Origin of the sequence: Streptomyces sp. NBC_01549, from assembly GCF_026339955.1 — a bacterium.
Classification (GTDB): domain Bacteria; phylum Actinomycetota; class Actinomycetes; order Streptomycetales; family Streptomycetaceae; genus Streptomyces.
Genome location: NZ_JAPEPW010000004.1, coordinates 1 through 57,671, shown reverse-complemented (window position 1 = coordinate 57,671; position 57,671 = coordinate 1). Strand labels below are relative to the sequence as shown.

Genomic DNA, 57,671 nt, shown 5'->3' with positions numbered 1-57,671 from the left:
TGGGACAGGTGTGCCAGACCTCAGGGGCGGTGCAGTCAGCGCAAAGGGGCTGGCCGAGGGTGCCGGAGGCGACCGTGGCGACACCTCCGCAGACCGAGCACGGTGCTGAGTGACGCTGGCAGTCCGGGCACCACGGTCGCCCCGTGGTGCGGGAGGTGCCGCAGGGCTTCTCCGCGCCGCAGATGCTGCAAGTCGCAGTGGGCAGGGAGGGGCAGCTGGAGCAGAGCGGACCGTCCGGCGTGCGAGTGTTCACGACCTTGCGTCTGCCGCAGTTGATGCAGGTCTCCAGGTTCGCCGGGTCGTTGACCAGGCAGTTGGGACACAGCGGCCGGCCATGGTCGTCGCGGGTGGCCGGCTCCCGGCGGGCCCCGCAGCCTGAGCACTCCTCGATGCGGGAGTGGGCGACGCAGGTGCGGCAGACCCGCTGTCCATCCAGGGGCTTGTCGATGCGTACGACTCTGTGGCAGCCGGGGCAGGACGGCCGCACGATCCCGGCGACGCCGGCCGCGTGCAGCAGGTCGATCAACCGGAGGATCGCGCGGTGGGGTGCGAGGTGGCCGTCCCCGGTCAGCAAGGCGGGGTTGGCTTCCAGGGCCCAGGCGAGCTTCTGCTGGTAGGAGGGGCGGGGCGCCGACCGGCGGACCGCGTCGGCGATCGCTTTGCGCCCTGCCTGCGGGTCCAGTTCGGTGATCAGGGCGCCGATCACCGCGATGGGGTCGCGTCCGTCGGTGTCCGGGCACTTGCCGCATCGCGGCCGCCCGGCCCGGTCGCGTGAAGCGACCCGGCGGGTGTTTCCGCAGGCAGCACACGGCTCGGGCTGTGGTCCGCAGTTCCAGCAGTACCAGTCCTGGCCGCGTCGCTGGAGGGTTCGCATCTGTCTGCCGCACTCGGCGCAACACGGTGGCGAGATGGCCTGGGCTCCGGCCTCACGCAGGGCAATGAGCAGGTCGCCGACGGCCCTGGGCGCCGGAGAGCGTCCGTCGCCCAGCACGCTGGGATGCTCGGCCAGATGCGCCGCGAGGCGGCGTGCCTTCGCGCGGCCGCCCGCGACGCCGGTGACCACAGCGCGGATCCGGTCGGGCTCCAGTCGGTGTTCGACGGCCGCGACCAGATCCACGATCAGCCCGATCGGATCGGAGACGGCCCGCTCGGGGTGTCCGGGTGCGGTCACGGCCGCTCGACACCGCGGACGCGGGCCCGTTTGGGTCGCAGGTCACCGACACCGGTCTCGGCGCCAACCGCCTTCTTCGTCCGGGTGGTTGATCCGGCACCGGCAGCGGCCACGGGCTCGATGAGGTCGTCCATGGTGCAGTCGAGGATGTCGAGCAGGGCCATGAGGATCTTCAGGCTGAGCCGCTCGGGGCGCTCGACGACGAGCCGGTAGACCTGGCTGGACGACAGGGTGATGCCGCGTTCGTCCAGCAGCGGGATGAGGTCGGTGGTGGAGAAGAGTCCGCGGTCGGCCATGACCTTGCGCAGGTGCCAGTGGTAGTCGAGCTTCGCGGCCATCAGCGGTCCTTGTCTGCGGAGGTCGGGGCGAGTGCGGGCGCGAGTGCCTTGTGGAGCATGGTGTTCATGAAGTCGTCGCTGACGTGCGTGTAGATGGCGGTGGAGCTGTCATTCTCGTGACCGACTTGCTGCTGGATTATCTTTAGTTCGCTGGGTTGGCAGGCTGTTGACCTGTGCGTTTGTGTTGCGGTCGTTGTCCGTGACGTAGCTGATGAGGGCATTGGGGGGCCTTTCAGTACGGGCCGATCGTTACCGACCTGGGATTGCTCGTCGACGGTCTCTTGGAGGGTCTCCCGGGCGTCGGCCATTCGTCGGCAGTCGGAGGCTGCGGAGGAGGTATCCAGTGGCACGCGCGGCGGCCTCTTCAGTAGGTTCTGCGGATGCGGCAATTCGCGGACATCGAAGACCTGTCGGGGCTCGTGCGTGACGCACTGGGAGCGGGATGCCACGTTGTCGCAGTGGACCGGTTGCGCGGGGGAAGCAAGAAAGGGGTGTACCGGGTCCGCCTCGACGGAAGCCACCCGGCGAGTGTGATCATCTACAGCTGGGCCGAAGCTGAGAACTTCTGGCCAGGCGCGCACGAAGCCGACCCGGCTGACCCGTTCGCGCCCGCCTCCGGGCTGGTCCCGTTCCTCACCGCGCAGCGGAGCTTGAACAGCCTCGGGGTGCGGGTTCCGCAGGTGCTCCTGGCGGATGACAGCCGTCGCCAGTATCCGGCGGACGTCGCCGTGGTCGAGGATGCCTCCGGCGGCACGCTCGAAGCACTCTTCGAAACCGATCCCACGCGCGCCGCGGGAGCCCTGGGCGACCTCGCCGAGATGCTTGAGGTGATGCACCGGCACCAGGCCCAGCACTACGGCAGGGTGGACCTGTTGGAGCGGGGCGGCTCCGCATCCGAGATCTCGTGCGAGCGACGGGTCCTCGACCGCGCCATGCGGGACCTTGAGGAGGCGGCAGGGCGTGACGGCAGGATCGCGGCAGCCGGCACGGCATTGCGCGACCGTCTGCAGGAACTGGCTGATCGGGTGAGCCCTCGCGCGCAATACGGACTGATCCACGGTGAACTCGGACCCGACCACGTCCTGGTCGACGCCGAAGGTCACCCTGTCCTGATCGACATCGAGGGCCTGATGTACTTCGACGTCGAGTGGGAGCACGTTTTCCTCCAGCTCCGCTTCGGCGAGTGGTACCCCGCATTGGCCCGGCCCGGTCTCGATCCGCAGCGCCTCGACCTCTATATGCTCGCGATGCGTCTGTCGCTGGTAGCCGGTCCACTGCGTCTCCTCGACGGTGACTTCCCCGACCGGGCGTTCATGCAGGGGATCGCTGAGCACAACCTGAAAGAGGTGCTGGCGCTCCTGCCGTTGACGTAGCCGGATACACAGGGCCGCGCCGAGCACCCGCCTACTCGACACGATCAGCTCGAACGGGTGGGCGGGGAAGCTGACGCTGGCGGTGGGGAACTGGGTGACCGTCGACAGGGTTGCTTGCGCCTGCCCGCGGTGAGTTGGTACGGGTCGTCGCGGCGCGTTGTTCGCCGAGGGCACGGGCGAGTTGCTCGCGGAGTTGCTGGTTCTCTTCGGTGAGCCGCCGGATGCGCGCGTTGGCGGCTTCGAGCCGTCGCAGCAGCGAAGCATCGGAAGTGCGCTGACGTGCGGGAACCGGCGATCTGGGTTCCCGGCGGTGTGCTGCCCGTAGTCGCTCGATCTCTGCTCGCAGGTCCGGCTGGGCATAGAGCCAGGACCGGGATACTCCGGCCTGCTTCGCGACGGTCTCGAATGTGACCGGCTCGCCTGCGGCGTCGAGGGTGCGGAGGGCCTGGATGGCTTTGGCGCGGGTGTACTCGCTGCGGCGGCGGGCGGCGTCGACGATGTGCCGACTGTTGTCAGCTCGCATCGGCGGTCGCCTCCGGCTGTCCGGGGTCGTCTTCCAGACCGGTGATGATTTTCTCCAGGTTGCCGAGGACCTGGCGGTTCATCTCGGCCACGTGTGCTTGGCCACGGGCCTGGGCGGCGGAGACGATCTGCAGCAGTTGCTGCCGTTGCTCACGGTGCTGGGGCAGGAACTCGGGGGTCGTTACGAACATCGGGCATGTCAAGCAAGCGTTGGCATGCGGACAGGTCTTCTGTACTGGCAGACCGCAGTAGCCGTTGGGCAGGGCCTGGGTCACACGGCCGAGCCGCTGCTTGGCCCATGTGGCCTCGGCCAGAGGGCCTTGAGGGTCGACGGTGACGCTTTCGCCCTGGATGTTGACCTTGCGGGCCTTCTCCCAGTGCCGGCGGACCGTGGTGTCGTGCAGCCGGGCATAGTGGGCTGTCATCTCGCCGGAAGAGTGATCGAGAAGGACGCGTACAACTTCCTGCGGGACGTCTCGGTTGATCAGTCTGGTTCCAAAAGTGTGGCGCCATTGATGGGGCGTCAGATGGACGGCCCGGCCGTGTTCGTCGCGGACGTAGCACCGCTCCAGCCAGAGGTCGAGCTGCCCGCGGTAGGAATGTGTGGTCAGTGGCCGTGTGCCGTCGGGGTTCATGCGGGGTGCCGGGAACAGCCACCGGCTGCCACTGGGCCAGCGGTCCAGGACGCGCTGCTGCTGCGTGGTGATCTCGTTCTCGACTTCCTCGTCGATGGGGACCAGGGCTTCGCGTTTCATCTTCCGGTTGAGGTAGCGCACGTAGGCGGCGCCGTCGGCGTCCCGGATGATGCAGTCGAAGGCCAGGTTGCAGGCGTCGCCGACGCGCAGTCCGCAGCGCATGAGGATCAAGGTCAGCACGCGGCCGTCGGGGTTGTGCCAGCGGTCGAGGTTGGCGGGCTGCTCGACCTGGGCCATCACGTGCTCGGCCAGCGCCCGGGGCAGCCGCTTGTCGGGGCGGGGGAAGTCGTCGGGGTAGAAGGTCGCGTTCGCCGGGAGACTCTGGTCCCAGCCGTGGCGGCGCACGGCGTTGAAGAAGGCGTTGAGCGAGCCGATGTCCCGGCTGCGGGAATGGGTCGAGCGCGGGTCCTGGGCCAGGTCGGCGAGGTAGCGTTCCAGCACGGTCCTGTCCACGCGGGTGAGCTTGTCGGCGGCGACGCGGGGATCGGCCAGGAAGCCGGAGAAGCGGTTGAGGGCAAGGATGTCGACGACGGCCTGGTTGATGCTGCGGCCGATACTCAGCCGCCAGCGCACGAATCGCTTGGCCGGCTCACGCAGCCACGGCTGGGTGATGCGGTCGAAACGCAGCCGTGCCCGGGTGCCCTCGATGCCGAGCCGGCGCAGTTCCCATACATCGCGCGGGAACTCGCTCTCCCAGCCGTTGCCGTGGACGAGGTCTTCCAGATGCGTGTACGCATAGCGCAGGAAGGCCAGTTGCCCGTTCTGGCTGTGGCTGGCGCCTCGCATCGCCGCGTAGTACTCGCTCCACCGCTCCATCGGCCACTCCAGCAACGACGCGGTGCCGCTGGCGGCGGCCAGTCGGATCACCGGGGCGACGGCCGAGCTGTGGGTGTTGACCTGCCGGTCGTCGTGACGGCACTGGAGTGCGTACTGCAGCTCCAGTCGCAGCTGCCGCTGGCCGTCCAACGGTCGGAAGTCGAACCGGTCGTCGCCCGCTGCCTCGCAGCGGCGTACGAACTCCTCGATCTCGGGGCGGCCGACGGCCTGCCAGCGGGAGTTGTGGTTGTGGCAGAACGGCGGCTTCCCCTGAGCCCACAGGGTGCAGAAGGACAGCCGGCAGACCCGGCGGCCGTCGTCTTCGACCACAGGGAGACCCGCGGTCCAGATCTTCTTGTCGGGTTTGCCCGCTCGCTCCCAGAAGCCGTTGTGGCTCACGCATAGGCCCTGACGGGCCGCTCCGAAGCGGCATCCGGCGATGGCGCAGGCGGTCAGCTCGGACCGCCCGACCGGATCGGCTCCGGGATCGGCGATGAACGCTTCAACGTCCGGTTTCCCGCGGCGTTGCCAGCGGTAGTAGTGGCCGCGGCAGAGCTGGCGGGTGCGGGGCTGGCGCGGGCAGCCGGGAACCCGGCAGACGCCCAGACCGAAGATCAGTTCCCCGGGCTCGGGGATGAACACATCCACCCGGAACTCCGGCCGGACGGCAGCCATCAACTTGCTCAGCAGTCCGGCGCCGGGAGACGGAAGGGCGAAAGTCTCCTGGCTCACCAGCGCACCTCCCGGCCGGTCAGGAATCCTGCGGCCTCCAGAGCACGGCGGGCGTCCTCCACCGACAGGTGGCCGTAGATGTCGTGCGTGGTGGCGATCGAGGAATGTCCTAGCAAAGTGCTGACCACTTCGATCGGCACTCCCTGCCGCAGGAGCAAGGTCGCTCGGGTATGCCGGAGCCAGTGGGGGTCGAAGTCGATGCCCGTGTCGCGGCGCAGTCGCAGGACGAGATCGTAGACGGACGCGTAGGTCAGCGGGCGCCCGTAGGAGCCACCCCACAGATTGACGAACATGTAGTCGCTGTCGAGGTCGCCGTACTCACCGTGGAGGTAGTCGGCGTAGAGCCGTACGATCTCGGGGCCGACGGGAACGGTGCGGGGCGATGCGGACTTGGCCCTCGCCCGGTTGTCGTTGACGCGCGGCATGACGGTCAACTCGCCTTCTGCCGCAGCCAGATCCTCGTGCCGCAAGCCCAGAGCTTCGCCGATCCGGACCCCGGTCTCCCACAGCAGTGCGAACAGGAACCGGTCCCGCAGCCGGGTGCAGGCGTCCAGGATCGCCTGGACCTGGGCGGCCGTCAGGATCGTCGGATGCGTGCGAGGCGTCTTCAGCTTGATCGTGCGACGCCGCTCCGGCTGGCCGCCGGCCAGGTGGTAGAGGAATGGCTTCCAGCCCGTGCGGCGGGCGCGGACCGGCTGCAGCTCGGTGACAAGGTCGCCGAGGTCCACTCCATGGCGTGCGTGGAAAACGTACAGACCGCTGACGGCGGAGAGCTTCCGGTTGACCGTGGTGACCCCGCAGTGATGCTCCGCCGAGGGCAGCAACGTCACACCGCCATGCCGTCCCGCAGGCGGCAGCCGGAGCCAGGCAACGAACTCGCCCAAGTCCTCCAGCCGGACTTCACGCCAGTCCAGACCGCGTCGGTCGAGGAAGACGAACCAGTCCTTCAGATCATGGGCGTATGCCTTGATCGTGTTCGGCGACCGCTCGATGTCGGTCAGGTAGGCGAGGTAACGCTCGATCGGCTCGACTATCCCGCCTTCATTGCCGAGGACCGTCCATGACTCAAGCGACGAGTCGGGCATCAGCACCCGTTGCACCAGCATCAAACCTCCCGGAGAACTGCCTGGTGGACGGCGGTAGATAACCACCTCCACCACACAGATCGCCGCCCGCCCCAGGCTCGTGCTGCACGTCATGGACACACTGCTGAGGACTCAAGAGAAGCTGGAGAAACCGCCGGTCGACCCCGTCCTCGGTCAGGTGGGTGACGTAGGCGTGGCGAGCGGAGTGGACGGTCAGCTCCTTCGGGAGCTTCAGGGCGTCGCGGTAGGCGACGAACCGGGCGTTGATCTCCGCCGGCTTGATGTGGCCGCCCCGTTCGGTCACCCACAACGCGGGGTGGTCCTCGCAGCCGAACCGGGGACGTACGTTCTCCACATAGTCGGCGACCGCCTCCACCGCCCAGTCCATCACCGACAGCACGTTGCGGCGCCGGGGCGGCTGCCCCTTCTTGGCCTTGCCGTAGCGGACGTTGAGCGTGCCGTACCGGCCGAACTGCGGAGCCCTCGGGTTCCGCCCGAAGTCGACCACATCCAGCTTCGACGCCTCGGTCCGGCGCAGCCCCCACCCGTAGATGACCTTGAAGAGGGTGGCGTCGCGGTAGGCGGCGAGGGCTCCCTTGCGTCTGGCCCGGACCGCCCGTTCGACCTGGTCGTCGGCGTAGTCGAGGAAGCGCTGGATCTCCTCGCGGGTGAACGGCCTCGCCTCGGGACGACCCTCGTAGTCATTGAGGTGGGCGATGGTGTTCCACTCATGGCAGATGGCCACCGGGTGAGTGCCGAAGGCATCCTCGCAGGCCACCGCCCAGCCGTAACGGCCGTCGATCAAAAACTCGCTGAACAGGCGCAGGCTGCCCTGATAACTGCGGATCGTGGACGGCGCGAGGTGCTTCTCACTGGTCAGCCACAGCGACCACTCATCCACGTGACCGGGCGTCCAGGCCCACGGGTACTCGTTGGTGTACTCCAGAAACCGGCGTACGAGCCGTTCCCGGGCGGTGACGGTGTCCTCGCGGAGCCCACGAGCTGCCTGTTGAGCCCGCCAGCCCCGCAGCATCGCCTCGACCATCGCGTCCTGCGGACGCAGCTGGACCACACCGGAGACCAGCTCCAGATGAGCCGCCCCAGCCAGGTCGGCACGTCGCTGAAGACCCACTTCCGCCCTCCCTTCCGGAGGGCAAATCCTGCATCAGATGGGATCTGATCTCCAAACCCCCAGCTCAGGCCACCAAGTTGCAGGAGAATGGAGTCCTCGCCGGACACTGTCCTGACCACGCGACCTGCGATTTCTCGCCCGCCTGATGCAATTCCCGAGGGTCCCGATAGTAATTTTGTGTGGTTTTGAGATCGGAGTGGTCCATCAGCTCCTTCAGGACATCCGGGGCCACGCCGGCGTCGGCGTGCCGCTGGGCGTAGCTGTGCCGGTAGGCATAGGGGAAGATCCTGGTCTTGTCGAACGGCAGCATCCGGGTGATCGGCTGCCCGTTCTCCTCCACGGTGGTGGGGACCAGGAAATCGGGCAGCGCGGCGACCCAGGTGCGGTGTCCTTCGCCGATGGAGTGGATCGCCTTGGTGCCATGCGGGTTGGCCCGCATGCTCGGCAGCAGTTTCAGCTCGCCGAGCGGGGTGTCGGGGAAGAGGTCACGCACGCGCTGTTGCTGGGTGGTAATGACGGCAGCGGTGGCCTTGCCGATCGGCAGCCGCCGTCCCATCCGGTAGGACTTGTAGAAGCCCCTATGTTTCGTCAAGTTGCAGAAGAGGGTTGGATGTGGCGGTAGAGCTCGCGGGCGACGTACCGCTTGAGTCCTCTGAGTCAAGTCAGCTGGCTTTGAGGCGTTGGGTGGCGGGGTGGTTGTCAGGGTCGTAGGGGGTGGCGTTGTGCCAGCAGGCCCATATGGCGCGGAGCCACGCGCGGGCGACGATGCGGGTGGCGTGCGGGTTGCGTTTCCCGCGTGCGCGGGCGTTTGCGTAGTGGGCGGTTCGTGAGGTGATGTCCGTTTCGAAGTGAGGCTTGGGGCAGGGCGCTGGCCGCGGTGCCGGCTACTGCTGCCGGGCAAAGCAGCCAGTGTCGGCTTCGGTGAGGATGCCGAGTTTGACCAGGCGCTTCAGCTTGGCCCGGGTGCCTTCGATGTTCTTCGGCAGCAGTTCGTGGCCAAGGGCCTGGCAGACGTCCTTGGCCCGCAGGGGGCCGGTCGACTCGTTGAAGGCGGCGAGGATGCGCGGGTAGTCCGGGTGCTCGGGCAGCTCGGGCGGGGATGCGGGGAGCCGGTCGGCGAGGCCGGTGACGGTCTTGCGGGTGATCGCGAGGTGCTCGAGGTGTGTCTCGACCTCCCGTAGCCGGGTCTGCAGGTCGTCGATCTGCGCGCGAAGGTCGTCGGTCAGGGCCCGGGCGGCGTCCTCTTGCAGGTCCAGTGCGTCAAGGAGAGGGCGAATGTTCACGCGCTCACTGCCTCTTCGCGCCAGGTGGAGGTGTTCGCGCCGGTAAGGCGGCGGATCATGACATGGGACATCGCCCAGTAGACGCGGGAGGCGGACGAGGCGGTGCGGTGCTCGTAGCCACGGACCAGGCGCCGGTGCAGTATCAGGATCCCGTAGGTCTGCTCGACCCTCCACCGCTTCGGCTGGGGCAGGAATCCCCGGTGCCCGGGGTCGCGTTCGACGATCTCGACGTCGATGCCCAGGGCGGCGCCGTGTTCGACGACCTGGTTCTTGAAGCCCTGGTCGACCAGGGCTTTGCGGACGGTGTCGCCGGTGTGCTCGGCGACCTGGTCCAGCAGGACGATGCCCGCGGTGTTGTCGTGGATGTTCGCGGCGAGGATGACGACCGCGATGACGAGGCCGAGGACGTCCACGGCCACGCCGCGCTTGCGGCCCGGCATCCGCTTCGCCGGATCGTAGCCGGTCGTGGCGGCGGGGACCCCGACGGCCGCGTGGACACTCTGGGTGTCCAGCACCACCAGGGTCGGGTCCTCTAATCGTCGGGCGCGTTCACGGACTTGGCAGCGCAGGAGCTCATGGATGACCTGGTCGGTTCCGTCGTCCCGCCAGGCGGCGAAGTAGTAGTACGTCGCACTCTTCTGTGGCAGGTCGTGCGGGAGGTAGGCCCACTGGCAGCCGGTCCGACCCTGGTAGAGGATCGCGTTCACGATCTCCCGCATGCCGATCCGCCAGGTCATCACCGGCCGCTCCCACGGCCTGCCGCTCTACCTCGACCTGCCGGTGATGCGGTTCCTCGATCGCCGCACCGGCCGTAACCCCGCCCCGGCCGACTTCGACCACGACTTCCCCGCCCCGATCGCCCGCACCCTCTCCGACCTCACCGCGCCCGGGCGGCACGTACTGCGCTCTGTGTCCTTGCTCGACGCCTTCGACCTGCCGCTCGCCGCACGATCCGCCGGCCTGACCCACGAGGCGCCGGCACTGCGCCTGATCGAACGCCCTTTCGTCCGGCAGGACCCCTTCGGCCTGTGGCCCTACCACCTGCATGGGCTAATCCCCTCCACCTTCCGGGACGCCGACGATCACGCCGACGACCGCTGGTCTCCGCGTGACTGGCATCAGGCCGCCCAGCGGACCCTCACCGCGCTGGGCGAGCACTGGACCGCCGGCACCAGCCGCGATCGCCGGCTCCTCGTGGACTGCCTGCGCCGGGGCCTCGCCATCGCCCGGGACTACAACCTCGACCTCGACCTCGACTGGCCCACCGACGCCGCTTGGACCTACGTCGGCGATTCCGTCTGGGAGCCGGTCACCCCACCCGCCCCCGGCGCCCCGGCGCCCGGCACGCCCGCCGACGCCCTCGTGGAACTCCTCAGCACCCTCACCCGCCGCCAGCACGAGCACCGCGCTCGCACCGTCAGCCGACTCACCGCCGTCCTCGACGCCGACCTGCTGCCCGCCGACCTGCAGGAGATGGTGCTCTACTACCGGGCCAAGGCCCTGCGCGACACCGGCCGAGCCGCCCAATCCCGCCGCGACTACCAGCAGGTTGCCGACCAGGGCGGCCGCCTCGCCCCCGCAGCCCGCCGCGGCCTGGCCCACGCCGCACGCCTGGCCGGCGACTTCCCCACCGCCCTCGCCGCCGCCCAGAATCTCGGCTGGGAAGGCCGCCACCAACGCGTGTTGGGTGACCTGTACTGGCTTCAAGGCCAACCCGAGCGTGCTGCTGCGGCCTACCTCGCCGGACGCACCGAAGCCGAACAGCACGGCAAGGCCGGCGAGGCCGCCCACAGCCAGGCCCTGCGCACATTCGCCATCGCGCTCTACGCCCCCGACCAGGCCACCGCGGAAATCGACCTCGCCCACCAGCTCCTGGCCGGCCTCAACCTGCGCGCCACCACCATCAACGTCCGCCGGGCCGAACTCATCCGCGATGTCGGCAGCGACAGCGTCGACGACCAGATCGCCACGCTGCGCACCGAACTCGATATCGCGGGCTTCACCTCGCTGACACCCGCGATCGAGCTGGCCTGCGCCTTTCACCAGGCCGTCCTTGACGACCACACCGCACTGCACGCCACGCTCACCCGGCTACGAGAACAGACGTCCGACGAAGATCATGCCTACTTCGTCGACATCGCCCAGTTCATGGCCGACGTGCCTGTCGATCAGGCTTCCGGAGTCCGGTGGCTCGACAGTGAGCAGCACATCCGCAGCCGCTGGCGTGGCCTGGTCATCGCCCGGCAGGCGCACCCGCACGCCGGGCACTGACCAAAGAAGGGGGCCGTTTCCCGCGGGAAATGGCCCCCCTTCGTCCGAGGCGGCGCGGGTCAGGTGGGGTTCAGCGGAGTGATGCCGGTACCCGCGTACAGCTCGGGTTCCAGCGACAGGACCGTGAGCGGCTCTCCCGCCTTCACCGCGTGCCAGGCGATCGCAGCAGCGTGGGCCACCGGCCAGTCCACGCTTCTCCAGTCCATCGCGTCCACAGCATGAGCTGCGGTGAACGGAACGTTCTCCGCGAACCGCAGGGATGCCGCGTGCTTGCCTGCGCCCGCAACCTGCCGTTCGGCGGCGAGCACGGCGAGGGAGGGGATGATGACACGACCGGTGCCACGTGAGGCCTCGATGTAGAGGCCCGTGAAGAAGGAGTCCGCGCGGTACAGGGCGGCCAGAGCGGTGTGGTCCAGGACGGCCGTCAGGTTCATGCGCCGGCGCCGCCCTGATGGGCACGGATCTTCGCCCAGGCGTCCTGGCCGACCTGCTGAACCTGCTCGGTGTACTCAATGCCGAGCTCACGGGCGGCCTCGACAGCACGCTGCTCCCGCTCGGCTTCCGTGAGCTCGCGAGTGGCCAGCTCTTCCAGCAGCTCAGTGATGGTGGTGCCGCGCTCGTCGGCGAGGATACGCAGCCGGTTGCGCACTTCCTCACTGGTCTTGATGCTCGTCGGCTTGCTCATGCCGGCGATTCTACCGCCGGTAGAACCACCGGGGCAGTGCCCTCGAGCCGACGGCACTGCCCGGCCCTGCGCGCCACCGTCGTAATCACCCGGGTTGCCGCCCTCCTACGGGATGCCAGGCGCGACGACGCGGACATCGACGACCGCGCCCAGGTCCTGCGCGCCGACATCCGCACGGCGGGCCTGACATACGCCGAACTCACCTTGGACCTCGCCCTCGCGTTCCGCCACGCCGTCCGCGCCGACCACGACCAGGTCGACGCCTCGATCCCCCGGCTGCACGCGGCCACCCGGGGCGGTGACTACGCCTACTACGCCGGCATCGTGCACTTCATGGCGGGCCTTCCCCTCGAGGTGGCGTCGGCCGCGTGGTGGATCGACGGCGAACCCGTCACCCGCCGACAGTGGCGCGCCCCCGTCACCGAACGGCAGGCGGATATTCGCACAGGGCAGTGATGCGCCGCCGTCATACGTGGCGCGGCCACTACGGTTCCCATCAGCTGAGCCCGAGGGGGCTGAGTTCCTGACTCGAAGGGGACCCAACCCTGATCGAGTAGAGGGCTCAAAGACTCCTTGACAATCCAGAAATTCATTAAAAAATAGACCTGGAGAATGGGTTCCCTTTATTTGCAGAATGCTCGATACCTCGCTTAGTTCTTGTCATGGCCACACATTATGGCGCAACACAACGAAAACCCAGGAGGGAATGTGCAACGATTACGCGTGTTATTCGTAGCCCTAGCAGAAATGGGCGGCAGCGGTGTTTTCGGTGTCACCTGCCGGGGCAACGGAATCAGACTCCAGCAACACTGCAGTCTCATTCTCAGACGCTGCCGGATACTACATCAACGGGTATTTTCCGTGCGACAACCCTCATGACTGGACGTGGCCGACCTGGCCGATCAGGTTCATGAATGACATAAACTGCAATCGACGGGTGTGGCTCTACGACAACATAGACCGGAAAGGCCACAAAATCTGCATCAGTCCGGGAAACACGGGCAGCATTCCTGAGCAGTACGACCCACCGGCTGTCGTAGCCGTTGGGGTGATCGCCATCTGCCCGTAAAGCAGGCCGATACTGCGGCCCCAAGCAACCATCTCTGGCTAGGGTTGCTGTGGAGCTCCGCAAACATGGCCGCCGTCAGCGACACGGCTGCGATCGCCGACGGCGACTAGCAGGGGACTAACTCCTAAGCTGCACAGCGAGCAAAGTGGGTCTTCGAATTTAGTGGGGGTGCGGCGGTGACGGCCTGACGTTCAGTCACCGAGCGTGATGGGCCTGGGGTGTGGGTGGCCTGGACGCAAGGAGCCCGCGGGTCTTCGTGATCATGGTTGTTGTCTAGGCAACCGATCATGAAGAACCCACGGGCTTGAGCATCGACGATACCGGGACCAACGAGGCTGCGACGCGACTGCTTGGGCTGGAGGGGGTGAGTGTGACGCAGGTCAAGGACGACAAGGCAGGCGGATCGACGGTATACGTCGTGACGAACGAGGAGTCCGCGAGGGCCTGCCCCTCGTGCGGGGTTTTCTCCACCCGGCTGAAGGACTACCGCACCACCGCCCCCAGACACCTGTCCTGCGGCGGGCGCCCGGTGAGTATCCGGTGGCGCAAGGCACGCTGGCACTGCACCGAACTCGACTGCGACCGCCGCTCGTTCACCGAGTCCATAGGCCAGGTACCCGCGCGGATGCGTACGACCGGGGCGCTTCGGCGGGCGGCCGGGGCCGCGGTGTGTGACGGCGGGCGATCGGTGGTGCAGGCCGGCCGGGATCTGGGCCTGTCCTGGCCGATCGTGCAGCACTGCTTCGAGGACTACGCCGCGAAGGTCCTGCCCGAGGAGCCGCCGGTGACCGAGGCGATCGGGATCGACGAGACCCGGCGGGGTAAGCCGGTGTGGGAGCAGAACCCGGACACGGAGAAGTGGGAGCTGGTCGCGGACGCCTGGCACATCGGCTTCGTCGACGCGATCGGCGGGCGCGGCCTGTTCGGCCAGGTCGAGGGCCGCAACTCCGCCTCCGTCGCCGACTGGCTGACGGCCCGGCCCGCCGCCTGGCGCGAGCAGGTCCGCTACGTCGCCATCGACCTGTGCTCCACCTTCCGCGCCGCCGTCCACCGTGCCCTGCCGCACGCGGCGGTGGTCGTGGACTGCTTCCACATCGTGCAACTCGCCCAGCGCCACCTCGCCGACCTGCGCCGACGCCTCACCTGGAAACAGCACGGCCGCCGGGCCCGCAAGGGCGACAGCATCTACAGCGTCCGCAAGCTCCTGCGCCGCAACAAGGAAGACCTCACCGACGAACAACGCGAGCTCCTCAAGACCGAGTTGGAGTACATGGGGACCTACGGCCGACAGATCTATGCGGCCTGGCAGGGCAAGGAACTCCTGCGCGACCTCCTGGGCCTGACCGTCACCCGCAGGCACGTCACCCCCGACCACTCCGCGATCTCCACCGCCCGCCACCGCTTCTTCGCCCACGTCGCCGACCACGCTCACCTGCCCGAACTCGTCACCCTCGCCGAGACCATCGAGCAGTGGTGGGACGGCATCGAGACCTACCTGACCACCGGGATCACCAACGCCGCCTCGGAGGGCAACAACCGCCTCATCAAGCTCGAAGCGCGTAACGCCTTCGGCTTCCGCAACCGAGCGAACCAACGCCTCCGCTCACGCTGCGCAACCACCCGGCGAAGCCGACGGGAGGCACACCCCCACTAAATTCGAAGACCCAGCAAAGTTTACCGCCGCGACTGACGAACTCCGACTCGCTCGAGAACAGGCACTGTCAGGTCGTGTTCACTTCACCCAATGCGGAGAGGTCCATGTCGGGGATGGAGTCCAACGGGCGAACCGTGTAAGTGCGAACCTGCATCAGAGTTGGATCTACCATAAGCGCCGCCCACACCCCGTGCACCGACTTCCCGGAATCGCGCACCAAGCTGAAATCACCCCGAAGGGTGACCAGATAAGTGGATTCATCGGTTGAACCAACGCTGCCGTGAAGCAGTCGCATAGCTTCGTCCCGCGTCGCGTATACCCATCGAATATCCCTGGGGTTTCCTTCTCCCCACTCTCTAGCCCATTCAAGAACTAAGGCTACAAGATCGCGGCTTGCCGAATTTTGAGAAATGATGGAAATTTATCAGATACCGGCGAAATTGGGATTACTCGGATGCGCCATTATCTGACCGGCCAAGCTGACACCGAGGCTGTCAGCCAAGGCCGAGGCTGCTGAGAGCCGTCGTCCAGTCCAGGGGCACTGCGTGATTGGGATTGGTCCGGTTCGCCGGTCTCATGAGTGACACGGCGTCATGTCCGTTGTAGGGGCAATGGATCCCGGAGAGCAGAGCAGGCACGGTGCTGGTGATCATGTGGTTGTCGAGACCCATGAGAACCGAGCGAGACCGTGCCTGCCCGAACATCATCGCCCATCCCTTCCGTGCTGGAGCAACTGGGCTCCACGACTGATGACTTGAGCACCGGGAAACAGACCATCGAGCGCGTCTATCTGATCACCAGCCTGAGCGTCTTCGACGCCACCTGCGCTGACCTCGCCACCTGGATCAGAGGTCACTGGGGCATCGAGAACCTCCTGCACCACGTCCGGGACCGCACGTTCCGCGAGGACGACTCCAAGGTCCGCACCGCCACCCTGCCCCGTGCCATGGCTTCCCTGCGCAACCTCGCCATCAGCGTCTTCCGCCAGGACGGCCAGACCAACATCGCGGCCGCCCTCCGCCACACCGGCCGCGACTACCTCCGCCCCCTACAAACCCATGGCCTCACGTGACGAACCCGGACAGATCCCGATCACGCAATGACCCTGGGAGCTGCCGATTAATAACTCGTCGGTTTCTATGGGCTGTTGGGTCGTAGGATGCCGATGTGTCGGAGGGGACGATGGCTGAACTGGTGGATGTGTTCGGGCTGTTGCTGCCGCATCTGGATGAGCGGCAGCAGCGCCTGACGTTGGGCGCCGCGGCCCGTGTCCTGGGCCATGGCGGGATCCGCATGGTGGCCGGGGCGGCCGGGGTGGCGGAGTCCACGGTGTCGCGCGGGAAGCGGGAGCTGGAGCATGCGGAGGAGCCCGCGGGTCGGGTCCGGGCACCGGGCGCGGGTCGGAAGTCCTTGCGGGAGGTGGATCCGGAGCTGGTGCCCGCGTTGCTGGCGCTGGTCGAGCCGGACCAGCGAGGCGACCCGGAATCTCCGCTGCTGTGGACGGTGAAGTCCACCCGGAATCTGGCGGCCGAGCTGACACGTCAGGGGCATCGGGTCGGTCCGGACACGGTGGCCGCACTGTTGAAGGCGGAGGGCTTCTCCCTGCAGGGCACCTCGAGGACCACCGAGGGGGCCCGGCATCCGGACCGGGACGCCCAGTTCCGCTACATCAACGATCAGGTCACGGCGTACCTCGCCGACGGGCAGCCGGTCATCAGCGTGGATGCCAAGAAGAAGGAGACGCTGGGCAACTACGCGGTCACCGGACGCGAGTGGCATCGCGCCGGGCAGCCGGTGCAGGTCCGCGCGCACGACTTCCCTGAGAAAGGGGCCCAGAAAGCGGTGCCGTACGGGATCTACGACATCGGCGCGGACGCGGGCTGGGTATCGGTGGGCTGTGACGGGGACACCTCCGCCTTCGCGGTGGCCACTTTGCGCCGCTGGTGGAACGGTGAAGGGTGCCGCCGCTACCCGCACGCTTCCCGTCTGCTGGTCACCGCCGACGCCGGAGGTTCCAACGGCTACCGTGTGCGTGCCTGGAAGAAGGAACTCGCCGATTTCGCCTATGAGTCGGGCCTTGATGTGACTGTCTGTCACTTTCCGCCGGGAACATCGAAGTGGAACAAAATAGAGCACCGACTGTTCTCACAGATCAGCATCAACTGGCGTGGCAGGCCCCTGACCAGCCACGAAGTCGTCGTCAGTACCATCGGAGCGACCACGACACACAGCGGACTGTCCGTCCACGCCGAGCTCGACCCCGGCGCTTACCCCACTGGTGTCACCGTCCCCGACACCGTCATGGAGCGTCTGCCCGTCACGCCGCACGAGTGGCACGGCACGTGGAACTACACGGTGCGCCCCGAACCGCTCGCCCCTGAACCACCCCCGCCCAGTGCCGAGTTCGGGCGCTTCCCCACTGGGGACAAGCTGCCTGCCTGGCTGCGGCACCCCAGCCTCACCGGACTCGAGCCCGCCGCCCTCGACGATCTCGCCGTCCGCTACCAAGCCTGGTGGAGTGAGCACCCGCCGATCTTCCTGCCCGGGAAACGCCCCGACGGCGGCCCTGGCGCCGGCAGCAGACGGCTCTCCGTCTCCGACCAGCTTGTCGTCTTCCTCCTCAAGAAGCGCTGGTCCATGACGAACGCCGTTCTCGCCGAGGCGACCAGTCTGGCCAAGAGCAGAATCGGCGCGACCCTCCAGGAGGTCACCCCCGTGCTCACTGCACTCGGGTACACGGTCCCGGCCGGCGCCCTCACCGTGATCACGGCACAACAGCTCGCCGCGATCGCCGGGCACAGCCTCACGCTCCCGTAATCCTCACCAAGATCGAGGAGTTATTGATCGGCAGCTCCCTGCCTCCGCGAGGAGCTCCTGGCCGAACCCCTCCACGTCCACACCGCCGACATCTGCCGCGCCCGGATCGACGAAACGTGGCCTCAGGCCGCGCGCCTGCTCCAACTCCCTGCCCACTACCAGATCCTGGCCCGCGCCCTGGCGCAAGCCTGATGCGACCCGGTCTTCTCCGAGAGGTTCAGCACCCGGGTCGAGGGAGGTCCCGGTGGGAAGTGGTGGCACCGCCCTCAGCCTCCTGACCGACGGGGTGGCCTTCGGCAGGTTCGGCGGCTCTGCACAGTCTCGCCCGATGTGCCGCTGCGATTCCCGGAACAGATGCTTGTGCCGCTTCTCCTGCGCGGCGGCCGCGCGCAGTGCGCGCGGTGTCTCGGCTGCATCGACGGCCACTGCGGTGAGACCTGGTCAGCCTGGCGCTTCGCTTCCTCCTGGTGGGAGGCGGCGGTGGGAGGCGGGCCGATCTCCCGAGGCGGTCAGATGAGCCGCTGCTCGACGAGGTTCCTGAGTACGCGCATGTTCGGTGCCTGGATCAGCCGGTCTCCCTCCTCGATCGATCCCAGCTCGATGGCTGCGAGACCCGAGTGGGGACGAAGGCCCCCCGCCTTCCCGGCTGACGGTGACCTCTGCGGCGAGGGTGCTGGCCGGAAGTGGGTTGAACGCCTTCACGATCTCCGCGCCGCTCAGCACTTCGGCGGCAAAGGACGTAAGAGGCGGCCCTTGGGCACCGCGTCGGCGTCGGGCACATCGTGATCCTTCGTGGTGTCGGCGACGACCTTCGCTCCAGGCCGGCAATACGTTGTCGAATTCCTCCACTGCAGCCATCAGAATCTCTTCTGACTGAAAAGCGTCCGGCAGCGTAACGACGTGCACCGTGTCACAGCCGGATCGGGGGGGCTGATCAGGCGGGCCGACGGCAGCAACAGCGGCTCTCGGCCGGGTTGTCGGCGGAGGTCTGTCGAAGCCGGGATGCGAAGGGAGGCGGGTATACAGTCCCGCCGGTCGACTTGCCCGCAGCGACGTCGAACGCGACGACAGGGAAAGTCCACGCCCTGAAGAATTGGTTTATGCGTTAACGAATGGAAAGAAATAACTAGTTTACATATCAACTGAGCGCTACACTACGCTCATGAGTGATACTCGGTGGTTGGATGATCGTGAGCAGCGGGCCTGGCGCGGCCTGATGGTGATGCAGGCCGGCCTGTCCCAGTACATCGAGCGGCAGCTGCGCACACAGTGCGGGCTTTCAAGCGCCGATTACCAGGTGCTGGCACACTTGTCAGAGGCGCCGGGCGGGCGACTGAGGGCATTTGCGCTCGGCGACGCCATGCGGTGGGAGAAGAGCCGGCTGTCCCAGCACCTAACCCGTATGGAAAAGCGCGGCCTGGTGAGCCGCGAACCCTGTCCGACGGACCAACGTGGTGCTGTCGCAGTCATCACTGAACAGGGTCGTGAGCTGATCGAGACGGCCGCACCGCTCCACGTCGCCGACGTGCGTAATGTGCTCATCGACCATCTCACCCCGGTGCAGTTGGAAATGCTGTGCGAAATCGGTGACCAGGTGCGGCAGCGACTGGCGGAGCTCGCGCCGGGCCAGTGAGGGACACTCATCCGGTATGCGGGACCGTCGGGTGACGCATTCCGGGACCGGGTCGGCTGTTCCTGCTCGCTCCGGTCAGCGGCTGGCAGTTCGACCTTGCCGCAGCCTGCGCGATCGGCTGTGCGGCTGACGGCGTCGTTGCCGTCGGACGTACGGCATGGGGTGGCCGTTTCCACTCGGCTGTCCGGCCGCTTCCCTGCGCGGCCGCTGGCGGGACCGTGGCCCTCACGCCACCCGCAGTCTCGCGGAGGCGTCCCGGAGTCTCCCCGAGGGCCGCGGCCGGCGACGACGGTGACCGAAGTCCCCTGATCCTCGAATCCTGCGCCGGGATTGACGCGCTCGCCGAAGGCGGCCACCCGCACGAGCAGGCGCCCCCATGGGGTCGACCACACAGGGGCGTCCAATGCTTCAACTCCCGCTCGCAGCAGTCGGGTTGTGAGCTTTACGGATGTGTATTGACAGCCGTGATCCGCATGGTGGATCAGCTTGCCCGGTTCGACTTCCCGGCTCGCGAGGGCGTACTCGAGGGTGGTCAGGACCAGGTCGGCGTCCGCGCGGGCGGAGGTCTCCCAGGCGACCACCCGGCGGGAGAACGCGTCCCGGATTGCCGAGAGCCACAAGGGCCCCTCGCTGGTGGTGATCATGGTGAGGTCGGTGACCCACAGCCGGTTCGGCGCGGGTGCGGTGAAGTCCCGCTCGACCAGGTCCGGGGCGAGTGTGGCCTTGGGATCGCGGCGTGTGAAGGCGCTTCGGCGTGGGCTGATGCCCGCGATCTCGGCCTCGCGCATCAGGCGCTCGACCCGTTTGCGGCCCACGTGGACGCCCTCGCGCTTGAGCACGGTGTGCACGCGCGGTGAGCCGTAGATCCCGCCCGAGTCGGCGTGGATCTCCTTGATCTGCTCGGTGAGTTCCACGTCGCGGCGTCGGCGTTCGCACGGCTCGCGCTCGGCACGACGCCAGCGGTAGTACGTCGAGGAGGCGATGGAGAGTTCCCGGAGTACGCACTCGACCCCCAGGTGCGGGTGCTCGTCAACGAGCGCCGTCACCTGGGCCGGGTCGGGTCGAGCGCTGAACCAGAGCGGGTTGCTGAAATGATGGAGTGTGACCATGGGGCGCAGGCCTCGCCGCAGAGCTCCCTCGATCATCCGCCGGTAGTGGTGCAGCGCGGCCAGCGAGAACGCTCCCTCGATGGGCTCGATCCGAGCCCACTCGATGCTGAAGCGGTAGTCGGTCAATCCGGCCTCAGCCATGAGGTCCATGTCCTCGCCCCAGCGGTGGTAGCTGTCGACGGCGTCCCCGCTCGGCTCCTGGCAGAAGGTGTCGGGCTTGTGCTCCAGATACCACCAGTCGCTGGCGACGTTGCCGCCCTCGGTCTGGTGGGCCGAGGTCGAGGCTCCCCACAGGAAGTCTTGGGGGAAGCGGGTCAAGGGAGATCTCCTCTGTTCGTGATGGCGATTGCTGTGTCCGGTAGCCCGAAGTGCGCTACCGGACCCGCTTGATCAGCAGGATCAGGACGGCTCCCACGGCGGCGGCCAGCCCTCCGCACAGGAACATGCCGGGGTACCCGAGGAGGGTGACGAGCAGCCCGGCGGCGCCGGGAGCGAGGATCTGAGGCAGAGCGTTGGCGGCGTTGAGGAACGCGAGGTCCTTCGCGCCCTCGCTGCCTCCGGGGAGCACCTCCACCATCAGCGCCTGGTCCACTGCGGTGTAGGTGCCGAACGCCACGCCGGCGGCGAGGAAGAACAGCAGGTAGGCCCAGGCCTCGGGGGCAGCCGCCGGGGCCAGCACGGCGAGAAGCACCAGGAGCGATGCGCCGGCCACGAACGGCTTGCGCCGCGACCACCGGTCCGACCACCGTCCGGTGGTCGCCGCGGCGACTGCGGCGGCGGCCACGAACACCAGGATCGCCGCTGACATGAGTCCGCCTGCTGCCTTGGTGGTCAAACCCAGGTAGTCGGTGACGAGATAGAGGTTGTACGCCAAGACCATCTGAAAGGAATGAACAAGAAGCGTCCGGCGAAGGCCAGCCAGAAGTCCTTGTCCGACGGCGGCCGCAGTGAGCGCAGAAGTTCTTGTGCGCTCACCGGCCGGCGAGGCCGGTCGAGCGATGAACGCCCGGGGACGAGCAGGACGACGAGGACGGCGCACAGCACGAAGATCCACGGCAGTACCGCCAGCCCGGCCGCGGGCATGGTCAGGAAGGCTGCGGCGGCGAACGTGCCCACGGACTGCCCGAGGAGATAACCAAGCCCGGCCGCGCCGGACGCCCTTCCGAGCTGGTTGGACGCGAGCCGGTCCGGCATGAGTGCGAACAGCGCCCCGACACTGGCGCTCTCGCCCATCTTGTACACGGCGAACAGGGTGATGATCCACAGCTTGCTGTCGGACGCGCCGATGAGCGCCATGGCGCAGGCGGCGAGTACCGCGCCGCACAGGATCCAGGGCTTTCGTCGCCCGAACCGGCTGCGGGTCCGGTCCGACAGGGCCCCAGTCGCGATCATGGCGGCACTGGCGCATACCCCTCCCGCGGTCGACATCGCGCCGAAGAAAGCGATCTTGTTCGCAGGATCGATCTTCTCGGCCAAGGCCTGAAGCAACGCGGCGGCCGCCGCACTCGGGGCGGCCCATCCCAGATGCCCGATGAGGAAGGCCGGCCCGTACTTGCCCAGGCGCGAGGCGGCGTCCCGCGCCGGTCCCGAAAGGCGCGGTTGGGGGAGGCCGGCCGGGGCTGGACCGGCACCGAGTTCTTCCGCCTGACTCCCGCTCACGGCGACTCCTCACTCGCAGGCAGGCATACCCGCATGGCCGGTTCCAGGCCATGCGGGTATCTCGAGGACGCAGAATAACAAAAACCCGGTATCACCGGGGTTTTGCGGGAGTGTGAATCTTTCCCGGGCCGGTCAGGGCCTCGCCGGCCCGGGCGCCGGCCGCGGCGGACCTCTGATCCCGCCTGTGCCGCCACTGCGGAATGCGTGCGGATGGCGTCCCGCCAGGTGGTGTAGCCGATCAAGGCGCCGGAATCCGCTGGTCGGGGACGGTGGCTCCGCCGGATCGGGAGTTCAACTCGCCTCAGGGCGCCTCGTGGACTACCGTCTCCGCGGAGATCGTCCGGGGTCTCGTACCGGAACGCGTAACGCTTGATTCCCTACACCACGACGCGGGACATGACCCCCCCGTGCGCCGCAACTGGCGGGAGGGCGTGAAGGTGTTCGCCTCCCGCGCGGTACGGGCGGCCGCGGAAGTCCGAGCGGGACAGGGGCTGGAGCCGGGATTGTCGACCAGGAGGAGCCTCTGATCCGACGTCAGCACCGCATGGGTTGAGACCCCATGGCCCCGTCCACGGCGTTGGTCGCCGGACTGCGCGGCCGCGGTGCCGCCTGCATGAGGCGGTTGAGCCGCTCGTCGTGGCTCAGGGGGCGATCAGGCGGAGAAGGGCCGGCAGAGCCTGACTGCGGCGGGGGCCGACGTTCGACACGCCGACCCGGGTGACCGTGGAGAAGGCTTATTGGCCGTCATTGCGCGGGCGGTCGCGCGCCACTGGGGTCCCCACCGGCGTCCGGACAACCCGGGCGCCGGGCCCTGGGGCACCGCTGAAGGGGGACTTGCGATCCCGGGGTCACCGGGGAGCCGTCACGGGGCCTCGGCCAGCCAGGACCTGATGGCCCTGCGCGCCTGATGCAGACGGGACTTGACAGTGCCCAGCGGAATTCCGAGCCGCTCCGCAACCTCCGCGTACTCCAGCTGGCAGAGATCGCGGTACACCACGGGATCCACAAGGTGGGGGTGTTCCCGCTCAAGGCGATCCAGTGCCTCCAGCAGATCAATGCGGGAACCGGCGATCACACTGGTCGTCCGGGGATCCACGTGCCGCAAATCCTCGATCGTCAGGGGCTCTTCGGTCCCGCGCCGCTTCAACTCGCGGTACTTCTGGCGTACGCAGTTGGCCACCACCGGGTGCAACCACGTGGTGAAGCGGCTGCGACCCTGAAACGAGGTGATGCTCCGTGTCACCTGAAGCAGCACCTCCTGTGCTGCTTCCTCCGCATCCTCGCGGCACGGAAGGAAACTGCCGCAACGGCGAACGACCTCCGGGCCGATCATGTGGAGCAGGGCTTCCAAATCACCCCTGTCACCAGCGGCGGCCCGCAGAGCGAGCCCCTCGATCTCCTCCGTGCGCCGCACAGGATGCCTCCCTCTGATGTCCTGGCCAGGCATACTAGCTGCAGTCATGTCACCGGCAGGACGGCCTTCGGTCAACCGGGAACAGCGGCTGGGTGAACGGACCGTACAACGCGGTCACCGGCACATCTGTACGTGCTTGAGTGCTGTGTGCCGAGCCCGTCGACCCGTTGCTGCTCGTCCATCCGGGGCTGTGGCGCAGCCGGACCTGCGGTCCACTTCCTCAGTGCGCGCCGGCCGACTCCGCCACGGTCGGCCGCCTTTGCGAGCCCATCGATGGACCGTGGACTGGCGTGAGCCTGCCGCGGGCGTGGGGACGAAGCAGCGCCCGGGTGGCTCGCGCCTGCGTTGCCACCCGGCGAACCCGAGGCCGGTCAGTTGGCCAGGGTGAGGGCGACCGCAGTGGCGATGGCGACCACCACCAGGGCGATGGGGGCCATCGAGCTGCCGCGGGTCTCCGGGTTCGCGTAGTCACCGTGCTTGGCGTGGAACCCGACCGCCCCGATCATGGTGGCGGCGAAACCAACGCTGCGGCGACGCCCAGCGGCCGCCAGAAGAGGCCCGCCACCAGTCCTCCGGCGGCAGCCACCTCGGCTACCCCGATGAAGCGGACCAGGGCGGGGCTCAGTCCCATGTGTGACTGCAGCTGGGCAGGCACGTCCCCCTTGAGTACCGTCTTCGGTACTCCGGCGGCGAGGGAGACGAGAGCCAGCAGCGCGCTGAGGCTGGCGGCAGCGATGTACATGCGGAAAGGAGTCCTTCCGATGCGGCTTCGGCCCGAACGGCCAGGCCTTTGGTCGATCATTCAATGAAACAAGGCATCTTGGAAAATACTGCATCCGGGTTGATGCGTCAACCAAATTCGTCTGCTGTCAGGGCCGCGTCGGGGTTGGGCACGTGAGGGCGGCTTCGCCGGTTGACCGTCGTCGCAGGCCTGAGGCCATCTCCTGCACGGCGGCCGCCTCGTGCCCCTGGTCCGCGGGCGGTGGCGTAGCGCATGCGGAGTGCCGGCGGTGAACGAGGCGGGGTTGCTCTTGCGCGCTGACTGGCAGCGGCGGGCGGCCTGCACGGTCAGTCGTGAAGCTCTGCGCATCGCATGGCCTCACGCCCAGCCGTCTCAGTTCTCCCGGATGGCGTGCAAGCCGGTCAGAGGCCCGTCGTCCACCTGCATGAGACGTCCCATGCGCAGCGGGCCGAGGTCGCTTGTCGGCGACGAATCTGGGGCTCAGGCTCGCCCACTGATTCGTGGCGTCGATGACGATCCGGCCGGGGCGGGGAGGCAGGCTGCGCACCGCCTCGCGGACGCTGGTCCAGTGGACGGCGAGGACGACGAAATCGGCCGCACCCGCTTCGGCCACGGTGCCGGCCGACGCGTGGGGGCCGAAGGCGTCCACGACCTCCGTGAGTGTTTCCGGGCCGCGTCTGTTGCTGAAGATCACTTCGTGACCGGCCTTCACGACGTGGCCGGCGATGGCACGGGACAGGGTCCCCGCACCGATCATTCCGAACTTCATGGCTGTGTTCCTTCGCTCAGCAGGCTCTTACGGAACGCCACTGCGGAGAGCCGGCAAGACAGTGCTTCCGATGTGGCGAGAGGTGTCGTGCGCGGAAGGAGTCGATCCCGGCTGTCGGCGCTCCGCCTTCGCTGGTCGAACCGCCGGCCGGGCCGCTCAGGCCGCCGGGGTGTCGTCGCCGCGGACGGGGGCCTCGTCGAGGTGGCCGAGGATGCGTTCATGAACGGCGACAAGGGTGTCGAGTTCGTCGGGGGTGAGGAGGTCGATGAAATGGCGGCGCACGTTGTGCACGTGCTGCGGCGCGGCCTCCTCGATGGTGCGGCGGCCGGGGGGCAGAAGGCGGATCATGGTGCTGCGGGCGTCGTCGGGGTTGGGTTCCCGGGTGATCAGCCCCCGCTTCTGCATGCGCCGCACCTGATGGGAAAGCCGACTCTTCTCCCAGAGCAGCAGGCGGCACAATTCCTGCGCGGGTATACGGCCTGAGGGGTGTTCCGACAGTATCGCGAGGATCTCGTAGTCGGCCTCGGTCAGGCCAGAAGCCTGAAGGAGATGCCGCTGCAGACGGACACCGAGTTGATGGTGCGTGTGCACGAAGGTCCGCCAGGCACGGTCCTCGCGGGGGTCGAGCCACTTCGGTTCCGTTGGCATGCTTCCAAGCCTAGCTCATAGGTTGAGTCATCAACCAATGAGCTATGGTTGAGCTGTCAACATGCGGGTGGGTGGCGCCTGCTCCCGGTGCTGGCCCCGACGACCACCGGGACGCCACCAGGGCGAAGTCCGTCGTGATCCGATTCGCAGAGGCGGCCGACCGTCACCGCCGCGACCGCGGCGCACCCTGGGCGCCTTCCACCGCCTCCCACATCCCACAGCTTCGGCTACGAAAGCAGGCACGCATCATGAGCAGCATCAGCATCATCGGTCTGGGAAACATGGCCCGTGCCCTCGGTGCCCGCGCAGTCGCTGGCGGCCACAGCGTTCAGATCATCGGCCGTGACGCGGCCAAGGCCGCCGCTCTGGCCGACGAATTCGGCGGTAACGCCACGGCCGGAACGCTCGCCGATCCCCTTGCCGGTGACATCGTCATCCTCGCGGTGCCCTACGGCAGCGCCGCGCCCGTCGTCAGTCAGTACGGAACCGCGTTGACCGGCAAGGTCGTCATCGACATCACCAACCCCTTCAATCTCACTACCTTCACCGACCTTGTCACCCCTGACGACAGCTCGGCGGCTCAGGAGATCGCCAAGGCTGCCGCCCCGGGCGCGCATGTGGTAAAGGCGTTCAACACGCTCTTCTCCGGTGTCCTGGCCACCGGAGAAGTCGCGAATCGACCGCTCGACGTCTTCATCGCCGGCGACGACGCCGACGCCAAGGCGTCCGTGGCGGCGTTCATCGAGAGCCTTGGCCTGCGCCCGCTGGACGCCGGCGACCTGAAGATGGCGCACTGGCTGGAGGGCGCCGGCCTGCTGATCCTCGGGCAGGCCGCCGCGGCCAAGGACTTCTCCCTCAGCATCAAGATCCTCGGCTGAGGGCCAGTCGACACGCCGCTCTCTCGGACAAGATCACCCGAGAGGACAGGGGCTGTCGAGAACAGCACGACCAGTTTCACCGATCTCGTCAGGGTCGTCGCCGCCCTGAGGTTCTCGGGTTCCGAGGCCGTTGTCCTACTGACAATGGCCTCTGCCCGTCGCCACCTGGTCAGCATGAGGTGGCGAGGCATCTCCGCGTGTGCCGTCGCGCCACGGCCCGGCAGACGCGGCCCGACGGCCCACGAGGGGCGAGTGCATGGATCGGCGGGAGACCCGCCACAGCTCCGGCGGCAACGGTCCTCGGCCGGGCCGGTCGCCGACTTGGCCATCGGGACTCTTGACGCGATCAGTCGGCGTTACGGGCGGGGATGCGCAGTACGGCCCAGACCGCTTTACCCGTTGCAACGGTGCGTATGCCCCACCGGTGGGCGAGTTCGGAGACCACGAGCAAGCCGCGGCCGTGGACTTCGTCGGGTCGCGCGTGGATGACGCGCGGGAGTTCTCCGCTGTCGTCGGAGACGACGCAGCGCAGTGTGGTGTTACCGACCGCCAGGCGGAACCGGGACCCGGAGCAGGGGGCGTGCACGACGGCATTGGTGACGAGTTCGCTGACGATCAGCTGGGTGGTAAACACAAACTTGCTCAGGCCCCACTCGGTCAGGACCGCGGCTGTGAGGTCGCGGGCATGACCGACGATCGCCGGGTCGGCCGGCAGCCAGGCGGCTACCTTGGGGCGACTGACAGGGATGAGCGAGAAGCAACGAGTTTCCATAACGCCTTCCGAAGTCTCATACCGACCGCTCGGATTGACGGGACCCATGCCGTGAGAATATGCATTTCTACTCCGCCTGACGGTGTGTCGACTATTGGTGACCTTAAAAGCATTGTCCCGCAACTGGAACCGAGTTGAGGAGAAACTGAGGTTGTGGCCCAGCGCAGGAGCGTTCAGGGTATGGAAGGGCGGTGGCTGCATCCCTTTTGGACCCCGCCTTCGGCCGATGGCGTCCCATGCTGGGTGAGTAAAATGACGGCGCTCTCATGTCCGTCGGCACCATCGCGATGTGACCGAGGCCTTGTCGATATCGCCGGACGCGAGGTAAGGAAAGGGCAGGTCGCCCTCGTGACTTTCACGAGGGCATTTCGGTGTCATGGAGTGTGCCGCTGCGCCGCGGACTCGCTGAAGTCCGGCTCGGTTGCAGTGGAGTCCGTGTGAGCCGGCAAGCGTCAACGGGTGCAGGGCCAGTGCAGCGCGGTGACCGCCGTGGCCAGGGTGACCGCTGCCAGGCGTGGGTAGTCCAGCGTCTCAGGCGTGTCGGTGGGCCGATGGTAGTGCGCGTTGCGGAAGTTCGCGGTTCCGGTGAGCATCAGTGCGGGGATACGGCGGTTCCAGAAGGATGCGTGGTCGCTGCGTCCTAGATGGTTCACCGGCGGTACCGCCAGGCCGATGAGCACGCCCAGCGGTCCGTCCGGGCGCGGATCGCGCAGCGTGATGCCCGGCAGAGCCGGAGTGGCCTCCGCAGCGGCCCGCCGCCACAACTCGGCTGCCGCGTCCGAGGACCGGCGGTGCACCACGAGGGTGAAGTCGCCCCGGTACTCCATGGCGCGGACGGCGGTGGCCGCGTCACGGAAGGCCAGCGCGAATCCCGGGGGAAGCCGCTGGCTGCCGGGCTCGGCCGAGAAAACGCCGACGGACTCGAGACACATCATGCCCGCGATGCGCCGAGCCTTGCTCAGCTCCTTGGCCGCGACCCGGGATCCGATCAGGCCGAGCTCCTCCATGTCGAACAAAGCCAGCGTGACTGCCGGAGGGGTGGACAACCGTCCCAGCAGTCGCGCGACTTCGAGGACCACAGCCACTCCGGAGGCGTTGTCGTCGGCGCCCGGACTGCCGTCAACGGTGTCCAGATGCGCCCCGATCACCACCGTCGGGCGCTCCACGGGCGCGGATCCGGGCAGATCGGCGATGAGATTGGCACCCCTCAGCCTAGGGTGCAGACGGAGCTTGAGTGGGAGAGCCCGGTTGCCGTGCCGGTCGGTGGAGCCGAGCCGCCACCGTACGTCGAACGGCCGCCGATCGACCTTCCAGCCGGCCGCGCGCAGCTCGTCCTCCACGTAGGCCTCCGCGCGCCGCAGCGCCTCAGGCGCCCGCCGGCGGCTGCGCGGTTCCCCGGCGAGGATCTGCACGTGGCGCCTCAAGCGCTCCGCGTCCACCTGCTGCCCCAGAGTCCGCATCAATGTCGCGACGCTCGCGTTGCTTTCCGTCATCGTGCTCCATACCAGAGGTGCGCGGGAAGGTTTACCGACCGGTGTGCATCCTGGCGGACCGGACTCGCGGTACCGGAACGCCGTATGCGCCGGTGGAAGCCGGAAGGCCGCCTCTTCCTCAGCCCGTGCTGGGGCTGAGCCCGTCTGCCCCTCCTGGCCGGCGGGGTGCGCGAAGATCGCACGGGCATCGTGCGGGTGACGCTGACGAAAGTGGACTCTCGTCTCGGCCGGGGCCGAACCGGATGACCGCCCCTGTCGGAAGAGGGGCGGACGCCGTCGCGCGGTGCTCCGCTCGAGTTCCGGTCCGGTACGGCCGAAAGGCGCGGTCTCGATTGTCTCATCGGCGGCTTCGAGAGTACTGGAGACGTGAATCTTTCATCCATGTTCCGGTAGTAAAGCGCTGGTCGGCACGAAGGATATCCTTGGGTCATTCTCGTGTCGACTTCATCCAAGTGGAGTCGGCCGTGAGACATTTTGTAGCCATCGTTGGGCCGGTCCATGCGGATGACGTCCTCATAGCAGGGAAGAATCCGATTGGCAGTACCGCTCATATTGCGCGTTCAAGGGTATCTATATTCTTCTGGAGGTCGGGTGACGTGACTGCGGCGTGCCACAGCGGTAGCGGGAGGAAGCATTGAAGTCTTCTCAGCAACGTGACGGTTGCGGTGTGTGACGCTGCCGGACGGCGCGGGATGGTGACTCGGCGTCAGACATGAGTGAAGCCCCTGGTGGGAACGGGTCTGCGAAGATCACGTTCCGCACAACCAGAGGCTCCACGTGGCGTCCAGTATCACCTACACCGCCGTGCTCGATGTCCGCAGGGCGACCGCCGAGCATCTCGCGAAGCTGCTGCGCGGGCACCGCGAACAGCTCGGGACCCGCAAGGGCACTCGCGCGCTGGGCGTCTTCCGGCAGGCGGTGCTCGTGCTGCGCTGGTTCGTCGACGGTACCCGGCTGGTCCAACTCGCCCGGGACAACGGCATCTCGGTACCGACCGCCTACCGCTACCTGCACGAAGGGCTGACGGTGCTCGCCGACCACGCTCCCGATCTGTCCACCGCGCTGGAGAGGGCGGCGGCAGCCGGGTACACCCACCTCAACCTGGACGGCACGGTCATACGCACCGACCGAGTGGCCGCCGCCGGCCCCAACGGCGCGGACCTGTGGTGGTCGGGCAAGCACAAGCACCACGGAGGAAACGTGCAGGTCATCGCCGCCCCGGACGGCTGGCCCATCTGGGTCTCCCCGGTCCGCCCGGGCCGCGAGCACGACACCACCTGCGCACGGGCCCACGGACTGGTCGACACCCTGAACCGGCTCGCCGCCACTCTGGGCGTCCCCACCCTGACCGACCTCGGCTACGAGAACGCCGGGCCCGGCTTCCGCCACCCGGTCAAGAAGCCCAAGGGCGGTGAACTCGCCGAACCCGACCAGGCGTTCAACGCCGTAATCCGAGGCGTCCACGCTGTCGCCGAACGTGCCAACGCCCTGCTGAAGGTCACTTTCAAGGCCCTGCGCAGGGTCAGCCTCGACCCTGCGGCCATCACCCGCATCGCCCGAGCCGCCCTCGTCTTGCTCCAGCTCGAGCACGGCCGCACCGCCTGAACGAAGATCACAAAACGTCACGAGGCGTTACCGAGAAGAGTTCACTGGCAGCGGACTGCGCCGAGGACGGCGTCTACGAGTTCATGTTCGTCGCGGACCCGCTCCCGCTGACCGGCGCCTCCGGCGCCCCCGTCAGCGCCCTGGCGATCAAGTAGCACCACCCGCCGGCATCACAGAGCCATGAGCGCCACAGAGCAATGAAAGGGCTGGGCCCAGCATGTTCGAACCCTTCCCGGACAAGTACGTCTGGAACCTCTCCGTCGGGATCGCCTTGGCTGTCGGCGGCCAGATCGGGGAGGTCGACGTGGCCTGCCGCCCCCTGCGCGCACTCCCCGAGGGCAACGAGGACGAAGCCACCCAGGCCTTCTTCCGCTCCTGGTGCGCCGTGGCCGACAACCTCGTCGAGCTCGCTCAGGAGGACGAGAAGCACCGGCGCCGGCGCAGCGCCGGCCAGAAGTACCACCGGGCCGCTGTCTATTACCAGACGGCCGAGCGCATGCAGGCCCACGGATACGAGCCCCGCAAAGCCGTCTACCGCAAGACGCTGGACTGCTTCGCCCGGTACCTCGAGCTCACCGACCAGCCCGCCGAACGGGTCGAGATCCCCTACGGCGACTCAAGCCTCCCCGGCATCCTCACCCTGCCGGAGGGTGCCGGGGACGGGACCGGGCCGGTCCCGTGCGTCCTCTTCTTCAATGGCCTCGACAGCACCAAGGAGCAGATCTACGGCACCGGGACGCCCGACGAGCTGCGCCGCCGCGGTATCGCCACCCTCGTCGTGGACACCCCCGGAGCCGGCGAGGCACTCCGGCTGCGGGGTCTCACCGCCACCCCCGACACCGAGCGGTGGGCGGCGGCCTGCATCGACTACCTCGGCACCCGGCCCGAGGTCGACGAGGACATGGTCGGCATGCTGGCCTGGTCGCTCGGCGGTTACTACGGCCCCCGCGCCACCGCGTTCGAACCGCGCATCCGCTTCGGCGTCGCCTGGGGCTCCAACTACGACTGGGGCGAGGTGCAGCTGCGGCGCCTCAAGAACGAGGGAGCCCGGCCGGTGCCGCACTACTGGGAGCACGTCCAGTGGGTCTGGGGGTGCCGGGACCTGGACGAGTTCCTCGGCCTCGCGCCCAGGATCACGCTGCGCGGCGTCGCCGGCCGGATCGCCGTGCCGTTCCTCGTGGTCCACGGTTCCAACGACCGGCAGATCCCGGTCCACTACGCACACGACCTCTACAACGACCTGGTCAACAGCCCGAAGCGCGAGTTGAAGATCTTCACCGAGCGTGAAGGCGGCGTCGAGCACTGCAGCGTCGACAACCTGCCCGTCGTCCGCGACTACATCTGCGACTGGATCGGGGAGACCGTGGCGGAACTCGCCGCGACCCGATCCTGACCGGCGGGGAGAACCCCTCCGCGCCAGGCCGGCGGGCGAGGCCCCCAGCCACAGGGCCTCGCCCGCCGGCCTTCGCCAGCAAGGACCGGACCCTCACACCCGCCAACCCGACGCCTTCGCCCGTACAGGGGAAGGACCCGCGAGACCACCCTCCACCGCCCACTGACGTGCGGGCGCGCCCGAACCGGAGCCAGTACCCCCATGAGCACCGAACGACCCGCCCCCTTGTGGACGCCTGATCCTGCCCGCGCCGCCGCATCCCGTCTCAGTGCCTTTCAGCACTTCGCCGTCGAGCACCACGGCGCGCCCCGGACCGCCGACCTGCCGCCGCACGCCGCATACACCAGCTTCCACCGCTGGTCCGTGGACCACGTGGAGGACTTCTGGCGAGCCGTCACCGAGTGGTTCGACGTACGCTTCACCGCCCCGCCGACCGCGATACTCGGCAGCACCGCCATGCCCGGCGCGCGGTGGTTTCCCGGGGCCGCCCTCAACTACGCCGAGCACGTGCTGCGCCATGGAGAGGGCCCGGGCACCGCCGACACCCCCGCCATCCTCCACGTCGACGAGCGCTCCCCCGAGCCCAGCATCACCACCTGGTCCGAGCTGCGCCGACAGGTCGGCTCGCTCGCGGCCGAGCTGCGCGCCCTGGGGGTGAGCCCGGGCGACCGGGTCGCCGCGTATGTGCCCAACATCCCGCAGGCGGTCGTGGCGCTGCTGGCGACCGCCGCGGTCGGCGCCGTATGGACCAGCTGCGCCCCCGACTTCGGCGCGCGCAGTGTCCTGGACCGGTTCCAGCAGACCGAGCCGGTTTTGCTGTTCGCTGTCGACGGCTACCGCTACCGCGGCAAAGAGCACGACCGCCGCGCCGTCGTCGCCGAACTGCGGGCGGAACTTCCCTCGCTGCGCCAGGTGGTGCACATCCCGGTGCTCGGCACCCGCGCACCCGAAGGCGCCCTGGAATGGGAGGCGCTCACGGCCGCACACGCCACGCCGGTTTTCGAGCAACTGCCCTTCGACCACCCGTTGTGGGTGCTCTACTCCTCCGGCACCACCGGCCTGCCCAAGGCCATCGTGCACAGCCACGGCGGCATCACCGTCGAGCACCTCAAACAGGCGGGCCTCCACCTCGACCTCGGCCCCGGTGACCGGTTCTTCTGGTACACCTCCACCGGCTGGATGATGTGGAACTACCTGCTGTCCGGTCTGCTGGTGGGTGCGAGCATCGTCACCTACGACGGCGGGCCCGGCTACCCGGCCCCCGACGCGCAGTGGCGCGTCGCCGCCGCCACCGGCGCCACCGTCTTCGGCACCTCCGCCGCGTACGTCATGGCCTGCGGAAAGGCCGGGGTCCACCCGGGCCGCGACCTCGACCTGCACCGGCTGCGGGCCATCGGCACCACCGGCTCCCCGCTGCCGCCGGACGGCTTCCGGTGGATCTACGACGAGATCAGCCAGGACATCTGGCTCGCCTCCGTCAGCGGCGGCACCGACGTCTGCGGCTCCTTCGTCGGCGGCGTGCCGACGCTGCCGGTGTACCTGGGCGAGATCCAGGCACCGTACCTGGGCGTCGCCGCCGAGTCGTGGAGCCCGGGCGGCGAGCCGCTGGTGGACGAGGTCGGCGAACTGGTCGTCACCAAGCCGATGCCGTCCATGCCGGTCCATTTCTGGAACGACTCGGACGGCCACCGCTACCACGACAGCTACTTCGACATGTTCCCCGGCGTCTGGCGCCACGGGGACTGGGTCACCTGCACCGCCCGCGGCACCTTCGTCATCCACGGCCGTTCCGACTCCACCCTCAACCGGCAGGGTGTGCGCATGGGCTCCTCGGACATCTACGAGGTGGTGGAGCGCCTGCCGCAGATCAGGGAGTCCCTCGTCATCGGCCTGGAACAGCCGGACGGCGGCTACTGGATGCCGCTGTTCGTCGTCCTCGCGGAGGGCGTGACACTCGACGACGATCTGCGCGCCGCCGTCGAGACAGCACTGCGCACCGAGTTGTCGCCGCGCCATGTCCCCGACGAGATCATCGCCGTACCCGCGGTTCCGCACACTCTCACCGGCAAGCGCGTCGAGGTGCCGGTGAAAAGGATCCTGGCCGGCGCCTCCCTGGCCCAGACGGTCAACCCCGGCTCACTCGACAACCCCGAGGCGCTGCGCGTCTTCGAGCGGTACCGCCGCGCGTAGGCGGCTTCGTCCGCCTGGGAGGATGCCGGTGCGGCCGTTCTCGGAGAGCCACCCGGCCCCGGCCGAACCGATTTTGCCCACCACTACGCAGCATCAGAAATGAACGGAGCAGTTCCATGACCCAGCCCCGCACCCGCGTCGCCGTCGTGACCGGCGCGGCCCGCGGCATCGGCGCCGCCATCGCCGAGCGCCTTGCCGCCGATGGTTTCGCCGTCGCCGTCCTCGACCTGGACGAGAGCACCTGCAAGCCGGTCGTCGAGCGTATCGAGGCAGCGGGAGGCACGGCCCTGGCGATCGGTGCGGACGTCTGCGACGAACAGGCCGTCGCAGCGGCGGTCGCCCGCGTCGCCGAGAACCTGGGCACCCCCGCCGTGCTGGTGAACAACGCCGGCGTGCTGCGCGACAACCTGCTGTTCAAGATGAGCGCCGCCGACTGGGACACGGTGATGGATGTGCACCTGCGCGGCTCCTTCCTGATGAGCCGCGCCGCGCAGGTGTACATGGCGGAGGCGGGCTGGGGCCGGATCATCAACCTCTCCAGCGAGTCCGCGCTAGGCAACCGTGGCCAGGCCAACTACGCGGCGGCCAAGGCCGGACTGCAGGGGTTCACCAAGACCCTCGCGATCGAACTCGGCAGGTTCGGCGTCACCGTCAACGCCGTCGCCCCCGGGTTCATCGCCACCGACATGACCGCCGCGACCGCGCAGCGGATCGGCATGAGTTTCGACGCCTTCAAGGAGATGGTCGCCGAGCAGAGTCCCGCGCAGCGGATCGGCGAGCCGGCCGACGTGGCGGCAGCGGTGTCCTTCTTCGCCCGGGAGGACGCGTCGTTCGTCAACGGCCAGGTGCTTTATGTAGCCGGCGGCCCCAAGGGCTGAGGGCCACCAGCAATTTGGTTTAGGCATTAACTAGCGGTACGGTCAGTTAACCCATCAACCGCCTCTCGGGGGACCCGAAGACTCAAGGCGCTTCGGTCACCGTCGTCGTCGGCCGCGGCGGCTCCTGCGTCCCAGGCGCCCCGCGCGAAGGCCACGAGCCCGTGCGGAAACCACGTGGCAGCGGTCAGGAACAGGCAAGCGCCGGCTCCGGCTCTTTTCAGGACTCGTACCGGCACTACGGCAAGGACGCCACAGTGCCGGTACGGACGCTCAGGACAGTCCGTCAGAGATCCCCGGTACTTGCACGCGAAAGCGATGTACTGCTGAACCCGGAAAGCGATCAGATGTTGCCGGAAGCCGCGTCGGCGATGCCGAAGCGGACGACATCGCCCCCTCCGGCCGCCGCCTCGCGTTACAAGCGAGGCGGCGGGCTGACCCGGGAAGAGCGGCGGTCCCGCCAGCGGCTCCGTATGGAAGCGGCCGAGTGGTTCGACCGAGGCGAGAAGAGCTCGGTGATCGCCAAGGAGTTCGGCGTCCACGTACGGTCCGTGGAGAAGTGGCGACGGGACTGGCGGGACGGGGGAGCCGAGGCGCTGCGTTCCCAAGGGAACGGAGCAGCGACGCGCCTGAGTGATGCCGAGGTGGCCGCCCTGGAGACGGTCCTGGCCGACGGCCCGATGCCGCACGGCTGGCCGGACCAGAAGTGGACCCTGTCCCGGATAGCAGCCGTGATCGAGCACATGTTCCAGGTGACCTAACGATCCAGGGCGTACGCAAGCTCCTCCTCCGCCATGGATACTCCCGCCATCCCGGCGGCTGGCAATCGGCTGGGCCGCACCTTGAGGCCGTCACCGGATGGGTCAAGGGCACCTGCTCCCGGCACCCACGGCGGCAGCGGCCGGAGCGCACCGAGGGCCGGGACCCGAGCGGGACGGTCGCGTCTGCTCAGGAGCGGACGGCAGCCGTGCGTGCCCTGGTGGGTCACCCTGAGCGGTCAGCCGGGTACGGCGCGGGGTTCGGCAGCACATCCCCCGACCGTTGGCCCATCCGGGGGATATCTTGGTCCTGTGGGTCGCCTGACCATCTGCGGTAGGTGAACGATGAGCCTGGACGAAGGAAGGTCCATCGGCGCTGCGCCGGTGGACGCCGTGGACACCGAACCGCCGACAGCGAAGCGCCCTGGCGCTCCGGCGGTCGGCACAGACGGTCCGGGCGGGCATGAGCTGCTGCGGCTCGGCCTGGAGCAGGCGATGGCGGTGCTCGGCGGGCTGGGCTGCATGGTGCATCTGGGCGTCCTGGGGAGCAGCGGTCTCTACCTGGTGGCGGACACCGGGCTGCCCAGCGCACTGGTCCGGGCGTGGGGAGAGGTGGGCCGCGAGGAGCAGGTCCCGCCCGCCCGCGCGGTGCGGGAGCGCACTGCGGTGTGGATGCCTGCCGATGCACCGGGGAAGGCGGGAGCCGTGCCGGGGCGCCCCTCCTCCGGGGCTGGAATACTGTCGGTCCCGCTGACCGCTTCCGGGGGTCCGCAGGGCGCGGTGTCTGTTGTCACCTCGGCGCCGGGCGAACCGGGTGCCGAGGCTCAGCGCCTGCTCGGAGCCGTGGCCGAGTGGGCCGCCGACTGGCTGCGGCGGTCCACGGCGCTTCCGGGCGCGGCTGACACCGGGTGGTACGGCTCCGGTGAGCAGATGACCGGCCGGGAGGTGATGGTCTCCTGGGGCTGGGACTTCGCCGGCGGCGCGGTAGTGGGGGACCGGTCCGCGCTCGGGATCCTCGGCCTCGATCATGGCACCTTCGACGGGCGGATCGGCACCTGGCGGCACCTGGTCCACCCGCAGGACCTGCCGCCGCTGCTGGCCCGTATGGACGAGGCGATCCGTGCCCGCTCGGCGTACAGCCTGGAGTACCGGCAGCGGCAGCCGGACGGGAGCTACCGCCGGCTCGAGGCCCGCGGCGACGCACTGCTCCACGCGGACGGCACATCGGTCCGGCTGATCGGCACGCTGAGGGACATCACGGGCAGTGGCCTCGACCTGCCCTCGGTCGGCCGTGCCCTGCTGGACATGAGCGACGGATTCCTGGCCGTCGACCGAAGGTGGCGGATCGTCTTCGCCAACCCGGAGGCCGAGCGTCTGCTCGATCCGTCGGGCCACTTGCTCGGCCGCTTGCTGTGGGAAGCGGTCCCGGACCTGCGCGAGCCCGGCGTGGAGAACGCCTGCCGACAGGCAGCCGATGACGGCAGACCGGCCGGCTTCGATCTGCGGCGGTCCACCGACGGGCGGTGGCTGCACGTGCGGCTGGTTGCCGTGCCCGAAGGCCTGACCCTCTCCTTCACCGATATCACCCGCGTCCGACGCCTGCAGGACCAGCAGGACGCGGAGCGCACCGCCCGGATCGCGGAGTTGACCCGCGCCCTTGCGTCGGCGGTCACCGGGCGGGATGTCGTCGATGTTGTCGGCGCATTCATGCTGCCGCTGTTCGGCGCGGACGGAGTCGGCGTCTGGGTTCAGGAAAGGGGGCGCATCTTCGCGGTGGGCACGTTCGGGTACCCGGCGGAGTTCGTCAAGCGGATCGAGGGAATCCGTATCGAGGACACCCCACCGGTCGCCCAGGCCTTGATCGACTGCGTCCCCAATTTCATCCCCTCGCCGGAGGAGTTCATCCGCCGCTATCCCGGTATGGCCGACATCTCGGACGCTGACGGCAAGAAGGCGTGGGCGATGCTGCCCTTGGTCGCCTCCGGGCACTCCGTCGGATGCTGCACCCTCGCCTACGAGCGGCCTCATGCCTTCACCCACGAGGAACGCACCCTGTTGACCGCGCTGAGCGGACTCGTGGCCCAGGCTTTGGAACGGGCCCGGCTGTACGATGCCGAGCACGGCCGGGCCCAGGAACTGCAGCGCGGCCTGCTGCCCCGCACACTGCCCTCACTGCCCGCCGTCACCGCGGCCGCCCGCTACCTGCCCGCCGGCGAGGGCATGGAGGTCGGCGGCGACTGGTACGACGTCATCCCGCTCTCTGCGGACCGCGTCGCTCTGGTCATCGGGGATGTGATGGGCCACGGCCTGTCCGAGGCCGTCACCATGGGCCGTCTGCGGACCGCTGTCCGCACGCTCGCCGACCTCGAACTGCCACCGGACGAGATGTTCATCCATCTCAACGACATGGTCAACGGCCTCGGCGACGATTTCTACGCTACCTGCCTCTACGCCGTGTACGACCCGACCAGCCGACTCTGCTCCCTCACCACGGCCGGCCACCCGCCACCGGCGGTTGTCCATCCGGACGGCACCGCACGCTTCCCCGACCTCCCGCTCAACCCCCCACTCGGCGCCGCGGACCCTCCCTTCGACACGGCTGTGATCGAACTTCCCGAAGACAGCCTGCTGGTTCTCTACACCGACGGCCTGGTCGAGTCTCCTGACCGCGCTCTCGACCGGGGCATGGCCCACCTTGCCCAAAACCTCTGCACCGCGCAGCGAAGCGGCACCGCCGACCCCAAAAGCCTGTGCGACTGTCTCATCGCCGCCTTGCTGCCCGATCCGCAGCGCGCCCTCGACGACACCGCGGTACTGGTCGCCCGCACCCATGCGTCGGCCCCTGCGGACTTGGCCTGCTGGCCGCTCCCGACAGACCCCAAAGCCGCGGGCCAGGCCCGCCACCGCATACGCGACCAGCTCGACGCCTGGGATCTGCAAGAGCTGGCGATGCCGACCGAACTCATCGTCAGCGAGCTCGTTGGCAATGTCGTGCGTTATGCCAAGGGGCCGGTCATGCTGCGTCTGCTGCGCAGTCGGACGCTGATCTGCGAGCTCGCCGACGGCAGCGCCAGCATGCCTCGTATCCGCCGGGCCGCGGACATGGACGAGGGAGGACGGGGACTCCAGTTGATCGCCGCGCTCACCGACCGCTGGGGAGCCCGCTACACCCCCTCCGGTAAGTGCATCTGGACCGAGCAGTCCCTGCCCACCGCTCAGTAGCGCCGCCCGACGGCGACCGACGGTCCGTCGGTACCGGATCTCCCGCGGACGCCGGTGGCCGGGCAACGGCACGGGACACATCACGGACTTACACGATCTTTCAGACACGCTCGTGACCGGGGAAGCGACAGTCACTCGTCGAGGAGGTCAGCCCGAGCGACGGCAGGGAGAGGACTCAGCGGCCATTGGTCGAGAACTTGAAGGGGATCGCCTGACCGCGGGCCTGTTGGGGTATTTCCTGGGGGGCGGAAGGGCAGGCTGTGTCCGGGATGGTGGGCTGGTGGCGGCCGGAGCGGTTGGGTTGGGGATGTGCTCCGGGGTGTGGGGGCGAACGCTGTGTCGTCGCTGGTCCGCTTCGCTGTGGCTCGTGGGGTGGCCGGGGCGTTGACGGAAAGGGTGGTTGGTGGTGGGTGGGATGGTCAGGAATGACGCTGAGGGGGTGGCCCGGGTGGGGGCGGCTCTGGGTGAGTTGGGTGAGCGGTGGGGGAGTTGGCGGACCGGCTCGGGGCGCGGACGCGGGAGTTGGGCGACGGGGATGTTTTCGGTGATGGTGAGGAGGGCCGGCAGTTGAGGGAGAGTTTTCTGCCGGCTCAGCAGGGGCTGGTGGAGGCAGTACAGGGTCTGGGTCCGCTGGGGGCGGGTTCGGCGGACGCGGCGCATGGCACGGCGGGTGTGTTCCAGCGGGTGGATGAGACGACCGGGAAGATCGCCGCCGATCTCAGGGACAGCTGAGCGTGGACACCATCGAGTTGCCGGGGGCGTTGGCCTGGCTGGCGCCGGTCGTGATCGGTGACCGGTGGCCGAAGGTCAAGGAGGGGCTCCTGTGGGAGCTGGGGCAGCTGGATCAGGAGGCGGCCCGGCTGCTGGGTGAGATTCTTGAGGCGTTGCGGCGTGTGATTCCCGGTGCGGCTGCCAGTGCGACCGGTCCGGCTGGTGAGGCGATGACGGATCTGCTGGACCGGTTGTCGTCCGTGATACCGGATCTGGTGGAGACGGCGACCGCGTTGGGGGATTCGGCGAAGTCGACCGCGGCGGAGATCCAGTACGGCAAGTTGATGATCATCGCGGTGATGATCTGGCTGGCGGCTGAGCTGGCGGCGTTGCTGCCGTGGTCGTGGGTGCCGGGTGTTTCGGCGTTGATCGAGGCGGTGGAGGCCGCGGCGGCGGTGGTGGCCAGGACGCTGCTGGGCCGGATTTTGCGTTCGGTGGCCGCGCGTGCGTCGTTCTCGCGTGCGTTGCAGGCGGCGGGTGCGGCTTCCGCGAGCCGGATCGCGCAGTTGCTGGAGCGGCTGGGTGTGGGCAAGGGTGTGGCGCGTTCGGCGGGTGAGCTGGGCGGCAGGATGGTCAACGGCGCGCTGGCGGGTACGGCTTTCAACGTGGGTCTGGACGTGGGGATCCAGGCCGGTCAGATGGCGGCGGGGACGCGGCGGTCGTGGAACACGCAGAGCACGGCGTTCGGCGCGTTGACGGGTGTGGCCGGTGGCATGCTGGGCGCGGGTCTGATCCATGGGGTGCAGTCCGCGGTGGGCAGGCTGGGGGAGAAGTTCGGGGCGCGCAGGGCTGACGCGGAGGGCCTCAAGGGCGAGGAGCGGGTCATCCGTGTGGCCGAGGTCCGGGCGGAGATGACGAGCTGGGTGACGCCGCCGGCGGTGACGCGGCCGGCGTGGAAGGCGGAGAACTTCACGGAGTGGAAGAGTGCCGCGGGGCTGAGGTCGTTGCCGGCCAGGGCCGCGGTGGGCGGGGCGGCGGGGCTGGGTGCCACGGTCCTGGGCAATGTCGTGTCGGGGTATGGCAGCAGTCTGCCGTTCGGGTTCATCTCCGGTGCCGTCGGTGTCATGGCGGAACGGCCCCACATCCACGTTCCCCACATCGACATCCCCCATGGTGAGGGCGGTGGCGGGTTTACGGACCAGGACCTCAAGACCGGCGACACGAAGGAGGAACCGGAGGCGCCGGGAGCCGGGTTGACGGTCCCGGATACGGGAACGACGGGGTCGGCGGGAACGGGGTCGGCCGCTGGAACGGGAACGGCGGGGTCGGCGGGAACGGGGTCGGCGGGAACGGGCCTGGCTGGAGCGGGGTCGGCGGGAACGGGCCTGGCTGGAGCGGGGTCGGCGGGAGCGGGGTCGGCTGGAACGGGCCCGGCCGCTGGAACGGGAACGGCGGGGTCGGCCGGCGCGGGGTCGGCGGGAACGGGAGCGGCGGGGTCGGCTGGCACGTCGCGGTTCGCGTCGTCCGGTGTATCCGTGAATGCCGATGTCTCCTCCGGCCTGGCCGGGCCTCCGCAGGCGCAGTCGCAGGCGGGGCCGGTGGCGGCGGGCGGGACGAGTCCGGTCGCCGCTGCGGGAGCCGGGGCTGGGGCCGGGGCTGGGGCTGGGGCCGGGGATGTCACGGCGTCCGGGCAGGTTCGGGCTGAATCGGGACTGCCGCGAGCCGGGACGTCCGCGACCGGGCCGGTCGCGGCGGGTGGCGCGGCCGTGCCCGGTGGACTGCCCGGTTTCCACACGGTGCTGCGCAGCGATCATCCCGGGACGGAGGCGGCCGCTCCCGCTCTTGCCCCCACTGTCGATCCCGGTACCGCGCCTGGTGCCGGTACCTCTGCCGGTGTCTCTGCCGGTGCCGGTACCCCTGCCGGTACCTCTGCCGGTGTCTCGGGCGCCGGTGCTGCTGGTGTTGTTCCGGCTGCGGTGCGGACCGCGGCGGGTGTGGGGTCCTCTGGTGCGGTTGCTGGGACCGAGGGTGCGGGTGCGGGCGGGGCGGCGGCGTCCGGGAGCGCGGGCGGGGCGGTGGTGTCCGGCGGGGTCCGTGCCGCGGGGGCCGGCGTCGCGGGCGTTTCCGGCGCTGATCCGAAGAGTGCCGGCGGGGTGTCCACCGTGGCGGCCGGGGCCGGCGGGACCGCGGCGGGCCGGCCACAGCCGTCGGCTGCCGGTGCCCCTGTTTCCTCCGGTGCCTCTAGTGCCTCCGGTGCCTCCGGTGCCTCCGGTGCCTCCGGTGCTTCTGGTGTCCTCGCTGCCGGGCGTGGCTCGGACGGGCCGTCGGTGACGGGTGGTGTTCCCGGGCGGGAAGGTGCTGCCGCGGCTGTGCTGGCCGGCGGGTCGGACCGGGCCGGCGGGGTGGCCGCTGCGGGCGGGCCGGACCGGGCCTCCGAGGTGAGCGCGACCGGCGGGGTGTTCTCGTCCGGTGGCACGGTTCACAGCAGTCCGGGTGAGGGTGCCGGTGTGGGCGGGCAGGCCGTCGTGGGGCCGGAGCGGGCGGCGGACGCGGGTCCTGGCCCGGCCGCCGGCAGTCCCGGGGAGTCCGTCAGGCGGACCCCGGCCGGTGACGGCTCCGGTGGTGGTGCCGGACGGCCCGCTGACGGGCCCGTAGACGGTGCGGGGCGGTCTGGGGAAGGGTCCGGTGGTGGTGCCGTCCCGGAGGATCGTCGGTCGCGGGGTGCGACTGAGTCCGCTACCGTTCCCGACGGTGTCCGCGGTCCGTCCGTGGATGAGCTGGTGGATCGTCTGGTCCGGGCACGGGAGGGGGGAACGCCTGATGGTGTGCCGTTGGTGCGGCTGACGGCGGACCAGCGGCAGGAGTGGATCGGCCGGCGGGTGCTGGATGCCGCCACCGGCGAGCACGCTGCCGCGGCCGGCGAGCACGCTGCAGGCGCCGGTGAGCACGCTGCAGGCGGCGGTGAAGCGGCCGCGGCCGGGGACCGGGCGCGGGCTGAGGCCGTGGAGTTCCTGCGGAAGCTGCACCAGGATCTGGAACCCCTTTTCGCGGTGCCGCGGGGGGCGGAGGCGTTCTTCTCACCGGTCCACGAGGGGGCGCCGGACGCTGCGGGGAACGCCGGGCCGTGGCAGTCCGCGCAGGCGCGCATGGCGGGCGAGCGCGGGGCCGAGATGGTCGAGGCGGAGCGGGGCGCGGGGCGTCTGCGGCGTTTCGAGGAGCGCTTCGGGCAGTGGGCCAATGAGCGTTTCGCCACCGGGTGGGAGCCGTTGTCGGGGCCGGCGGCCGGTAGTGGTGGGCTGGAGCACCGGATCGGCGGGGGCCCGGCGCCGTCCCTGTCGGCGGCGGGCATGTCCCACGAGACCCTCGGCCGGGTTTACGAGACGGCGACGCGGCAGGTGGGGCGGGACCTGGACGACGGCAGCGGCCTGGACCGGCTCGACACCGAGGGGGGTCTGCACCGTTACCTCGATGAGCTGTGGGTGAGTGCCCACGCCGTCACCGAGGCCGGCCGGGTCCTGCGTGAGGAGTTCGCGCGGTGGCGGGACTCCGCCGGCCCCGACGAGCGGGCCTGGCTGGACGGCGGCCCCGGGCCGGGTCCCACTCCCGGTCCCGCTTTCTTCGGTGCCGGTGTCGGTGTCGGTGTCGGTTCCACTCCCGGTGCCGGTGCCGGTGTGGGCCGGGAGAGGCTGGAGGGCGGCGGCGGGGGTGCGCGGTCCGGTGGGGAGAAACCGCCGGCCGACCGGGTCTTCGAGGCGGCTGAGCGTGCGTTCGAGCGGATGGTGCGCCGTGAGGTGGAGCCGTTGCTCACCTCCGCGGCGATGAGTGCCGGGCCGCGGCTGCTGGCCGGGGAGATCACCCGGGCGGTGGACCGCCTGCTCGGAGGCGGCGGGCGTGCGGCGGGGGAGAGTCCCGCGGCCGTGCCGGGGGTGCGCCGGGCGGTGGAGCGGGCGGTGCGCGGGCTGGGTTCCCGGCTGCCGCGGGTGCGGGAGGTCTTCGAGCGGGCCGCTGCGGATGAGCGGGCCCGGCAGGCGGCGGCGGATCACTTCGAGGCGGTCGCGGACCGCCTCACGTACGGGCCGCGGGGCTGGGCTCGGCTGCCGGACCCGGCGTCACCGTCGGGCGGGCCGGGCTGGGAGCTGTCCGCCGGAGGCCGGGAGCGGCTGCGCCGGGAGTGGCTGGACGAGGCCGACACCGACCGGCAGAAGATCTTCGGTGACCCCGGTGACCCCGGTGACCCCGGTGACCCCGGTGGCCCTGGTGGCCTTGGTGGCCTTGGTGTTGTGGGCTCGGACGGCGGGCGGGGCCGAGCCGGCGCGGAGCGGCGCTGGCAGGAGGTGCGGGCGGCCCGGGAGCGGGAACTGCCGGGCCGGCTGGAGCTGCAGAGCCGTAAGGAGGACGCCGCTCACCAGGTGGTCGACGCGGTCAGGGAAGCGGCGGAGTCCGGAGACTGGCGGAGGGCGCTGAACGGTCTGGGCCGGGAGTTCCGTGACCTGTTCCCGCTGGGGGACCACGCGGCCGGTGTGGAGGTGCGGCGGGATGCCGCCCGGAGCCTGGGGGAGACACTGCACCAGGCTCTGGACCGGTGGGCGGCGGACGGCCCGGCCGGGCGTGAGTCCGGCGCGGCGGACCGGATCATCGCCCGTCATCTGCGGCCCGAGGACGTCGGGCGGCGCGTCGCGCTGAACGCGGTCCGCCGTTCGCAGACGGACAAGGCCCGGGCGGAGGCCGTCGCCGCGGCGGCCGTCGCTGCGGCGGCCGGTGACCCGCGGGCGGTGGGTGACGCGGTGGACCGGTTCGTCGACACGCACGCCGACCGTGTCGGCGAACTGTTCGACCGGCACTTCGCCGCCGGCCAGGCGTCCGGCCGTATCGACGCGGTGGCCGTGGCCGGCTGGCGGGCCGGCCGGAAGCGTCTGACCGAAGGCCTCGGACACCACCTGGCCTTCGAGTTCGACGCCACCCACGGCATCGGCCGGTGGGCGCAGGGCACGCGGGAGGCGGCGGACGGCCGCCACATCGACGACGACAACTACGACCGGATCGCGGCCGCCACCCGCAAGGACTGGTTCGAGACCTACAACCGGCTCTTCGCCGGCCACCTCGGACCAAACGGCCTGAACACCGGGAAATGGCTCCTCCACGAAGAGACCAACGCGAACCGTTTCCGCCGCGGCCCCGACGCACCCGAGCCTCCCCACAACGCTGCCCCGCTGGCCGCCGTCCCGCACCGGGACACCGACCGAACCGCGTGGGAACAAGGCCCTGTCCGACCGCGCGATGCGGCAGCGGTCAGGGAACCGGATGAGGGCCCGGACACCCGTGCCCAGGTCAGGGAACCGGATCCGGGCACGGACACCGGGGCCCGGCGTCCGGTCGTAACCCCCCAGCATGCCGCGGCCGTGGAAAACTTCCGGAGCGGCCATCCGGTCCTCGACGCCGGCACCGCCCTGACCCCTCAGGCGCTGAACCGGGTGGCTGACGATGTCATCGGCTGGGTGGCCTCGGGGAATGCCGGTGGTGGCCGCGCGGCGGGCCGGGATGAGGATGCAGGGCTGTGTGTCACGCTGCTGGAGGGTTTCGTGCGGGCGGTGGCGCCCGGTGTGCGGCTGCGGCCGGAACGGGACGACCTTGCTCTGGACGGTGCGGATGCCGCACGGCACCTGAGCGACCGTCTGCGGCCGGTGGACAGCTGGCAGGCCCTGGCCGACTCGGTCCGCCAGGCCGCCGCCGCCCACCCGGCCGGCGAGAGCACTCCGGGCAAGGCGTACGCGATGGTCTACGGGCAGCGGCGCACCGGGATCGGGCACGCCTTCGCGGCAGCCAGCGACGGGCTGACCGTATGGTTCGTGGACCTGCGCGCGGCACCCGGGCAACGCGTCTCCCGGACCCAGCCGTCATGGTCACCCCTGTACGCCCGGGCCGCGGTCTTCACCCCGGCCGGCCAACACACCCCCACGGCACGAACCCAAAACCCCCAGCACCCCGCCGAATCCCACTCCACCGCCCGCGCACTCCTGGACCCACCAGCAGACCACCACTACGGGAAGATCGGGGCCGAGGTAGAACTCCGGTACCCACTCGAGTTTCGCGAGCCTGACGGCACACTCATCGCTTCCCCCCTTGCTGGCACCGTTTTGGCCGAGCATTACCCCACGGGGTTCAAGATCGTGGTGGACAAGTATGACTTCTGGCGGGGGTCAGGCAATAAACTGTACTCGAAGCGCCGGCTGCCAGGGCTCACGGCGGCTGGCTTGCCAATTCTCGAGATAGTCACTCCCCCGCTCGCGGTCCTGCCGACAGACTCAGGATGGCTGCCAGTTTCCAGTGGTCTCGACATGCTGGAGGATATCCGGCATCGGCTCGGGGGAGTCGACAATTCCCCCGACCGGTCCATGCGACTCTCCGAGATCCTGCCTGGGAGGGGGGGCGATAGGCAAGGATGGTATATTAAAGAGATCGGTCAAAAGGCCCGGGTCTTTTCATCTCCGGACGGTGCCGGGCATCCGGCGTATACCCAGATGACCGTCGGTATTCCTGTCGGCAGACTGCGGGATATCCTGGAGTACGCCGCATTTAGGCTACCCCCTGCTTTCGGCAGTATCGGGCCCCTCTTCACTGCGGCGCGTCTGTTCGGCATGGACGTGGCGGCCAAGTATGCGAGCGAACTGGCCGGCTGGCGAGTCGACGCTACGGATGTCGGACTCTTGACGGAGGCCGAGGGCGTTACGGAGATCTGGGGGTACGCCTGGCTGCTCTTCAATCATGTCGCCGCTGAACCATGGCTTCGCCGGCTCGCGTCACGGACAATCACGAAGAACATGCTGCCGGCGGCGTCGCGGGCATCTTTCTCGGATATCCATGCACAGCTCAGCCCGCAAGCTCGTGACTATCTCGATCGGAACCACGACTGGATTAGCGAACACTTCGTCTCCGTTATTAAATTGGCACTTAATAAGTTCAGGGGAGAAAATTTCGCAAACTCGAAAGATGCCAATGGCATCCTGAATACGATGATAAAGCGGGGGGAGGGGGAATCGGATTCGTTCATTGTCGGTGATTTCCTGACGACTACGCTGCGTGGCCGCAACCCGCGAGGGACCGAGTTCGGACCGTGGCAGACGGTCGGTATGTCCGACAGTGGCCTGGCTGCGGACGGCGGTCTGGATTCCGACGGCGGTGGTCTCGTGCGGCCGTTGGTGTTGCTGGAGCTGCGGCACCTGGTGACCGCCTCGGGGCAGATGATGCGCTCTGAGGACCTCCCGCAGGTCTTCCGTGAGGTCTCGGACGTGGCGCGTCGTGCGGATGAACGTGCGGCACGCCCGCAGGCCATGCCCGATGGCACCTCCAGCGCCGCGGTGATCAATGGAATCCTTGGCCACCCCTTGAAGGCCGCCTTCTCAGCTGTCCAGCAGTTGGCCAATCACTCGCTTATGCGCGGGGAGTGGTTCCCCCAGCCGCTGCCGGTACTGGAGCGCGAGGACATCACCCGAGCGCTCGCCACCTTCGCGCTGACCGGCCTTCCTCTCGAAGACACGATCTACCAGAAAATCGAGGACCTCGTCTCGTCAGTGACGGGAGTGTTGCCCGAACAGGTGGAGGAAGCCACGCGCCTCCTGCCGTTTCTCAGGCACGGCGGGGCGCAACCCCCGCCTCGGCCGGGACAACACAGTGCCTCCTCCGATCGTGGTCTGCCCATTCCGGGCAGTCGGCGCGCCACCGCAGGGGTCGCCGGTACCGTCGGCAGGCGGTCCGCCAGCCCGGTCCGGGAGGCGTGGTCCGGCGGGTGGCCTGCCAGTCCGCCGGGGCGGGACCGGAATGCCGCGACGGCCTCCGCACAGCAGGGCGCCGGCGGTACCGGTGGTCCGGACCGATCTCGCGGTTCTGTTTCTCGTCTCTTCTATGCCGCACCGGTGGTGGGCGGCACAGCAGCGCCGGGTGTGCGGGTGCCTACGCCCGGACCGTCCCGCCTGTCGGTCGCCGTTCCCGGGCGGGGTGTCGCGCCCGTCGGCGTCTCACCGGGCACGGCCGCTCGGTCGCAGACACCCATCGACCTGGGGGGCTACCAGCTTCTCGGTGCGGTCGGGCGAGAGGGGGCCGTTTCTGGACCGGGTTCCCGGGTGGAGGGCAGTGGATACCGTGTTCCCGGGGGGCGGCGGTCGGCCAGTCCGGCAGTCGTGGACCGGGGCGTGGGGACATCCGCCGGACCGTCTGGCGGACGGGGCGCGGACGGGGTAACCCCGTACAGTGTTCGTCGGCCTTCGCCTGCCCCGGCTGCGGGGTGGCCGGTTCGCGGTGCCGACAGCGGTGGAAGCGGGCCCGTACCCGGGGCTTCCCGGTTCCCGGCGACAGGGTCGTCCGGGTCGTCCGGGGCGGCTGAACGGGTCGCGTCGGTGGCGCCGCGGGAGAGGCGGCTGAGCACCGGGCGGGAGCCTTGGCGGTCGGCCGGCGGCGAGGACCGGGCCGCGGGCGCGTCCGCAACCGGTGGCGGCCGTCCCTTCTTCTCCTTCGGCACCGGCGGGAACAGCCACAGGGGTGGTTCCCTGCCGCCGTCCGCTCCGGGTGCCCCGGCTTCCACCACCCGTCCTGTCCTGCCTTCTCCCACCGCGGGCGAGGACGCACCACCGCTGCGTCTGAGGGGTGGCAGCAGCGGCGGGAGCGGTGACGGTCTGTCCCTGCGCGGTGTCATGGACTGGCTGCGTATCTCCGGTCCGGGCCGTCCGGCGGCAGGTTCTTCCGGTGGGCGGGATGCCGGCGCACCGGTGCCGGGGCGGAGTTCCGCCTTTCCTGAGGGCTATCGGGGTGTTGGTGATGCCGGTCGTGGTGTGGCTGGCGGGGGCGTGGGCTCTTTGGCGGGGGGAAGTGGCCACCCCGTCTCCGGGGGGCGGCGGTCGGCCAGTCCGGCCCCGGGCCAGGGCGGTGCGGCGCCGGTGGCAGCGTCGGGAGAGCGGCCTGGCGCGGGCGGGACACCCACTCGGTACCTTCGCACGCCCCCCTCGCCTGCCCCGACGACGCGCGGACTGGTTTCTTCGGACGACAGCCGGAGGGGGGCGGTACCCCCGCCTTCGGGCCTGCCCGGTTCCGCTGTGCGCGGCACTTCACGCGACGGCAGGCGGTCGGGGATGCGGGCGCCGAGTCCTGCGCCGGCGGGCGGGCCGGGTGCGGTTTCCTCGACGCGTCCTGCTTCGGCGCAGGGCCGCGCAACGGCGCTGGGGATGCGGGCTCCCTCGGCAGGAAGGTCCCGTCCGTCCGCTGCCGCAGCCGAGCTGCGGACCGGGCCGCCGGGCACCGGTGGTCGGCTCGCGGCATCTTCGTCGGAGGTGCCTGGCGACGTCCTCGCCCCCGTCAGCACGTCCGAGCAGCGGGTGGAGGCGCGGCGCATCCTGGACGGCCTGCGCCGTACGGCTGCCGACGCGGGTGTGCCGGTACCCCTTGAGCGGGTGGCGCGTGAGGTGCTCCACCTCGACCCCCGGGCGTCTGTGGGCGAGCGGGAGCACGCCATGGTGCTCGGGTTGATCTCCCAGGCGCTGCGCAAGGCGGGGCGGGATGCCGCGAGCCCGGAGGGCCTTCTGGGCCGATCGGCGTTGACGTCCCTCGACATGCTGGGCGTGTATCACCTGCTGAGGGCCGGGGTGCTGACACCGGCCACTCTGATCCCCGGCGAGCCGGTCGGGGACGGTCCGCGGCACCTGGGGCGTGACTGGACGTCCACGCCGGTCACCGGCCTCGATCTGTCCACGGTGATCGTTCCGGCCTACGGACGCGAGTTCAACCCCGCTTTCGACCGGCCGGCTCCCGCTCCGTGGAACGCCGACGGTATTCCGTGGGTGGTTCGGGCCAGGGTCGACAACGACCGTGTGGTGCTGCATACCCCTGCCCGAACACTGCACCTTACGTACCGTCAGTTCGCCCAACTGCTGACCTTGGACAAGGTTCTGACGCACAGGACGGGAGCAGGACCCGCGCTCTCCGCCGGCGGCAGCGGTGGTGTTGACGGAGGCCGTGGTCCTGGCCCTCGCCGCTCGATCCTGCTGGCGGGCTCATACATGGGCGCGGGCCCCCTCAACCTTCCCCGCACCGTCGCCCAGGTGACAGGCCGCCACGTGTACGCCAGCACAGGTGAGATCCGCCTGGAGACCAGCTCCACCGGCCGGACACGCCTGGCCCCGCACCGCGGTGACCGCACCCGGCAGGCCACCGGGCACTTCGTCCGCTCCCCCTACCCGGGACCACCTCCCGCAGACGACACTCCGCACACGCTCGTCGGCCTCGACACCGCCGGGCGGAGGATCGACGTCCCCTACTCTCACCTGCTGACCCAGCCCATCGTCTCCAAGACCAGCAACAACCTGATCGGGCGAGCTTCGCACGTTCCTGAGGACTTGGCGGAGTGGGCGACCTACGAGTACATGGACATCTTGAAGGCGTACTACCAGAACACGCTACTCGACGCCCGGACCAGTCAAGTTAATCTGCAGATGGATTCGTCTCGACCGTTCCCGTGGCAGGGCGGCGGCAGAACCCGGGTGTACTTCTTCACCGCGCACGGCCATTCACGCTTCATCCGACTCGCACACAAAGACGGCGGGGAGGTTCTGGCCGACGGAGTCCAAGTCGGACGCTATCTCAGGCAGCGTCCCAGTCTGTCGTCCCTGCGGGAAGCAGGAAAAGTCTCGATCGCGCTTCACAGCTGCAGTACCGGGGCCACCGACGTCCGGAAACTACGGTCCCCGGCCCATGGTGTGGCCAATGAGCTAGGCCTGACCGTCTACGCCCCTGAGTCCATCACCGGCTTCATGAAGCCGGAATGGATTCGGACCGCGACAGGGCAGGAGCAGCTCCGCAACCATGTGATGAGCACCCTTCGAAGGAGCGATAGCTCGTCGTTCGCGCGCTGGCTGAGGTTTCGGCCCGAGACGACGGAGGAGCCCCTGGACACCCTTGCCCTCGCCCGCGAGACCGACAATGGGTTTATTTCCCCGGACCCTTCAGAAATCGATGAGGGAGTCAACTGGGATCGCCTGAGTGATCGGGTGCGCATGTTTGACTCCGACGAAGAGGCTGCTCTATGGGGAAGTAAGTTTTTGAGTGCATCGCAGCTGGGTTCCCGAGCCAGAGAAGCCGTGTTGGCATATCTGGATAATGGGGATGCCGGCACTGCTTTCAAGCTGCCGTTCGATGCGATTTCCGGTCCCGTGGACGGTCTCCTCCGTGACGTGTTCGAAGCGTCGGAGGTACGGCCGCACGGCAGGGCGCGGCCAGACCGGGCTTCTTTCAAAACGGCGATGAACCAGTTGGGCGGCCGCATCATCAGACCGGATGCATTTTATGACGTGACGGTGAGCGGGGATGCCGATAAGCTCACCGTTGAGCGCATGCATGGTGCCGCATACCTGGACAAGGCGGAGAAGTACGTGCGGCAACGCGTCGCCGACCTCGACTCGGCAATCCTCGGCCAATGGACACCTGAGCCTGTGGTGGCATGGAAAGCAGTTCCGAAAGAACGATTCCAGGTCTCGCAACCCGAGCAGCTCATAGGCCGCGTATTCGACGAGTCGGGGTTTATGAATGTGTTCCTCGGAAGAGAATACGAGCCTGACGCCGACACAGAATACGCCCTGCACCTGTTCGTGCCGGAGGGAACCAGCGCCGTGTATGCGGGCGGTACTGAACCCGGCGAGGACCTCGACAGGAGCCTGCTCATCGAGCGTGGCAGAAGATGGCAGATCCTCCACGCCAAACAGGTTGACGGCGTGTGGCACCTGTACGGTTGGCTGCTGTCGCCCCAGTCGGAGGTCACGCCGCGTCATGCGGCGGAGGCGCGGCCCTCCGTGTCCTCTGTCTCGGTGCCGAGCCGAGGCGCGGCTCCGACGCGGCCCGGTCCGGAATCTCTGCCGAACCCGAACCGCGCTACGGCGCTGCCCGCCCGGGTGGCTGCGGGGCCGCCCGTATCCCGCGGCCTGGATACTCCAAGGCATTCCGGTGAGTTGCAGGGAGCGCCTCCGGCGGCGGGTCGTTCCGGTGACCGGCACATCGCACCGGCACCGGCACCGGCACCGGAGCACAGTTCCGCCTTCCCCCCGGGCTACCAGGCTTTCGGTGCTGCCGGTCCCGGACCGGCTTCGCGCGCGGAGGGCAGCGGACACCCTGTCCCCGAAGGGCGGCGGTCTGCCAGTCCGGCAGTCCGGGACCGGGGTGTGAGGACATCCGCCGGACCGTCGGGCGGGCGGGACGCGGGCGGGGTGCAGACGCACGGTCAGGCGGCAGAACGGATTCCGTCAGTGGTGCCACGGCCTGTGACGGGAACGGTTTCCGATACGCGCCGCACGTCTTTCGACGGCAGCCGCGCTCCGGTGTCGGCCCCGTTCTTCCCCCCGGCCCCCACAGCACTGCCACGGGAAAGGCGGCTCAGCACCGGGCGGGAACCTGGGCGGTCGGCCGGCGGCGAGGTCCGCGCCGCGGGCGCGTCCGTAACCGGCGGCCGTTCCTCCTTCTCCTTCCGTCCTCGCCCCAACAGCCACAGCGGTGGTCCCACCCCGCCGTCCGCTCCGGGTGCCCCGGCTTCCGCCGCCACCCGCCCCGGCCAGCCTTCTCCCACCGCGGGCGAGGACGTACCACCGCTGCGCCTGAGGGGTGGCAGCAGCGGCGGGAGCGGTGACGGTCCGTCGCTGCGTGGTGTCGTGGACTGGCTCCAGGCGCGTATCTCCCGTTCGGGTCACCCGGCGGCCGGGTCTTCCGGTGGCCGGGATACCGGCACCCTGATGCCGGGACGAGGAGCATCAGCATCAGGGAGCCGCGGCGGGCCCGGACCCGCCTCTTCGCCCGGCTCGGCTGGGACGGACCGCGATGCGGTCGGGCCCCTGGCCCTGGCGGCGCGGGCGAGCGAGCAGCCGGCGGTCTTCTCCGTCAGGCCCGGGGCGCCGGCGGATCCGGGCTCGGCTGCGGGCGTGCGGCAGGCTCTGCCGGAGGGTCTGACACGGCAGCTGTAGTTCGTGACTCGTGAGGTTCCTGTCATGCGATGGCCACTGCTGTGACGTTGTTCCAGCGGCGGTGGCAGGCCGTCGCGCGATGCTGGTGTCGGCGACGCCAGTTCGACCAGTGCAGGGCGTGTGCCGGATCGGTGTCCTGGCGGGGCCTTGGCAGGGCGAAGACCCGCAATAGCGCGAGGAGTTCGCGCGGGCTGACGGGCACCATGGCCAACTCGTCGTCGGAGTTGGCGGGGTGGGCGCGTTGCCGCTCGTGGAGTGCGCCGACGGCCAGAAGTGCGTAGGCGATCATTGACATGAGGCTCCAGCGGTGCCAGGACGTCCAGCAGGTGACCTGGCCGGTGTCGAGGTGGGCCAGGCCCTTGGCTCCCTGGAAGTCCTCCTCGACCCGCCACCTGCGGCAGACCGCGCTGACCAGCACCGATATCGGCTGCGGGTCGGGGTGCCAGGTCCGGTAGAAGGAAAGGGTGCCGGTGCGGCGGTGGCGTCGGACCAGGACCTGGCTGTGCCCGGCGGCCTGTCCGGGCGGCGCATCGTCGGGGTTCACGTCGATCATCGCCCAGTCGTAGAGCCGCTCGGCCTTGGTGCCATGGCCGGTCCTCAGCCGCATCCAGGCCCGCTTCGGCACCCGCTCCAGCAGCGCGGTGACCTTCTTCTTCCCGGCGCCCGGGGTGGTGACCCGGTGGCTGGTGGGTACCGCGATCGCGTAGCCGTAGCCCAGCGCACGGATCCGCGCACGCAACTCCCGTCCACCGTAGACCTCGTCGGCGGCCACCCACGCGGTGTGCACCCCCGAGGCGTGGGCGTCCTCCAGCATGTCGCCGGCCAGTTGCGGCTTGGTGGCGAACACCCTCTCGTCGGGCACCCCGACCAGCTCACGGCGCTCGTCGTCCGCCGCCCATGCCTCGCCCAGGTACAGCCGACGGTCGACCAGCGCGTGCCCCTCGGCACTCACGTAGGAGAGGTGTACCGCGACCTGGCACAGCCCGATCCCGCCCAGCGCCCCGGAGTACTGCCGGGCCGCGCCGACCGCGTCGAGGGACGACTTCTCATCGCCCGTCTCGTCCACCACCAACATCACCTCCTCTCGCCGAGTTGCTCCACCGTCCAGGCCGCGACCGACCGGCGGACTGCCTCGGTGTCGAAGCGGGCCCTCGACAAGAAGTGCTGCAGGACATGCGGACCGCTGTGGCCGATCGCCTCGGCCAACGACCAGCAGTTCGCCGATTCCTTGACCATCAGCAGCCCAGAGACCATGTTCCGGCAGGTCAGCCGGGTCTCCCGGCGCGGGAAGCAGCTCGCGAACCGGCCCATCAACCCCTCGAACAGCCCGTCCCACCCGGCGTGTACTACCGTGGCCTGCGCGGCCACCGCTTCTTGATTCTTCGTCACACAAGATCACGATGCCGGTGGCCGTACCCCTGCCGCAGGCACCCCACCCACCACGCTGGCCAGCGGCGATGCCTCACGCCTCACGAACTACAGCTGCCGTGTCTGAGACCTCTCGGTGACTCCCGCGCGTTCGAGCATGGGCGGGTGACGGAGCGGCCGTCGCCGGCGCTTGCGCCGATGTACGGCACGGGGCGTGGCCGGGAGATCCCTCCTGGCGGGGCGGACCGCGACGCGGGGGGTTCCGGCGGGGCCGGACCGTCACGGTCCGGGGCTCGGGCGCCGTCCGGACCGCGGCAACGACTGGTCCGGGACCGCCAAGGCCGATTCGGCAGCGCGTACTTCGATGACGCCGACTGGACGAGGCTGGCAGAGCCGCATTCCCACCTTCGTGTCATCCGGACCTACGAGGCGTGGACGGCCGACGGGAGCACCCGTTCGTGGAAGCGGGAGACGCAGCGGCTGCCCGTCAGCGCGTCCGGGGGTGCCTACATTGTGTCGTCGCGCCGTGTTCTGCCCGCCGAAAACGCGGCTGCCCTGGACATTCCTCCGGGCACGCGCGACGTTCTGTTGCTGCCCGTATACCGTTTGGGCGAATACAAGAGCTTCAGGGCGGACGCGGTACGGGATCTGGCATGGCGGATCGCCGATCAGCACCATGTGACGGTGCACCATGCCACCGGAGGGGCCGACATCACCACCCAGGCCGGCGGAACGGTGATCAGACTGTGGCCGGACGAGCGCGGCGGCCGTGCCGAGTGGCATACCACCCAGCCCGGGCGGCAGGCAGCGAACGTCCCCAGGGCCGGCGCTGCCCCGGCTCCGCGGCGTGCGGTGACTCCGGTGGTGGCTCCGCGGCGTGCGGTGACTCCGGGTGGAGGAAGGCCGACCTTTCTGGGGGGCGGCCGGACCGAGACTTCGACGGGGCCGGCACCGTCGTCCTCGCGGAACCCGCTCGTTCCCTCCCGGCCGCGAGATGTCCGGGGTATGGCCACGGCGCATGCGGACCGCTTGGTGCGGCACCTCGCCGCCGGTCGGAACGCGGGGAGGCTGGACTCGGTCGAGAACAGCCTGACGCGGACAGCTCTGCTGATGAAAGAGGGCGACATCGGGGTGGTCCAGGCTGCATGGGACCGACTGATCAATCTGATCTCACAGGCGATCCGGTCTCGTGAATTCGATGCCCTCACGAATGCCGACACGTTGCGCGCATACAAACTGAAACTCATTCAGGCTGATCTTTACTCGAAGGAGCCGGTGCTTCGTGCCGACGGAGTCTCCGCGCGATGGTGGAGCAACAGTCCTCTTCAGAAGACCCCGTTGGACGCTGGGAGCGTATTCGTTCCGAATTGGACCAAGGTCGTGTCCAGAAGAAGAGTGTGGCATGACCCCGACCAGGACTTCATTGTCCCTGCGGTATGGCGAGGAGACAGGGTCTACCTGGTGGCCGCGGACCACGACGTCGCCCTCGGTCGGGTCTCATTGCGAGCTTCCGGCCACGACTATTGGCTGACCAGGGACGAGTTCGTCGACGTGGTGGCGGGGGATCCCCTGCTGTCATCGGCGGGCACCGTGGTGCTGGCGGGACACCACACTGCCACCGACTTCCTGGCCGATCAGATAGCTGCCCACGTCGGGCGCACGGTTTACGGCTTCACCGGCTCGCTCTCTCAGCGAGTCCGTGCCGGCCGCACTTTCCTCGCGCCCATCCAGACGGAGCGGACCTCTCTCACGGTCGGCACATGGGCCCGGTACAAGCATGGGCATCAGACGGAGCAGAGCATCCGACAGGCAGCGCAGAGGCTTAGCAGCTACATGCTGGAGCCGCTCATCGGCGACAACGGTGAGGTCTACGGCTACCACAGCGAGAGGGCGCGATTTGCTCAGGACCACACCCGTTTGACAGCTGATCTGCGGGACGTGTGGATTGCGCCCCCTGATGTCAACGAAACATCGCGGTTTGAATACTCGGGTCGGGTGCCATGGGACTCAACGAACACCTACTTCATTGCTCTGCACGGTTCAGGGGATAGCGAAAATCACTTCATCGTCCAGCGGAAATTCGGCGGAAAACGTCCCATGAATGGAAGGGAGCTGGCCCAGGAAGTGCTTCTGCAACTGCCGGCCTCTGCCTCGGGTCGGTCGAACCTGGTTCTCTTCTCCTGCCACACCGGAAGCGCGCGGGGAACGCGAGCCGATCCACTGCGTAACAAAGCGGGTCTTCGAATTTAGTGGGGGTGTGCCTCCCGTCGGCTTCGCCGGGTGGTTGCGCAGCGTGAGCGGAGGCGTTGGTTCGCTCGGTTGCGGAAGCCGAAGGCGTTACGCGCTTCGAGCTTGATGAGGCGGTTGTTGCCCTCCGAGGCGGCGTTGGTGATCCCGGTGGTCAGGTAGGTCTCGATGCCGTCCCACCACTGCTCGATGGTCTCGGCGAGGGTGACGAGTTCGGGCAGGTGAGCGTGGTCGGCGACGTGGGCGAAGAAGCGGTGGCGGGCGGTGGAGATCGCGGAGTGGTCGGGGGTGACGTGCCTGCGGGTGACGGTCAGGCCCAGGAGGTCGCGCAGGAGTTCCTTGCCCTGCCAGGCCGCATAGATCTGTCGGCCGTAGGTCCCCATGTACTCCAACTCGGTCTTGAGGAGCTCGCGTTGTTCGTCGGTGAGGTCTTCCTTGTTGCGGCGCAGGAGCTTGCGGACGCTGTAGATGCTGTCGCCCTTGCGGGCCCGGCGGCCGTGCTGTTTCCAGGTGAGGCGTCGGCGCAGGTCGGCGAGGTGGCGCTGGGCGAGTTGCACGATGTGGAAGCAGTCCACGACCACCGCCGCGTGCGGCAGGGCACGGTGGACGGCGGCGCGGAAGGTGGAGCACAGGTCGATGGCGACGTAGCGGACCTGCTCGCGCCAGGCGGCGGGCCGGGCCGTCAGCCAGTCGGCGACGGAGGCGGAGTTGCGGCCCTCGACCTGGCCGAACAGGCCGCGCCCGCCGATCGCGTCGACGAAGCCGATGTGCCAGGCGTCCGCGACCAGCTCCCACTTCTCCGTGTCCGGGTTCTGCTCCCACACCGGCTTACCCCGCCGGGTCTCGTCGATCCCGATCGCCTCGGTCACCGGCGGCTCCTCGGGCAGGACCTTCGCGGCGTAGTCCTCGAAGCAGTGCTGCACGATCGGCCAGGACAGGCCCAGATCCCGGCCGGCCTGCACCACCGATCGCCCGCCGTCACACACCGCGGCCCCGGCCGCCCGCCGAAGCGCCCCGGTCGTACGCATCCGCGCGGGTACCTGGCCTATGGACTCGGTGAACGAGCGGCGGTCGCAGTCGAGTTCGGTGCAGTGCCAGCGTGCCTTGCGCCACCGGATACTCACCGGGCGCCCGCCGCAGGACAGGTGTCTGGGGGCGGTGGTGCGGTAGTCCTTCAGCCGGGTGGAGAAAACCCCGCACGAGGGGCAGGCCCTCGCGGACTCCTCGTTCGTCACGACGTATACCGTCGATCCGCCTGCCTTGTCGTCCTTGACCTGCGTCACACTCACCCCCTCCAGCCCAAGCAGTCGCGTCGCAGCCTCGTTGGTCCCGGTATCGTCGATGCTCAAGCCCGTGGGTTCTTCATGATCGGTTGCCTAGACAACAACCATGATCACGAAGACCCGCGGGCTCCTTGCGTCCAGGCCACCCACACCCCAGGCCCATCACGCTCGGTGACTGAACGTCAGGCCGTCACCGCCGCACCCCCACTAAATTCGAAGACCCAACAAAGCGCGGGCGCAGGAGGTGGCTGACGCGGTGAAGGACCGCTTCGT

General features: G+C 69.0%; 39 protein-coding genes and 5 pseudogenes (1 of these 44 running past the window's edge). 18 read left to right on the top strand and 26 right to left on the bottom strand.

Going from position 1 to position 57,671, the window contains the following annotated elements; translation table 11 throughout:
• Nucleotides 1-1,171, bottom strand: partial view of a site-specific integrase gene (locus OG819_RS50740; protein WP_266656648.1) — the 5' end (the start) only. It extends 1,310 nt beyond the left edge of the window; the window shows 1,171 of its 2,481 coding nt (coding positions 1-1,171); its start codon is at nucleotides 1,169-1,171; its stop codon lies beyond the left edge, outside the window.
• Entirely contained in the window at nucleotides 1,168-1,509 is a 342-nt protein-coding gene (locus tag OG819_RS50735) for a helix-turn-helix transcriptional regulator (protein WP_266656646.1), read from the bottom strand. The genes OG819_RS50740 and OG819_RS50735 overlap by 4 nt, the downstream gene beginning before the upstream one ends.
• Before the next feature lie 380 nt (nucleotides 1,510-1,889).
• Between OG819_RS50735 and OG819_RS50730 the strand changes: the two genes are divergently transcribed.
• Entirely contained in the window at nucleotides 1,890-2,882 is a 993-nt protein-coding gene (locus OG819_RS50730) for a phosphotransferase (protein ID WP_266656644.1), read from the top strand.
• Nucleotides 2,883-2,913: 31 nt separating this feature from the next.
• Here the strand turns inward: OG819_RS50730 and OG819_RS50725 are convergent, their stop codons facing one another.
• The 7 genes and pseudogenes from OG819_RS50725 to OG819_RS50695 all read right to left on the bottom strand — a co-directional run.
• The gene (locus OG819_RS50725; RefSeq protein ID WP_266656642.1) at nucleotides 2,914-3,405 is read right to left on the bottom strand and encodes a DUF6262 family protein; all 492 of its coding nucleotides are present in this window, start codon (nucleotides 3,403-3,405) and stop codon (nucleotides 2,914-2,916) included.
• Nucleotides 3,395-5,647 (bottom strand): tyrosine-type recombinase/integrase, encoded by a 2,253-nt coding sequence (locus tag OG819_RS50720; protein ID WP_266656640.1) that lies wholly within the window; start codon nucleotides 5,645-5,647, stop codon nucleotides 3,395-3,397. The genes OG819_RS50725 and OG819_RS50720 overlap by 11 nt, the downstream gene beginning before the upstream one ends.
• A complete protein-coding gene (locus OG819_RS50715; protein WP_266656634.1) occupies nucleotides 5,644-6,753 on the bottom strand; it encodes a tyrosine-type recombinase/integrase in 1,110 nt (369 codons plus the stop codon). Before OG819_RS50715 ends, OG819_RS50720 begins: the two co-directional genes overlap by 4 nt.
• Nucleotides 6,713-7,864 (bottom strand): tyrosine-type recombinase/integrase, encoded by a 1,152-nt coding sequence (locus OG819_RS50710; RefSeq protein WP_266656632.1) that lies wholly within the window; start codon nucleotides 7,862-7,864, stop codon nucleotides 6,713-6,715. The genes OG819_RS50715 and OG819_RS50710 overlap by 41 nt, the downstream gene beginning before the upstream one ends.
• Nucleotides 7,865-7,928: 64 nt before the next feature.
• Nucleotides 7,929-8,456, bottom strand: coding sequence for a tyrosine-type recombinase/integrase (locus tag OG819_RS50705; protein ID WP_266656630.1), 528 nt, complete (start codon nucleotides 8,454-8,456; stop codon nucleotides 7,929-7,931).
• Between the two features lie 292 nt (nucleotides 8,457-8,748).
• Nucleotides 8,749-9,147, bottom strand: coding sequence for a hypothetical protein (locus OG819_RS50700; protein WP_266656628.1), 399 nt, complete (start codon nucleotides 9,145-9,147; stop codon nucleotides 8,749-8,751).
• A pseudogene (locus OG819_RS50695) lies at nucleotides 9,144-9,866 on the bottom strand (IS5 family transposase); the annotation flags it as partial. The pseudogene OG819_RS50695 and the gene OG819_RS50700, both read right to left, overlap by 4 nt.
• Between OG819_RS50695 and OG819_RS50690 the strand changes: the two are divergent.
• A complete protein-coding gene (locus OG819_RS50690; protein WP_266656624.1) occupies nucleotides 9,865-11,418 on the top strand; it encodes a hypothetical protein in 1,554 nt (517 codons plus the stop codon). The pseudogene OG819_RS50695 and the gene OG819_RS50690 sit on opposite strands and share 2 nt — an antisense overlap.
• A gap of 59 nt (nucleotides 11,419-11,477) precedes the next feature.
• On the opposite strand, the gene OG819_RS50685 is transcribed toward OG819_RS50690, so the two are convergent.
• Both OG819_RS50685 and OG819_RS50680 read right to left on the bottom strand, forming a co-directional pair.
• Complete coding sequence (locus OG819_RS50685) at nucleotides 11,478-11,852, bottom strand: PIN domain-containing protein (protein WP_060895202.1); 375 nt, start codon at nucleotides 11,850-11,852, stop codon at nucleotides 11,478-11,480.
• Nucleotides 11,849-12,103, bottom strand: coding sequence for a hypothetical protein (locus tag OG819_RS50680; RefSeq protein ID WP_266656254.1), 255 nt, complete (start codon nucleotides 12,101-12,103; stop codon nucleotides 11,849-11,851). The genes OG819_RS50685 and OG819_RS50680 overlap by 4 nt, the downstream gene beginning before the upstream one ends.
• A 36-nt stretch (nucleotides 12,104-12,139) precedes the next feature.
• Between OG819_RS50680 and OG819_RS50675 the strand changes: the two genes are divergently transcribed.
• The 5 genes from OG819_RS50675 (at nucleotide 12,140) to OG819_RS50655 (ending at nucleotide 19,276) form a co-directional block, all read left to right on the top strand.
• Nucleotides 12,140-12,559, top strand: coding sequence for a hypothetical protein (locus tag OG819_RS50675; RefSeq protein ID WP_266656622.1), 420 nt, complete (start codon nucleotides 12,140-12,142; stop codon nucleotides 12,557-12,559).
• A 917-nt stretch (nucleotides 12,560-13,476) separates the two neighbouring features.
• Nucleotides 13,477-14,826, top strand: a complete 1,350-nt coding sequence (locus OG819_RS50670; protein WP_266647383.1) for an ISL3 family transposase — start codon at nucleotides 13,477-13,479, stop codon at nucleotides 14,824-14,826.
• Between the two features lie 754 nt (nucleotides 14,827-15,580).
• Nucleotides 15,581-15,898, top strand: coding sequence for a hypothetical protein (locus OG819_RS50665; RefSeq protein ID WP_266656620.1), 318 nt, complete (start codon nucleotides 15,581-15,583; stop codon nucleotides 15,896-15,898).
• Nucleotides 15,899-16,008: 110 nt separating this feature from the next.
• Nucleotides 16,009-17,643, top strand: coding sequence for an ISAzo13 family transposase (locus OG819_RS50660; RefSeq protein WP_266655916.1), 1,635 nt, complete (start codon nucleotides 16,009-16,011; stop codon nucleotides 17,641-17,643).
• A 1,162-nt stretch (nucleotides 17,644-18,805) separates the two neighbouring features.
• Nucleotides 18,806-19,276 (top strand): MarR family winged helix-turn-helix transcriptional regulator, encoded by a 471-nt coding sequence (locus OG819_RS50655; RefSeq protein WP_323139482.1) that lies wholly within the window; start codon nucleotides 18,806-18,808, stop codon nucleotides 19,274-19,276.
• A gap of 419 nt (nucleotides 19,277-19,695) precedes the next feature.
• Here the strand turns inward: OG819_RS50655 and OG819_RS50650 are convergent.
• From OG819_RS50650 to OG819_RS50610, 9 genes and pseudogenes are all read right to left on the bottom strand, one after another.
• Nucleotides 19,696-20,319: pseudogene (locus OG819_RS50650) on the bottom strand (IS3 family transposase); the annotation flags it as partial.
• Nucleotides 20,320-20,337: 18 nt separating this feature from the next.
• Nucleotides 20,338-20,703: pseudogene (locus OG819_RS50645) on the bottom strand (family 1 glycosylhydrolase); the annotation flags it as partial.
• Nucleotides 20,704-20,758: 55 nt separating this feature from the next.
• Nucleotides 20,759-21,265 carry an MFS transporter gene (locus OG819_RS50640; protein ID WP_266656618.1) on the bottom strand — a complete coding sequence of 169 codons (507 nt, stop codon included), beginning with the start codon at nucleotides 21,263-21,265 and terminating at the stop codon, nucleotides 20,759-20,761.
• Nucleotides 21,217-22,044 carry an MFS transporter gene (locus OG819_RS50635; protein ID WP_323139465.1) on the bottom strand — a complete coding sequence of 276 codons (828 nt, stop codon included), beginning with the start codon at nucleotides 22,042-22,044 and terminating at the stop codon, nucleotides 21,217-21,219. Before OG819_RS50635 ends, OG819_RS50640 begins: the two co-directional genes overlap by 49 nt.
• 862 nt (nucleotides 22,045-22,906) lie before the next feature.
• The gene (locus OG819_RS50630; RefSeq protein WP_266656614.1) at nucleotides 22,907-23,458 is read right to left on the bottom strand and encodes an RNA polymerase sigma factor; all 552 of its coding nucleotides are present in this window, start codon (nucleotides 23,456-23,458) and stop codon (nucleotides 22,907-22,909) included.
• Nucleotides 23,459-23,829: 371 nt separating this feature from the next.
• A complete protein-coding gene (locus tag OG819_RS50625; RefSeq protein ID WP_266656612.1) occupies nucleotides 23,830-23,964 on the bottom strand; it encodes a hypothetical protein in 135 nt (44 codons plus the stop codon).
• Complete coding sequence (locus OG819_RS50620) at nucleotides 23,961-24,200, bottom strand: DoxX family protein (RefSeq protein WP_266656610.1); 240 nt, start codon at nucleotides 24,198-24,200, stop codon at nucleotides 23,961-23,963. The genes OG819_RS50625 and OG819_RS50620 overlap by 4 nt, the downstream gene beginning before the upstream one ends.
• A 127-nt stretch (nucleotides 24,201-24,327) precedes the next feature.
• Nucleotides 24,328-24,969, bottom strand: coding sequence for an NAD(P)-binding domain-containing protein (locus tag OG819_RS50615; RefSeq protein ID WP_266656608.1), 642 nt, complete (start codon nucleotides 24,967-24,969; stop codon nucleotides 24,328-24,330).
• A 156-nt stretch (nucleotides 24,970-25,125) separates the two neighbouring features.
• Nucleotides 25,126-25,617, bottom strand: a complete 492-nt coding sequence (locus OG819_RS50610; protein WP_266656606.1) for a MarR family transcriptional regulator — start codon at nucleotides 25,615-25,617, stop codon at nucleotides 25,126-25,128.
• Between the two features lie 248 nt (nucleotides 25,618-25,865).
• Between OG819_RS50610 and OG819_RS50605 the strand changes: the two genes are divergently transcribed.
• Nucleotides 25,866-26,495: an NAD(P)-binding domain-containing protein gene (locus OG819_RS50605; RefSeq protein WP_266656604.1), complete on the top strand. Its 630-nt coding sequence runs from the start codon at nucleotides 25,866-25,868 to the stop codon at nucleotides 26,493-26,495.
• 346 nt (nucleotides 26,496-26,841) lie between these two features.
• On the opposite strand, the gene OG819_RS50600 is transcribed toward OG819_RS50605, so the two are convergent.
• Nucleotides 26,842-27,315: an ATP-binding protein gene (locus tag OG819_RS50600; protein ID WP_266656602.1), complete on the bottom strand. Its 474-nt coding sequence runs from the start codon at nucleotides 27,313-27,315 to the stop codon at nucleotides 26,842-26,844.
• 404 nt (nucleotides 27,316-27,719) lie between these two features.
• Nucleotides 27,720-28,760: a M28 family peptidase gene (locus tag OG819_RS50595; protein ID WP_266656600.1), complete on the bottom strand. Its 1,041-nt coding sequence runs from the start codon at nucleotides 28,758-28,760 to the stop codon at nucleotides 27,720-27,722.
• Between the two features lie 777 nt (nucleotides 28,761-29,537).
• Between OG819_RS50595 and OG819_RS50590 the strand changes: the two genes are divergently transcribed.
• The 8 genes and pseudogenes from OG819_RS50590 (at nucleotide 29,538) to OG819_RS50555 (ending at nucleotide 39,535) form a co-directional block, all read left to right on the top strand.
• A complete protein-coding gene (locus OG819_RS50590) occupies nucleotides 29,538-30,365 on the top strand; it encodes a transposase family protein (protein ID WP_266656598.1) in 828 nt (275 codons plus the stop codon).
• A gap of 41 nt (nucleotides 30,366-30,406) precedes the next feature.
• A pseudogene (locus tag OG819_RS50585) lies at nucleotides 30,407-30,520 on the top strand (cyclase family protein); the annotation flags it as partial.
• A 62-nt stretch (nucleotides 30,521-30,582) separates the two neighbouring features.
• Entirely contained in the window at nucleotides 30,583-31,758 is a 1,176-nt protein-coding gene (locus tag OG819_RS50580) for an alpha/beta hydrolase (protein ID WP_266656596.1), read from the top strand.
• Nucleotides 31,759-31,959: 201 nt separating this feature from the next.
• Complete coding sequence (locus tag OG819_RS50575; RefSeq protein WP_266656594.1) at nucleotides 31,960-33,948, top strand: acetoacetate--CoA ligase; 1,989 nt, start codon at nucleotides 31,960-31,962, stop codon at nucleotides 33,946-33,948.
• 116 nt (nucleotides 33,949-34,064) lie between these two features.
• A complete protein-coding gene (gene fabG / locus OG819_RS50570; RefSeq protein WP_266656592.1) occupies nucleotides 34,065-34,826 on the top strand; it encodes a 3-oxoacyl-ACP reductase FabG in 762 nt (253 codons plus the stop codon).
• Nucleotides 34,827-35,170: 344 nt separating this feature from the next.
• Complete coding sequence (locus OG819_RS50565) at nucleotides 35,171-35,584, top strand: helix-turn-helix domain-containing protein (protein ID WP_266656590.1); 414 nt, start codon at nucleotides 35,171-35,173, stop codon at nucleotides 35,582-35,584.
• A 342-nt stretch (nucleotides 35,585-35,926) separates the two neighbouring features.
• Nucleotides 35,927-38,803 carry a SpoIIE family protein phosphatase gene (locus OG819_RS50560; RefSeq protein WP_266656588.1) on the top strand — a complete coding sequence of 959 codons (2,877 nt, stop codon included), beginning with the start codon at nucleotides 35,927-35,929 and terminating at the stop codon, nucleotides 38,801-38,803.
• Nucleotides 38,804-39,283: 480 nt separating this feature from the next.
• Nucleotides 39,284-39,535: a hypothetical protein gene (locus tag OG819_RS50555; protein ID WP_266656586.1), complete on the top strand. Its 252-nt coding sequence runs from the start codon at nucleotides 39,284-39,286 to the stop codon at nucleotides 39,533-39,535.
• A 112-nt stretch (nucleotides 39,536-39,647) separates the two neighbouring features.
• Here OG819_RS50555 and OG819_RS50550 read toward each other — a convergent pair whose 3' ends face one another.
• Nucleotides 39,648-40,178, bottom strand: a complete 531-nt coding sequence (locus tag OG819_RS50550; RefSeq protein ID WP_266656584.1) for a hypothetical protein — start codon at nucleotides 40,176-40,178, stop codon at nucleotides 39,648-39,650.
• Between the two features lie 30 nt (nucleotides 40,179-40,208).
• The gene (locus tag OG819_RS50545) at nucleotides 40,209-40,640 is read right to left on the bottom strand and encodes a hypothetical protein (RefSeq protein WP_266656582.1); all 432 of its coding nucleotides are present in this window, start codon (nucleotides 40,638-40,640) and stop codon (nucleotides 40,209-40,211) included.
• Between the two features lie 1,642 nt (nucleotides 40,641-42,282).
• On the opposite strand from OG819_RS50545, the gene OG819_RS50540 reads away from it, so the two are divergent.
• Nucleotides 42,283-52,500 (top strand): hypothetical protein, encoded by a 10,218-nt coding sequence (locus tag OG819_RS50540; RefSeq protein WP_266656580.1) that lies wholly within the window; start codon nucleotides 42,283-42,285, stop codon nucleotides 52,498-52,500.
• A gap of 22 nt (nucleotides 52,501-52,522) precedes the next feature.
• Here OG819_RS50540 and OG819_RS50535 read toward each other — a convergent pair.
• Nucleotides 52,523-53,754: pseudogene (locus tag OG819_RS50535) on the bottom strand (IS701 family transposase).
• A gap of 627 nt (nucleotides 53,755-54,381) precedes the next feature.
• Between OG819_RS50535 and OG819_RS50530 the strand changes: the two are divergent.
• Complete coding sequence (locus OG819_RS50530) at nucleotides 54,382-56,118, top strand: hypothetical protein (protein WP_266656578.1); 1,737 nt, start codon at nucleotides 54,382-54,384, stop codon at nucleotides 56,116-56,118.
• On the opposite strand, the gene OG819_RS50525 is transcribed toward OG819_RS50530, so the two are convergent.
• The gene (locus OG819_RS50525) at nucleotides 56,115-57,464 is read right to left on the bottom strand and encodes an ISL3 family transposase (protein WP_266647383.1); all 1,350 of its coding nucleotides are present in this window, start codon (nucleotides 57,462-57,464) and stop codon (nucleotides 56,115-56,117) included. The two genes, OG819_RS50530 and OG819_RS50525, sit on opposite strands and share 4 nt — an antisense overlap.
• Between the last annotated feature and the right edge of the window lie 207 nt (nucleotides 57,465-57,671).

Excerpts from the sequence above, each read along its gene's own strand:
- OG819_RS50735 (WP_266656646.1), bottom strand. The coding sequence starts at position 1,509 with ATGGCCGCGAAGCTCGACTACCACTGGCACCTGCGCAAGGTCATGGCC.
- OG819_RS50730 (WP_266656644.1), top strand. The coding sequence starts at position 1,890 with ATGCGGCAATTCGCGGACATCGAAGACCTGTCGGGGCTCGTGCGTGAC.
- OG819_RS50725 (WP_266656642.1), bottom strand. The coding sequence starts at position 3,405 with ATGCGAGCTGACAACAGTCGGCACATCGTCGACGCCGCCCGCCGCCGC.
- OG819_RS50715 (WP_266656634.1), bottom strand. The coding sequence starts at position 6,753 with ATGCTGGTGCAACGGGTGCTGATGCCCGACTCGTCGCTTGAGTCATGG.
- OG819_RS50690 (WP_266656624.1), top strand. The coding sequence starts at position 9,865 with ATGCCGATCCGCCAGGTCATCACCGGCCGCTCCCACGGCCTGCCGCTC.
- OG819_RS50685 (WP_060895202.1), bottom strand. The coding sequence starts at position 11,852 with ATGAACCTGACGGCCGTCCTGGACCACACCGCTCTGGCCGCCCTGTAC.
- OG819_RS50680 (WP_266656254.1), bottom strand. The coding sequence starts at position 12,103 with ATGAGCAAGCCGACGAGCATCAAGACCAGTGAGGAAGTGCGCAACCGG.
- OG819_RS50660 (WP_266655916.1), top strand. The coding sequence starts at position 16,009 with ATGGCTGAACTGGTGGATGTGTTCGGGCTGTTGCTGCCGCATCTGGAT.
- OG819_RS50655 (WP_323139482.1), top strand. The coding sequence starts at position 18,806 with ATGAGTGATACTCGGTGGTTGGATGATCGTGAGCAGCGGGCCTGGCGC.
- OG819_RS50640 (WP_266656618.1), bottom strand. The coding sequence starts at position 21,265 with ATGGTCTTGGCGTACAACCTCTATCTCGTCACCGACTACCTGGGTTTG.
- OG819_RS50625 (WP_266656612.1), bottom strand. The coding sequence starts at position 23,964 with ATGATCGGGGCGGTCGGGTTCCACGCCAAGCACGGTGACTACGCGAAC.
- OG819_RS50620 (WP_266656610.1), bottom strand. The coding sequence starts at position 24,200 with ATGTACATCGCTGCCGCCAGCCTCAGCGCGCTGCTGGCTCTCGTCTCC.
- OG819_RS50615 (WP_266656608.1), bottom strand. The coding sequence starts at position 24,969 with ATGAAGTTCGGAATGATCGGTGCGGGGACCCTGTCCCGTGCCATCGCC.
- OG819_RS50610 (WP_266656606.1), bottom strand. The coding sequence starts at position 25,617 with ATGCCAACGGAACCGAAGTGGCTCGACCCCCGCGAGGACCGTGCCTGG.
- OG819_RS50605 (WP_266656604.1), top strand. The coding sequence starts at position 25,866 with ATGAGCAGCATCAGCATCATCGGTCTGGGAAACATGGCCCGTGCCCTC.
- OG819_RS50600 (WP_266656602.1), bottom strand. The coding sequence starts at position 27,315 with ATGGGTCCCGTCAATCCGAGCGGTCGGTATGAGACTTCGGAAGGCGTT.
- OG819_RS50595 (WP_266656600.1), bottom strand. The coding sequence starts at position 28,760 with ATGACGGAAAGCAACGCGAGCGTCGCGACATTGATGCGGACTCTGGGG.
- OG819_RS50580 (WP_266656596.1), top strand. The coding sequence starts at position 30,583 with ATGTTCGAACCCTTCCCGGACAAGTACGTCTGGAACCTCTCCGTCGGG.
- OG819_RS50575 (WP_266656594.1), top strand. The coding sequence starts at position 31,960 with ATGAGCACCGAACGACCCGCCCCCTTGTGGACGCCTGATCCTGCCCGC.
- fabG (WP_266656592.1), top strand. The coding sequence starts at position 34,065 with ATGACCCAGCCCCGCACCCGCGTCGCCGTCGTGACCGGCGCGGCCCGC.
- OG819_RS50565 (WP_266656590.1), top strand. The coding sequence starts at position 35,171 with ATGTTGCCGGAAGCCGCGTCGGCGATGCCGAAGCGGACGACATCGCCC.
- OG819_RS50560 (WP_266656588.1), top strand. The coding sequence starts at position 35,927 with ATGAGCCTGGACGAAGGAAGGTCCATCGGCGCTGCGCCGGTGGACGCC.
- OG819_RS50545 (WP_266656582.1), bottom strand. The coding sequence starts at position 40,640 with ATGACACCGACGGCACCGGAGATGAACCCGAACGGCAGACTGCTGCCA.